At 61.9% G+C, this 56,216-nt stretch carries 53 protein-coding genes and 4 pseudogenes (1 of these 57 running past the window's edge); 33 read left to right on the top strand and 24 right to left on the bottom strand.

What is annotated here, in order from left to right; all coding sequences use genetic code 11:
• Window positions 1-292: 292 nt before the first annotated feature.
• On the top strand, window positions 293-670 hold the full coding sequence (locus JQ575_RS11195; RefSeq protein WP_212033259.1) for a hypothetical protein: 378 nt from the start codon (window positions 293-295) through the stop codon (window positions 668-670).
• 310 nt (window positions 671-980) lie between these two features.
• Here JQ575_RS11195 and JQ575_RS46410 read toward each other — a convergent pair whose 3' ends face one another.
• A complete protein-coding gene (locus tag JQ575_RS46410) occupies window positions 981-1,421 on the bottom strand; it encodes a tetratricopeptide repeat protein (protein WP_409364781.1) in 441 nt (146 codons plus the stop codon).
• Window positions 1,422-1,463: 42 nt separating this feature from the next.
• Here JQ575_RS46410 and JQ575_RS11205 point away from each other — a divergent pair, with 42 nt between their 5' ends.
• Both JQ575_RS11205 and JQ575_RS11210 read left to right on the top strand, forming a co-directional pair.
• Window positions 1,464-1,649, top strand: coding sequence for a hypothetical protein (locus tag JQ575_RS11205; protein WP_212033261.1), 186 nt, complete (start codon window positions 1,464-1,466; stop codon window positions 1,647-1,649).
• A gap of 327 nt (window positions 1,650-1,976) precedes the next feature.
• Window positions 1,977-2,351, top strand: a complete 375-nt coding sequence (locus JQ575_RS11210; RefSeq protein ID WP_212033262.1) for a hypothetical protein — start codon at window positions 1,977-1,979, stop codon at window positions 2,349-2,351.
• Window positions 2,352-2,368: 17 nt separating this feature from the next.
• On the opposite strand, the gene JQ575_RS11215 is transcribed toward JQ575_RS11210, so the two are convergent.
• Both JQ575_RS11215 and JQ575_RS11220 read right to left on the bottom strand, forming a co-directional pair.
• A complete protein-coding gene (locus tag JQ575_RS11215) occupies window positions 2,369-2,734 on the bottom strand; it encodes a hypothetical protein (protein WP_212033263.1) in 366 nt (121 codons plus the stop codon).
• A gap of 24 nt (window positions 2,735-2,758) precedes the next feature.
• Complete coding sequence (locus JQ575_RS11220) at window positions 2,759-3,478, bottom strand: hypothetical protein (protein ID WP_212033264.1); 720 nt, start codon at window positions 3,476-3,478, stop codon at window positions 2,759-2,761.
• 885 nt (window positions 3,479-4,363) lie between these two features.
• Between JQ575_RS11220 and JQ575_RS44520 the strand changes: the two genes are divergently transcribed.
• Together JQ575_RS44520 and JQ575_RS11230 are read left to right on the top strand one after the other, a co-directional pair.
• A complete protein-coding gene (locus tag JQ575_RS44520) occupies window positions 4,364-4,687 on the top strand; it encodes a hypothetical protein (RefSeq protein WP_249166586.1) in 324 nt (107 codons plus the stop codon).
• Window positions 4,688-4,818: 131 nt separating this feature from the next.
• A complete protein-coding gene (locus tag JQ575_RS11230) occupies window positions 4,819-5,010 on the top strand; it encodes a hypothetical protein (protein WP_212033266.1) in 192 nt (63 codons plus the stop codon).
• A 53-nt stretch (window positions 5,011-5,063) separates the two neighbouring features.
• On the opposite strand, the gene JQ575_RS11235 is transcribed toward JQ575_RS11230, so the two are convergent.
• From JQ575_RS11235 to JQ575_RS11255, 6 genes and pseudogenes are all read right to left on the bottom strand, one after another.
• Window positions 5,064-5,789 carry a hypothetical protein gene (locus JQ575_RS11235; RefSeq protein ID WP_212033267.1) on the bottom strand — a complete coding sequence of 242 codons (726 nt, stop codon included), beginning with the start codon at window positions 5,787-5,789 and terminating at the stop codon, window positions 5,064-5,066.
• Between the two features lie 65 nt (window positions 5,790-5,854).
• Window positions 5,855-6,844, bottom strand: a complete 990-nt coding sequence (locus tag JQ575_RS11240) for a hypothetical protein (protein ID WP_212033268.1) — start codon at window positions 6,842-6,844, stop codon at window positions 5,855-5,857.
• Window positions 6,845-6,858: 14 nt separating this feature from the next.
• Window positions 6,859-8,382, bottom strand: a complete 1,524-nt coding sequence (locus JQ575_RS11245; RefSeq protein ID WP_212033269.1) for a hypothetical protein — start codon at window positions 8,380-8,382, stop codon at window positions 6,859-6,861.
• A gap of 11 nt (window positions 8,383-8,393) precedes the next feature.
• Window positions 8,394-8,666, bottom strand: coding sequence for a DUF4258 domain-containing protein (locus tag JQ575_RS11250; protein WP_212033270.1), 273 nt, complete (start codon window positions 8,664-8,666; stop codon window positions 8,394-8,396).
• Window positions 8,667-9,218: 552 nt separating this feature from the next.
• A pseudogene (locus JQ575_RS44525) lies at window positions 9,219-9,607 on the bottom strand (SOS response-associated peptidase family protein); the annotation flags it as partial.
• A gap of 8 nt (window positions 9,608-9,615) precedes the next feature.
• Window positions 9,616-9,792 (bottom strand): hypothetical protein, encoded by a 177-nt coding sequence (locus JQ575_RS11255; protein WP_002717305.1) that lies wholly within the window; start codon window positions 9,790-9,792, stop codon window positions 9,616-9,618.
• Between the two features lie 578 nt (window positions 9,793-10,370).
• Between JQ575_RS11255 and JQ575_RS11260 the strand changes: the two genes are divergently transcribed.
• Window positions 10,371-11,345, top strand: coding sequence for a DUF2336 domain-containing protein (locus JQ575_RS11260; RefSeq protein ID WP_212033271.1), 975 nt, complete (start codon window positions 10,371-10,373; stop codon window positions 11,343-11,345).
• A 26-nt stretch (window positions 11,346-11,371) separates the two neighbouring features.
• Here JQ575_RS11260 and JQ575_RS11265 read toward each other — a convergent pair whose 3' ends face one another.
• Window positions 11,372-11,716 carry a DUF1491 family protein gene (locus JQ575_RS11265; RefSeq protein WP_212033272.1) on the bottom strand — a complete coding sequence of 115 codons (345 nt, stop codon included), beginning with the start codon at window positions 11,714-11,716 and terminating at the stop codon, window positions 11,372-11,374.
• Window positions 11,717-12,002: 286 nt separating this feature from the next.
• On the opposite strand from JQ575_RS11265, the gene JQ575_RS11270 reads away from it, so the two are divergent.
• The 4 genes from JQ575_RS11270 (at window position 12,003) to JQ575_RS11285 (ending at window position 17,735) form a co-directional block, all read left to right on the top strand.
• The gene (locus JQ575_RS11270; RefSeq protein WP_212033273.1) at window positions 12,003-12,626 is read left to right on the top strand and encodes a TetR/AcrR family transcriptional regulator; all 624 of its coding nucleotides are present in this window, start codon (window positions 12,003-12,005) and stop codon (window positions 12,624-12,626) included.
• 9 nt (window positions 12,627-12,635) lie between these two features.
• Window positions 12,636-14,747: an alpha/beta hydrolase gene (locus JQ575_RS11275; protein ID WP_212033274.1), complete on the top strand. Its 2,112-nt coding sequence runs from the start codon at window positions 12,636-12,638 to the stop codon at window positions 14,745-14,747.
• Between the two features lie 28 nt (window positions 14,748-14,775).
• The gene (locus JQ575_RS11280) at window positions 14,776-15,858 is read left to right on the top strand and encodes a class I SAM-dependent methyltransferase (protein ID WP_212033275.1); all 1,083 of its coding nucleotides are present in this window, start codon (window positions 14,776-14,778) and stop codon (window positions 15,856-15,858) included.
• Between the two features lie 236 nt (window positions 15,859-16,094).
• The gene (locus tag JQ575_RS11285) at window positions 16,095-17,735 is read left to right on the top strand and encodes a hypothetical protein (protein ID WP_212033276.1); all 1,641 of its coding nucleotides are present in this window, start codon (window positions 16,095-16,097) and stop codon (window positions 17,733-17,735) included.
• 9 nt (window positions 17,736-17,744) lie between these two features.
• On the opposite strand, the gene JQ575_RS11290 is transcribed toward JQ575_RS11285, so the two are convergent.
• Both JQ575_RS11290 and JQ575_RS11295 read right to left on the bottom strand, forming a co-directional pair.
• On the bottom strand, window positions 17,745-18,527 hold the full coding sequence (locus JQ575_RS11290; RefSeq protein WP_212033277.1) for a peptidoglycan-binding domain-containing protein: 783 nt from the start codon (window positions 18,525-18,527) through the stop codon (window positions 17,745-17,747).
• Window positions 18,520-20,370 carry a PAS domain-containing sensor histidine kinase gene (locus JQ575_RS11295; RefSeq protein WP_212033278.1) on the bottom strand — a complete coding sequence of 617 codons (1,851 nt, stop codon included), beginning with the start codon at window positions 20,368-20,370 and terminating at the stop codon, window positions 18,520-18,522. The genes JQ575_RS11290 and JQ575_RS11295 overlap by 8 nt, the downstream gene beginning before the upstream one ends.
• Before the next feature lie 433 nt (window positions 20,371-20,803).
• Here JQ575_RS11295 and JQ575_RS11300 point away from each other — a divergent pair, with 433 nt between their 5' ends.
• Both JQ575_RS11300 and JQ575_RS11305 read left to right on the top strand, forming a co-directional pair.
• Entirely contained in the window at window positions 20,804-21,205 is a 402-nt protein-coding gene (locus JQ575_RS11300; protein ID WP_212033279.1) for a DUF5330 domain-containing protein, read from the top strand.
• Window positions 21,206-21,401: 196 nt separating this feature from the next.
• On the top strand, window positions 21,402-21,830 hold the full coding sequence (locus JQ575_RS11305) for a SufE family protein (RefSeq protein WP_212033280.1): 429 nt from the start codon (window positions 21,402-21,404) through the stop codon (window positions 21,828-21,830).
• 49 nt (window positions 21,831-21,879) lie between these two features.
• Here JQ575_RS11305 and JQ575_RS11310 read toward each other — a convergent pair whose 3' ends face one another.
• Together JQ575_RS11310 and JQ575_RS11315 are read right to left on the bottom strand one after the other, a co-directional pair.
• Window positions 21,880-22,293 (bottom strand): MucR family transcriptional regulator, encoded by a 414-nt coding sequence (locus tag JQ575_RS11310; RefSeq protein WP_212033281.1) that lies wholly within the window; start codon window positions 22,291-22,293, stop codon window positions 21,880-21,882.
• Between the two features lie 200 nt (window positions 22,294-22,493).
• Window positions 22,494-23,369: a DUF308 domain-containing protein gene (locus JQ575_RS11315; RefSeq protein WP_312015927.1), complete on the bottom strand. Its 876-nt coding sequence runs from the start codon at window positions 23,367-23,369 to the stop codon at window positions 22,494-22,496.
• 392 nt (window positions 23,370-23,761) lie between these two features.
• Between JQ575_RS11315 and JQ575_RS11320 the strand changes: the two genes are divergently transcribed.
• The 3 genes and pseudogenes from JQ575_RS11320 (at window position 23,762) to JQ575_RS11330 (ending at window position 27,316) form a co-directional block, all read left to right on the top strand.
• Window positions 23,762-25,411 (top strand): glycosyltransferase family 39 protein, encoded by a 1,650-nt coding sequence (locus tag JQ575_RS11320; protein WP_212033283.1) that lies wholly within the window; start codon window positions 23,762-23,764, stop codon window positions 25,409-25,411.
• A gap of 110 nt (window positions 25,412-25,521) precedes the next feature.
• Complete coding sequence (locus JQ575_RS11325; protein ID WP_212033284.1) at window positions 25,522-26,301, top strand: class II aldolase/adducin family protein; 780 nt, start codon at window positions 25,522-25,524, stop codon at window positions 26,299-26,301.
• A gap of 39 nt (window positions 26,302-26,340) precedes the next feature.
• Window positions 26,341-27,316: pseudogene (locus tag JQ575_RS11330) on the top strand (NAD-dependent epimerase/dehydratase family protein).
• A gap of 241 nt (window positions 27,317-27,557) precedes the next feature.
• On the opposite strand, the gene JQ575_RS11335 reads toward JQ575_RS11330, so the two are convergent.
• From JQ575_RS11335 to JQ575_RS11345, 3 genes are all read right to left on the bottom strand, one after another.
• On the bottom strand, window positions 27,558-28,961 hold the full coding sequence (locus JQ575_RS11335; protein WP_212033285.1) for a M20/M25/M40 family metallo-hydrolase: 1,404 nt from the start codon (window positions 28,959-28,961) through the stop codon (window positions 27,558-27,560).
• Window positions 28,961-30,304, bottom strand: a complete 1,344-nt coding sequence (locus JQ575_RS11340) for a glycosyltransferase family 87 protein (RefSeq protein ID WP_249166601.1) — start codon at window positions 30,302-30,304, stop codon at window positions 28,961-28,963. Before JQ575_RS11340 ends, JQ575_RS11335 begins: the two co-directional genes overlap by 1 nt.
• A gap of 179 nt (window positions 30,305-30,483) precedes the next feature.
• Window positions 30,484-32,106, bottom strand: a complete 1,623-nt coding sequence (locus tag JQ575_RS11345; RefSeq protein ID WP_212033286.1) for a helicase HerA-like domain-containing protein — start codon at window positions 32,104-32,106, stop codon at window positions 30,484-30,486.
• Window positions 32,107-32,444: 338 nt separating this feature from the next.
• Between JQ575_RS11345 and JQ575_RS11350 the strand changes: the two genes are divergently transcribed.
• The 9 genes from JQ575_RS11350 to scpA all read left to right on the top strand — a co-directional run bounded on the left by JQ575_RS11350 (window position 32,445) and on the right by scpA (window position 40,121).
• Window positions 32,445-32,810 carry a DUF2267 domain-containing protein gene (locus JQ575_RS11350; protein WP_212033287.1) on the top strand — a complete coding sequence of 122 codons (366 nt, stop codon included), beginning with the start codon at window positions 32,445-32,447 and terminating at the stop codon, window positions 32,808-32,810.
• Between the two features lie 43 nt (window positions 32,811-32,853).
• Window positions 32,854-33,261, top strand: a complete 408-nt coding sequence (locus JQ575_RS11355) for a DUF4332 domain-containing protein (RefSeq protein WP_192737421.1) — start codon at window positions 32,854-32,856, stop codon at window positions 33,259-33,261.
• Window positions 33,262-33,347: 86 nt separating this feature from the next.
• A complete protein-coding gene (folP, locus tag JQ575_RS11360) occupies window positions 33,348-34,196 on the top strand; it encodes a dihydropteroate synthase (protein WP_249166587.1) in 849 nt (282 codons plus the stop codon).
• Window positions 34,193-34,564 carry a dihydroneopterin aldolase gene (folB, locus tag JQ575_RS11365; RefSeq protein WP_192737419.1) on the top strand — a complete coding sequence of 124 codons (372 nt, stop codon included), beginning with the start codon at window positions 34,193-34,195 and terminating at the stop codon, window positions 34,562-34,564. The genes folP and folB overlap by 4 nt, the downstream gene beginning before the upstream one ends.
• A gap of 1 nt (window position 34,565) precedes the next feature.
• Entirely contained in the window at window positions 34,566-35,063 is a 498-nt protein-coding gene (gene folK, locus JQ575_RS11370; protein ID WP_212033289.1) for a 2-amino-4-hydroxy-6-hydroxymethyldihydropteridine diphosphokinase, read from the top strand.
• A gap of 98 nt (window positions 35,064-35,161) precedes the next feature.
• Window positions 35,162-37,027, top strand: coding sequence for a methylmalonyl-CoA mutase subunit beta (locus JQ575_RS11375; RefSeq protein ID WP_212033290.1), 1,866 nt, complete (start codon window positions 35,162-35,164; stop codon window positions 37,025-37,027).
• Window positions 37,028-37,029: 2 nt separating this feature from the next.
• Window positions 37,030-37,494, top strand: coding sequence for a GFA family protein (locus JQ575_RS11380; protein WP_212033291.1), 465 nt, complete (start codon window positions 37,030-37,032; stop codon window positions 37,492-37,494).
• 18 nt (window positions 37,495-37,512) lie between these two features.
• Window positions 37,513-37,968: a hypothetical protein gene (locus tag JQ575_RS11385; RefSeq protein WP_212033292.1), complete on the top strand. Its 456-nt coding sequence runs from the start codon at window positions 37,513-37,515 to the stop codon at window positions 37,966-37,968.
• Window positions 37,965-40,121 carry a methylmalonyl-CoA mutase gene (scpA, locus tag JQ575_RS11390; protein WP_212033293.1) on the top strand — a complete coding sequence of 719 codons (2,157 nt, stop codon included), beginning with the start codon at window positions 37,965-37,967 and terminating at the stop codon, window positions 40,119-40,121. The genes JQ575_RS11385 and scpA overlap by 4 nt, the downstream gene beginning before the upstream one ends.
• 2 nt (window positions 40,122-40,123) lie before the next feature.
• Here scpA and JQ575_RS11395 read toward each other — a convergent pair whose 3' ends face one another.
• Entirely contained in the window at window positions 40,124-40,594 is a 471-nt protein-coding gene (locus tag JQ575_RS11395; protein ID WP_212033294.1) for an SRPBCC family protein, read from the bottom strand.
• A gap of 219 nt (window positions 40,595-40,813) precedes the next feature.
• On the opposite strand from JQ575_RS11395, the gene JQ575_RS11400 reads away from it, so the two are divergent.
• The 6 genes from JQ575_RS11400 to JQ575_RS11425 all read left to right on the top strand — a co-directional run bounded on the left by JQ575_RS11400 (window position 40,814) and on the right by JQ575_RS11425 (window position 47,132).
• Window positions 40,814-41,806, top strand: coding sequence for a tripartite tricarboxylate transporter substrate binding protein (locus JQ575_RS11400; protein WP_212033295.1), 993 nt, complete (start codon window positions 40,814-40,816; stop codon window positions 41,804-41,806).
• Window positions 41,807-41,851: 45 nt separating this feature from the next.
• Window positions 41,852-42,337 carry a tripartite tricarboxylate transporter TctB family protein gene (locus JQ575_RS11405; protein WP_212033296.1) on the top strand — a complete coding sequence of 162 codons (486 nt, stop codon included), beginning with the start codon at window positions 41,852-41,854 and terminating at the stop codon, window positions 42,335-42,337.
• A gap of 3 nt (window positions 42,338-42,340) precedes the next feature.
• Entirely contained in the window at window positions 42,341-43,849 is a 1,509-nt protein-coding gene (locus JQ575_RS11410) for a tripartite tricarboxylate transporter permease (protein ID WP_212033297.1), read from the top strand.
• Window positions 43,850-43,900: 51 nt separating this feature from the next.
• A complete protein-coding gene (gene meaB / locus JQ575_RS11415) occupies window positions 43,901-44,890 on the top strand; it encodes a methylmalonyl Co-A mutase-associated GTPase MeaB (protein ID WP_212033298.1) in 990 nt (329 codons plus the stop codon).
• Window positions 44,887-45,540 carry a pyroglutamyl-peptidase I gene (locus JQ575_RS11420; protein WP_212033299.1) on the top strand — a complete coding sequence of 218 codons (654 nt, stop codon included), beginning with the start codon at window positions 44,887-44,889 and terminating at the stop codon, window positions 45,538-45,540. The genes meaB and JQ575_RS11420 overlap by 4 nt, the downstream gene beginning before the upstream one ends.
• A 221-nt stretch (window positions 45,541-45,761) precedes the next feature.
• On the top strand, window positions 45,762-47,132 hold the full coding sequence (locus JQ575_RS11425) for a TIGR03808 family TAT-translocated repetitive protein (RefSeq protein ID WP_212033300.1): 1,371 nt from the start codon (window positions 45,762-45,764) through the stop codon (window positions 47,130-47,132).
• On the opposite strand, the gene JQ575_RS11430 is transcribed toward JQ575_RS11425, so the two are convergent.
• The 4 genes from JQ575_RS11430 to JQ575_RS11445 form a co-directional block, all read right to left on the bottom strand.
• The gene (locus JQ575_RS11430) at window positions 47,133-47,642 is read right to left on the bottom strand and encodes a TIGR03809 family protein (protein ID WP_212033301.1); all 510 of its coding nucleotides are present in this window, start codon (window positions 47,640-47,642) and stop codon (window positions 47,133-47,135) included.
• Window positions 47,643-48,218: 576 nt separating this feature from the next.
• On the bottom strand, window positions 48,219-50,057 hold the full coding sequence (locus JQ575_RS11435) for a S8 family serine peptidase (protein ID WP_212033302.1): 1,839 nt from the start codon (window positions 50,055-50,057) through the stop codon (window positions 48,219-48,221).
• A gap of 58 nt (window positions 50,058-50,115) precedes the next feature.
• Window positions 50,116-50,823 carry a hypothetical protein gene (locus JQ575_RS11440; RefSeq protein WP_212033303.1) on the bottom strand — a complete coding sequence of 236 codons (708 nt, stop codon included), beginning with the start codon at window positions 50,821-50,823 and terminating at the stop codon, window positions 50,116-50,118.
• Window positions 50,820-51,389: a sigma-70 family RNA polymerase sigma factor gene (locus JQ575_RS11445; protein WP_192737403.1), complete on the bottom strand. Its 570-nt coding sequence runs from the start codon at window positions 51,387-51,389 to the stop codon at window positions 50,820-50,822. Before JQ575_RS11445 ends, JQ575_RS11440 begins: the two co-directional genes overlap by 4 nt.
• Window positions 51,390-51,806: 417 nt before the next feature.
• On the opposite strand from JQ575_RS11445, the pseudogene JQ575_RS11450 reads away from it, so the two are divergent.
• Together JQ575_RS11450 and JQ575_RS11455 are read left to right on the top strand one after the other, a co-directional pair.
• Window positions 51,807-52,947, top strand: a pseudogene (locus JQ575_RS11450) (GGDEF domain-containing protein).
• Between the two features lie 68 nt (window positions 52,948-53,015).
• A pseudogene (locus JQ575_RS11455) lies at window positions 53,016-54,121 on the top strand (DUF2336 domain-containing protein).
• Window positions 54,122-54,166: 45 nt separating this feature from the next.
• Here JQ575_RS11455 and JQ575_RS11460 read toward each other — a convergent pair.
• Together JQ575_RS11460 and JQ575_RS11465 are read right to left on the bottom strand one after the other, a co-directional pair.
• Window positions 54,167-54,805 (bottom strand): NrsF family protein, encoded by a 639-nt coding sequence (locus JQ575_RS11460; RefSeq protein WP_212033304.1) that lies wholly within the window; start codon window positions 54,803-54,805, stop codon window positions 54,167-54,169.
• Window positions 54,806-54,807: 2 nt separating this feature from the next.
• Window positions 54,808-55,353, bottom strand: a complete 546-nt coding sequence (locus JQ575_RS11465) for a sigma-70 family RNA polymerase sigma factor (protein WP_212033305.1) — start codon at window positions 55,351-55,353, stop codon at window positions 54,808-54,810.
• Between the two features lie 353 nt (window positions 55,354-55,706).
• Here JQ575_RS11465 and JQ575_RS11470 point away from each other — a divergent pair, with 353 nt between their 5' ends.
• A protein-coding gene (locus JQ575_RS11470) for a hypothetical protein (protein ID WP_249166588.1) crosses the window boundary here: on the top strand, window positions 55,707-56,216 show its 5' portion. The gene runs 129 nt beyond the window's last position; the window shows 510 of its 639 coding nt (coding positions 1-510); it begins with the start codon at window positions 55,707-55,709; the stop codon falls past the right edge of the window.

A 56,216-nucleotide genomic window follows, 5' to 3' on the forward strand; every position in this document is an offset into this window, starting at 1 on the left:
GCTTTCAGACTGTTGGATTGTCGGACATAGATTGCCCGTGTGGGCAAGATAAGAAGTCGCGACGCTTCTATAGTGATTATCAAAGCACGTTGGTTGCTATTGGGATAGGCCGCCATGTCCGAGTTGGGGCACGGGCGATAACTGACGGGTGAGACGGCCCGACCGTGTTCAGGCAGCGAGCGGACGGTTTAACCGATGTTGACAGCAGTCGGGGCGGCTGTCAGCAACGGTGCGTGTTTAACGCAAGAACAGACGCGACGAAGGGTATCGCATAACAATGAGAAATGGCTTTTTGTCCATCGTCCTGTTTTCGTTCGCATGTTCTCCGGGCATGGCGGCGGATACGTATTCGTGCCAAGCAAAGGAGCAGCTATTCTTAAACGATGGTGGGCTCGTCCGCGCCAAGCCGCAGATGGACTGGAGCCCCCAGTTCATGATCGACAAGAACACTGGAAATGCGGTCGGTGAGATATTCTTGGGATCACCCACGTGGCAGATCATGCAGCGAGGCTCAACGGGCAGTTCTCTCGTGAGCCAAGGTCGCGTCATGGGACAACGGGTCTACAAAGTCGTCATCTACGGCTTCAATGAGCGGAAAGAAAAACCATTCATTATTGAGAACCGGGGCAGCGAGGGCGTCTTCGAAATCTTCAGTGGGACTTGCAAATAGGGCCGAGCCAATGTTTGCGGAACCGCGAGCCCATCATTGCTACCGCCGCCTGTGCTTCTGCTATCAGCGGCTCGAACCCGGCGAGGAATGCCGTCACCCTTCGACGGCACAGTTCGATGAAGCCGGAGCGGCGGCGGCGCACGATCATGGGCAGGCTACTTATTCGGCTTCCACTCTCGTGCTAACCTCTGCGCCACGGCTATCTGGGCTGCGGTCATCTCCATTTCGATGTAACGTCAATTTATTTCCCCGCGCGTGTCACCGCGCGCTGACGCCAAGTTGTACCACATATGCGCGCTAACAAGGTCCTTCACCCCTCGGCCTTTGGCGAGCATTTCCCCGAGATTGGTTTGGGCCAAAGTGTGCCTTGGTCAGCAGCCTTCCGATGCCACTTCAACGCCTCAGCATAGTCTTGCGGAATGCTCCGACCGTTGGCGTACATGGTCCCGACAAGGGTTTGGGCGTCCCTGTTGCCTTGGTCAGCAGCCTGACGCCAAATCTGAAACGCAGTAGCATAGTCCCCTCTTGCAGCCGGGCATAAGGTTCCTCTAACGTACCTGATGCCACCGGTGTGGCAATGCTCAACGCCAGAGCGATTATCGTGATTGCCTTGAAGTTCATTTCCGGTTGCCCCGCCACACGTCGAAGAAGAGTTATGGCTGGCATGTATAGCAGTCCTTATCAAGTGGCGGTCATCGTCAGAGGCTAAATGTTGTCGAGGTTGGCGACCACAGATTTTGTAAGCCACCATTTTGGGTGTCCACTCCTCAGCTTCGACATAGCGCGCGCGATCATGAACGCTGCGTCAGCACAGCAAATCTGCATCGTGGGCTTTCCGCCGTGCTTCAGCCAATCGCGGTCGGTTTCAATATCGAAATTGACCAACGGCACCGCGATGGGAAGACTCAAGCTCGCCTTGGTGCCGATGCTGGCGTCGGGTAAGCCGGTCGGCCGCGTGTTCGATCAGGTGTTTCGGTAAGAAATCCGGATGCGTCTGCGGAGTAATGGCGGCGGCTGCGCAGATTTGAGGGCGCTTGACCCTCGCGCGCCGGATCGCGCGGGGAAGGACTATTCCGGCGCATCCGAGTTTTTTCCCGAGATTCCACCAGAGCAGCCGGGCCGGATCAAGACAGCCGCGCTGTCAAAACTTTGAGTAGGAGCCGCCAAAGCGCTCGCCCGGCTGGCGTGATTCCCATGCTGCAATCCGGCAAGGCGATGGGCGGCGTGTTTAGCTTCCCCAGACAGACCGTGATAGAGATCGGGCCGCCCCCGTGAACTCGTCCTGCTACGATCAAAAGGAAGCAAAATGGAGATTTTGATATTCGCGGTTCTGCTGGGACTTATCCCGGCCTTTTTGGCGAAAAAGAAGGGACGATCATTTGGCCTGTGGTGGTTCTACGGTGCGTGTATCTTCATCGTCGCTCTTCCTCACGCATTGCTAATGGAGCCATTGCCCGACAGTGAAGAAGCAATGCGGCTCGATTCGCTTCAAAAAACGAGCAAGGGATTTACTCCTGTCAAGCAGGCTGCAATTGATTTCACTGCCGATGGGGTAGTCGATGGCATACCCTTTCGAAACGAGCCCGATGGCGGTGTCGTAAGTCTCATTGACGGCAGAACAATTAAATTCCGAAACAAAAAAGACCTCGAAGCGATGATCCGATCTCAACGGCGTGGCTGAGGCGGTTTGTGACCAAATTATCCACGAAAATAGTATGGTGCTCGCTCTTCAATTGAAGATTTTTCACCTGTTTTCCAGTCAATGATGTTGTAACCGCCAGCATCGTTCGGGAATTTAAGATATCGAATGCCTTTGGAATAGATGCTCTCCTTTGCATTACCGACCGCCGCCATGACGACGATGACATTTAGTTTCTTCGTCTCCGCGGTCCAGTCGAGCCTAAGGGTGTTTGAGAAAATGCCCTCCACTTTTGCGTCACACACCCGGCCAAACTGAGAGTTTATTAGGTCTGCAACTTTCGAGTTGCCAGAGTTCCACAGAAACACGGCGGCCGCCAAAATCAAGACCGAACCGACTAGCGTCCATTTAGCGAGCTTGCCCATCTGTTCATCGTCGGGGTGGCGTGATCATCGTGCGGTCAACAATTTGCGCGCTTCAAGCAGCCGCGCTGCGTTCCGCTTCCGTACATTGTCACATTCGCTAAGATTGTCGGGACGCCGGTTTCCGCCATTGTAGACCTGCAGAAAGATGCTCTGGAATTGTTCTTGTCTAGGTTTGTCCGACATCCGCGAGATATAGTCGCCGACGATCTTTTCGTCGCCGTTAGGAGGCCACCCACACGCCTTCTGCGTCCCCGCGTGAATCGTAAGCGTTAGGATTGCCTTGTGGGCTTCACGAACGCTGTCCCCGCAAAGCGCACTGAGCGGAGCCCCGTTTGCACCTGCCCGCTCACAATCCCATCCTGTGAAATCGCCTGAGCCAGGTTGGGCCGAATACCAATATGCCAAATGCCGGACGTTAAATCCGCCAAAGTCATAGAATGCCTTGAACGAGCTTGAAGGAGGCGTCGGGTCTCCGGGTGCTAAGAACAGAATTTGGCATGAGGCAGAACCACACAAGGATCGAACGGCCTCGTCGTAGATTTCACGACGCGCAACGGCCGTTTGATCAAGCTCAACGAAAATCGGTTTAGACTTATCTGGCACGCGGCCAACCACTTTCCAAAGCGAGGGCTGACCAGCGGCCACAGCAGCGGTCTGCGATGTCCACGAACGAGTGATGAAAACCAGTAACGACACGGAAATGAGGCCCAGAACCACAACGATGATCTTCTCGATCCGGCTCATTCCATGCCCCCGCCCTTGGCTCGCAAAGATCGTATCCTGAAGATACGGGCGTTGGATAGGCCGGTGGCAGGCCACTGGTGTGTTATTTCGGCTGGCCGGTGTGTGACAGCCTGCCACGCCCGACGCTCCCTGCGGCACCTCGCGAGCGCGTCATGCCAGCGCCGAGCGCGACGAGCGCGCAGCCAGCCCGCACGGCGGCGACAAACAAATGTATGGCGCGGAGTCACAAGTCCCCCACCGGCAGCAATGCTACTAACAGCCACCGGCAGCGCGGCGCAATTCCTCTGGGCGTCTGCGAGTTTGGCAGACCCGTTTGCGGGGTCAGCACTGCCGGTCTTTCATCGCCCTTTTGGCGGCGCGAGACCCGCATGAACATCGATTGGCACGATCCCGGCCTGTATTCGTCCCTCGCCCTGCTTGCAGGTGTCACGACGTTAGTGCTTATCATTCATGAGTTTCGCATGGGAAGCCTGGGTAGTGGAAAGGGCGAAGCCCCTAGACGGGCTCCTGCGTGATCGTCTATCGCTAACGCCACTGAACAAGCTAAGAAACCGCTTCCGACGCAAGTTGACACCCGGCGAAATTCAAAGGCGCGAACAGCGTTCACGTACGCGCCTTTAGAGATGTAGGGGCAAAAAGTGGGCATTGATCAAATGTTGGGAATGCGCCCGCGAAATTTCGGATAAGGCTGTAGCCTGCCCGGAATGTGGAGCGCCCGCATCCGCTCCTGTGAATGTCAAGCCTCCACCATTGCCCGTTGCGCATCCGCCGCCGCTACCCGTCGCTGTAAATTACGACGCGACCACCGAGAACCCCACACGAATAGCGCCTCGGTCTTACCGTCGTGCTCAAGGAGAAGATGGGATAAAAATATTCGGAGCAATCATGCTCAGTCTTTTTGTCATCGTTGTGGGAGTGTTATTTTTCGGAATCGGAAGTAGTGAAAAAACTTCCAAAAAAGCCCCCGAAGACGAGTGGGTCAGTAAAAATCTTTGTAAAGAAGGCATCAAGCAAAGAGCAACGCACCCGTCCACGGTCGATATCCATGGCTTCTTGGGTTACGCCACTAACATGTCGAAGGGGACTCGTTACACAAAATTATCTTTCGATGCGAAAAATGGCTACGGCCTTACGCTGAAGTATGAAGCGAAGTGCATAATCGATTCATACGGTCACCTCGATATTAGTATCGCGGAAAGAGATTACTGATGAAATATTCCAAAGGCTATCACCCCCGTCCCGGGCTCGCCAAGCGGTAGACCGGAAGTCGCCGTGCTCTGCACCAGCGAAGAACCCATCGACACCTTCATCGGGCAAATGTCGCCGCGCGAGATATGCTGATGCCTTATGGCGATGTGGTGATCACGCTGTCTACGGTGCTGCGCATAAAGCGGACGCTGGGTGGACGCGAGATCGATCAGATTATTCTGGACGTTGAGCCGCGGAAGGCGTGGCGACTGAGCAACAGCGCCGGGCCGACTGGCGCAAGAGTGAGCTGGCAGCAGCCCGTTTGGTCACATTCGCTTGAATAGCCCGACGTCAGACGTTGCCGGGCTGTTGCTCGGAGCGCGTCGCGATTAGTGCCCTATCGTCGGCACACCTTCTTGAAGAAAGCTGTACGGCCCATCGCCTTGCCGGTCGAGCAGGCAGCCTTGCATAACCGTTGCAGGCTTCCGTAAGAAATTCCGGCGTACCGATCCTCGGCTCGTAAGATAGAAAAGTGACTGGAATTTGCATGAGCCATCGTGCAATCCGCCGGATTGCGCTCCGTGCTTCTGCATTCTTCATAATTGCCAAAAAGCATGCCGCAGGTGTCCTCATCCAGCGGCTCGCGAGCATCGAGCTTACTCTTGCGCATCGTGAGTTGGCCTGAGTGAAAGCGTACGCTTATCAGGCGTTGCTCTTGGCGGTAAGAGAAAATGATCTCATTTAATTGAACCTCCAATCTCTCAATTTTGATCTCACATTCAAGGCATTGATTTGCGAGCGGCTTAATGACCGCCTGCTTCCCACTCTCGATGATCAGTTTCCAATCCCACCAACGTGTTCCCGATCCGAGTTCGCCCATGGAAATCACTATAAGATCGTAGTTCCTTGTCTTGTGGTGCTTCTCGAATGCGATGAACGCTGTCCCGGGACAAAGCATTTGCCTCTCATCTCGGTAGAGGCACTTGTGACCTTTTTCCGAAGGACTTTCACGCACTTCATAACGGACGTTTCGGGCGACGACTGAGTCGCGGTCCACTGTCTTGCCAGCATCGCGCGAAGAGGCGGGACCAAAAGAAGTCAGCGCCATCAGGATCGGTAGCATGCAAAGCACAGCCGCGTTACATCTTCGCAAGTTGAGCACCATCGTCTTTTGCTGCCCCAAGATCGTCACACCGTTTTAGCCCCGCTCAGACCGCCAGCCATGCTGGTCCAGCTTCTCAATAAGTCGTCGTTTCCATTCCACCAGTACTGGAGCCGCAGTGCGGCCTCCAGGGCGTCTACGACATCGTCTGCCTGATCAGCGAACGGCTTCTGTGTGTCCAGGCGCGGCGTGTCAATAACAATTCCGAGGGAGCCGCCCGCGCGCCTCAAATACCCTCCAATATCGGTTAGGCTCATCGGAAACGTTGTGCGTTCAGTAAGTTTTGCAAGGCCGGGCAACATGATCTTGACCGAGGCTGAGGGTGCGCCGCTGTCCCGGCATTGAAGTGACATTCTGGGACGAGGCACCGCAGAATGCACCCGGAGCGTCTTTGATACTTCAAAATAGATAGTTCTAGACTCTGTCGGACGAATCCCGTCCGCATTAGGGTCTGATTTCATTACAAGTGTGGGATAGCGCTTTAGTAGTAGCTGGCGCATCGCTTTGAAAAAGCTAATCGCGCCGTCATTGGGCAAGGGCTCATAGGGCGAATTAGCCTGCTGTATTGCGACGTCGATTGTTAATCGGTCGGCCGCGCCAATAAATTTGCGAAGGTATTCGTACGAGATGCGAACGTCGAACATATTCGCCAATCGGCTACCCTTGAGATACTGGTCGGGCGCAAGCAGGACCGAAAATGCCTCAACGCCTTGGTTACGATAGGCCGCAACAGTCTTCTGGTAGCGATGTGGCTGTCCGAAGCCCTCGCGCGTGACGCTATAGCCAGCGTCGATTTTGTTTTCGATGAGGATGATCGGTCCATTAGTAAACCTCAGGATCAGGTCGATTGATCCCGGGCTGCCGATGTGACGCTGCTGAGCAAATATCTCAGCGGCTTCTCCGATTTCTCTCCCGGTGACGAGCTTGGCGACGAGCGCCGTAAACTCCGGCCGCTCTCTGAACGAGCGCAAGAAAAGGGCGTCGCTGTCACACTCATAGATACGGTGGCTAATCATGGAAAACTCCATTTCTAATTCTCACGAGACGGAAGCCCGTCTCGCAATTGGACAATCAATTCGTTAGTTTGATCTCGTAATTCAGCGAGCCATCTCGCTTCGTAATCACTGAACGCGCTTCGAATGACCTCCACGCTTTCGAGAAGAGCGGCTTCCAGTCGTCCGTCCACAATCGCTTGGTAAACGAAATGTCCAAGTATAAACCGTGGATACCAGTTCGTCTCCCACACACGCTTTCCGCTGACCTGGGGCAGTAACTCGACAGGTTGAACGCGGCCATTGCATTGCCGACCTAGCCAATGCGCGACGTGATCCCCATCGGCGGGTGTCCATGAGAAATAATAATTTTCTAGAAACTGCTTTTCGTCCGTCAGCGGCGAATGCTCCCACAGTGAACCACTAGTCGTGCTTTCGCCACGACGGATCGCTGCCATCTCCGCATGCTCGCCTTCAAAATCCGGCAATATTTCCAACTCCGAGCTTACTCGGTATCGCGCATTTTGAACGTCAACATAGGTACCGGCACTTTCGAAAAACCCGAGATCGCAACTGGGGTCTAAGGGCCATCGGCCAAACTCTGAGCCGTCTTCGTTGAATAGAGTGAGTTCGACCCACGCGCGAGACTCGATCATTGGTCCTAACGTTCGCTCTTTCACCGTGGGACCTATCGCAAGCCGTATCTCGCGAAATAGATTGATTTCGCTATCAATCGGCGACGTAAACTGCGCGCTACTGTGGTCAGTGGCTTCCAAGCTGACCGGCAATCGCCAACCTGCGTGCCAAACCCGAATGAGTGGCACGCTTGGAAGCGGTGGGGCCTCGGTCCAATGTTCGTATCCCTCTTGATAAGCGGTTCGGAAGAGGCATGCCATTCCGGTTAATCGGAATTCATTGCGCCGAAAATCCCATGTTCCTGGGACACGCTGCATTCGATGAAAAAGCTGCATCAAGTCTGTCCTGAGAATGATCCTCCTGCTTAGCTCTTGCAAAAGGAGGGCAATGTTCTCAGCCGCCTCATCCGCGCCAGCGCTGTCTCCCTTCGCCAAGGTTGCCGGGCGACGCCAGATGCTTGTGTTTCGAAACAGGCTGATTTTAGCTTGCTCCACCTCTTGGCCGCTCGCCTCGGCGATGAAAGTTGCTCTTTCGAGGTATCCGCGCGCAAGACCGATGAGCTTATCAGCCTTGGCTGCACGGTTCTTTGCATCGCTAAGATCGAGGTCTGGCGAGATCATGTACCGATGCAGGTGAAATGGGCCGCCGCCTTTTGCGCTGCTCCACTCCTCCTTGAGATACGCAATAGTTTTTTTGGAATCTTTGAGGATTTGACCAAGCGCTTTTGCGGCGAAAAGTCTGTCCTCACGCGACTGAAATCTGAGGTACCCGCCTTTACTGTCGTTGCAGCGCTTTTCGATTTGCCTGAGTCGCCTTACTTCGTCAGCGCTATGCTTCGCTTCCACTGCGTCTGACCTTTGGTCGGGATCGTCGGCGCGCCGCTGACTTGGAAGGCGACCTACAATCGATATTACGTTGTCGATCATGACAAAGGCTTTCAGTGCTTGGCCCGGTAACGTCGGCCGCGTGCATTTTCGTGGATAAAGAGAACGGTGACGACTTGTGCGTGACTTTCGCTCCACACCACCGCGAGTTGGCTCAGGTACCCTAGGTTCATTGCCTTGGCGAACTGCTGACTGACCCTGATGAGCGTGCAATGATTGCCAATATCCCTTTCGCAATCGGCGTTTTCAAAAATCCGCTCGATCGAGTCCTCGGAAATACCCCGTTGCCTACAGCGTAGTTCGGCATGATTCGAAATACTGAACATCTGTTTCCTCCTAGGGAAGCCGTTACGCAGATGTTAGCAAATGATACATCTTCCTTTGGCTCCAAAGTGGTATCTAGCGGGGATAAAAATGGTACTTAAAACGGTACGAACAGATATGATGTATATAACAGTGAGTTAGATGAGGTCGTTATAAGTTTGGTCGCTGCAGTAGGTAGGCATTCGGTTCGCCCGGATGCGGCCAGCCCTTACTTGGCATCGGCTTGGACCTCTTCGGCAGGCGGCGGTTTGTTAGCGGTTGCGCGGTGTTGCAGCGCGGACAAGGCGTACCGGCTGCGCCGGAGGCACACGCGTGCGGGCCTGCCATGGCTGGTCGGGATGGACCTCGCAGACCCAGCCGGTGTCATCGCAGAGCAAGCACGCCATTATCTACTCTATGGAGGTGGAGTGTGGCGCACCCTTGTGCTGCCGACGCAAAGCCAGCTCGGGGTTGGTCATCCAACGATAGTGAAGTCTGCGAAAACTTGGAAAGTAAAGGTCCGCGTCATGTCTGGTGCGGATGTGATCGATCAATCTAGCGGTGTCGCGCATTGAGATGCCAGCGAAGGCGAATAGCGGCCGGTCTTCACTGAGCGCGAACCAGACGACATCCTTTTTTCGTTTCCGGTTCGGCTCCGGTGCATATTCGGCAAAGCTGTTGGCGGGTACCAAGCATCGGTTCTCTGGCTTGAGCCAGCCGCGCTAGTGCGGCGATGAAGTGTTGCGGATGTTGGTGACCGGTGGCCCCCGGTGCGCGGCGGTGGCGGCATGCCCCAACGCATGGTCACCATTTCGGTGCCATCGGCGGTGTTGCGGATCACCGGGGCCGGATAGTCTGGAAACACGCCCGGCATTGGCGCGAGGTTGCCAACATAGCGATTGACGACGCGGAACAGCGCCGCGATGGCCGCTTGGTTCGTGGTGATGCTGTAGAGATTGCACATCGGGGAGGCTACGACCGGAACAGTGCGAAGTAGATCACGTACAGCCAGCCCAAAATACCGTGGATGATCGCCCAGAGGATCGACTTGTTGGTCGTGTAGCTGATGGCGATAGCGAGCGCGCTGCCAAAGCCTATGCCGTATTTCGTGCCCTCTGATCGCACCACGTAGTAGCGGCTTCCGTTCATCGTCGCTCCCTCATCATCATTCACCGCTCGCCCGGCCACCATGTCGTCGGCGGATCGCTCGCCGTGACCTTGATGGTGCGCAGCGCGACCAGATGGCTGCGCTTGTACGGATATCCGCGATCACTTCATGCGAAATCGGTTGCGCAACGCAAGACCGAGGAGAAAGAGCAGTACCACGCCAAGGTTCTCAACGGGGCCTCGCCCTGCCAATCCGGTAATGCAGCCGACGAAATACCAAGGCGCTCGGTATTGATCTTCCTCCCACACTCCTCGCCCGCGCCGACGAGGATCGAGTGACCTTGCCCCCAAAGGCGCCGGAGCCGCCTCACACGCGTTAGCGCCACGTTAGCTCAGCTAAGAAACTTTAGAATAATATAAACAAAATCAAATGATTAGCTCCTATCTAATTTTAACGGCATCTTAATCACCGCTTGGGGGCCCGCCGGCGGCCCGGCCGCTGTGGTTAATGCAACACCCGCAAAAGTCCGGCATTTTTTCAGGGGTTGTTTTCCTTAACCAACTCTTAAAGCGCCCCGCGTAGGCTCAGCCAAGGGATTTCCAAGTCGCGTATACCTCACATGACCGCAGCACCATTATTTCCGGGCTTCGACGGGCTGATGTCGCTCTCGCGCCGCGAGGGCGTCGACATCCGCCCTACTTTGCTGCGCGTGCTGACCGACCTCTATGTCCAGGCCAGCGCGCATTCCGCCGACGAGGAACGGCAGTTCGTCGAACTCACTTCACGCCTGATCGACCAGGTCGACGACGCCACCCGCGCGGCGGTGCGGGCCCGGCTTGCCATCTATCCGGCAACCCCGCTCGAGATCATGAACAAGCTCGGATTGCGGCGCGCCCATCCCGGCCAGACGGTGCCGCTCGCGCCTTCGATTGCCACCGCCCCGCCCGAAGCGGCCCCCCGGGTGCCGACCGAAGCGGAACTGCGGATGGCCTCCAGCCTGGCGATGCGGCCCAACGATGCCGCCGAAATCAGCGACATGTTCTTTGCGGCCAATGCCAGCGAACGCGCGCAGATCCTGCACAATCTCGACGAGACGCCGCTGAAGGCCTCGGCGCGAATTCCGGCGGCGCGCGCCAAGCGTGCGATCGAGACGCTGGAGATGGCCGCGTTTGCCGAGGACGCCGACAGTTTTGCACTGGAGATCGGCGAGGCGCTGATCCTGCCGGCGCGGATCGCCACCCAGGTGGTGAATGATCCCGGCGGCGAGCCGCTGGCCTGTGCGGCCCGTGCGCTCGACATGCCGAGCGCGGCGTTCCAGCGGATATTGATGTTCCTCAATCCTGAATCCGGCGTCTCCGTGCACCATGTCTACCGGCTGTCGCGGCTCTACGACCGACTGACCGAACGATCCGCACTGGTCATGCTGGCGGCGTGGCGCGGCTCGACCATGGCGGTCACGCGCGCCAAGTATCGCGCCGCGCTCTACGACGACGAGCGCAACCGCGCCCGCTCCGCCGCATCCCAGACACGGCCGGCCGTACAGCCCGGAAGCGCGCCAATCGTGCGCACCGGCACTGACGGGTCGAAGCGCTAGAAGGGCGAACGCCAGAGATCAGGCGCTCAGGCTTTCGCCAGATCGAGAAAATGCCGCCCTGCCCGGTCCTCGGTCTCGACGATCCAGGTGTCGGGATCGAACTTGATTTCCTTGGCAAGGCGTTCTTCCACCGACTGCTCAGGCACCGGCTGCGGTGACGCCGGCACGAACAGGCGCTCGGTCGGCCGGCTCTCGTCATAGACGGTCTGCGGCGCCGGCCCGTACAGCATGGCGTTGCCGTCGAGGTGAGCCACCTTGACGAAAACAGCACCGGCTTCCTCCGCGCCGCGCCTGCGCACGGCGCCGAAGACGCCTTCGGTTTGGCAACGGCGCAGATAGGCCGCCACCCAGATCGATGATTTTAATCGCATGGGCCGGACGATAGGCCAGCGTCCACGCTGGCGCCAGAGGCCATGGCCAAGGCGCGTTCCCGTGCGCATGCAGTCGGCAGAGTTATCCGCAACGGGATCGTGAAAAGCACTTGTCGAAGGTGGCGCCGGTTTCCAAGGACGCGGTTCCCGACAGTCATGATCCACGCCATCCCGGCCTTTGCAGTTAAGTAAGCCCGCACAAGATCGTGAGCCGCAGCGCAAGAATATTGACTCGGTCGGTCGACCGAATTATGGTGATTTGCGATCGCACCAGGGAGATTTCATCGTGGCGCGCGCAGCGGCCAAAAAAATCGAAAAAAAGGCAGAGACCAGCACCACGCTGCTCGAAGCCGCCAAGAAAGTGCTGCGCCAGAACGGCTACGCGGGCTTGTCGACCCGCGACGTCGCGGCGGCTGCGGGCGTTCCACTCAGCCAGATCCATTATCATTTCGGATCCAAGCAAGGCATGGTTCTGGCGCTGTTCGAGTACTTGAACGCGCAGCTATTGGACCGCCAGAACGCGATGTTCGGCGACACCAGTCTCAAACTGTCGGAGCAGTGGGACCGGGCCTGCGATTATCTCGACGACGACATCGCATCCGGCTATGTGCGCGTGCTGCAGGAACTGATCGCTGCGAGCTGGTCCGACCCCGCGGTCGCACAGGTCGTACGCACCGCGATCATGGGATGGGTCGATCTCATCGTCGGCGCGGCACGCAAGGCTGAACGTGAACTCGGCGGCCTCGGCCCGCTGACGCCCGAGGAGGTCGGAGCCTTCGCTGCCAATGCGTTCATCGGTGCGGAAAGCCTCTATCTGCTTGGTTTCGAGAAGAAAGGCTCGCCGATACGCCAGTCCTTGCGGCGGGTCGGTGATCTCGTTCGCAGCGTCGAAGGTGCAGCCAATCGATGAGGTAACGCGATGCGTGCGAAGTTGCCCGACGAAAGTGGTTTTATCGATCGCGACGGCGTCAGGATCTATTACGAGATCTACGGCAATGGCCCGGAAACCATGCTGTTCGTGCCGCCCTGGTGCATCGTCCATTCGCGGATCTACAAGGCGCAATTGCCGTATTTCAGCGAACGCTTCCGCTGCATCACCTATGACGGCCGCGGCAACGGCAAGTCCGACCGTCCTGAGGATGTGAAGTGCTACTCACTGGACAATTACGTGGCGGATCTGCTTGCCGTCATGGACGCCACCGGCGCGGGCAACGCAATCCTGGTTGGCTTGTCGTTTGGCGGCATGCTCGCCAGCGTGCTGGCCGCACATCACCCTGATCGCGTGAAGGCAGCCATCCTGGTCGGGACGGTAGCGAGCATCGGACCCGCTAACTATCCCCATCTGGCAAACCAGCATTTCGATGCCAAACAGGAACGGTTCGACGGCTGGAATAAATTCAACCGCGCGCACTGGCTGGCGGACTATCCCGACTTTGCCGAGCACTTTATCCGAAACATCCATTCCGAACCGCACTCGACCAAGCAGATCGAGGACGGCATCGGTTGGGCAGACGAGACCAGCGGTCCCGTGTTGATCAACACCGTCGACGCACGGCTGATCGCGCCGCGCTTCGATGTCAGCGAAGCTATGTATCGCAAGATCCGCTGTCCGGTGCTGCTCATTCATGGCGACAACGACCAGATCCAGCGCCATGCGCGCGCCAAAGCATTGGCCGAGGTGATGAATGCGGAGCTGGTGACCATTGCGGGCGGCGGTCACAACCCGCTCGGCCGCATTCCCGCAAAGACCAACACCCTGATTGTCGATTTCCTCGCTCGCAGGCTCGCCATCGCCTCCCCTGCAGCGCGATCGGGCCGCACGACAAGGAAAGCCAAACGCGCACTCTATCTCTCTTCGCCGATCGGCCTCGGGCACGGGCGGCGCGATATCGCGATCGCCCGCGAGTTACGCAAGCTGCACCCGGATCTGGAGGTCGATTGGCTGGCACAAGACCCGGTGACGCGCCTGCTGGAGGCGAACGGCGAGCGCGTCCATCCATTGAGTGCGCGGCTGGCCAGCGAGTCCAGGCATATCGAGATGGAGTCGGGCGAGCACGACCTGCATTGTTTCCAAGCCCTCCGCAACATGGACGAGGTGCTGATCGCGAACTTCATGACCTTCCAGGATGCCGTCGACGAGGGAGGCTACGATCTCGTCATCGCCGACGAGGCCTGGGACATCGATCATTACTGGCACGAGCACCCCGAGCTGAAGAAAGCCGCGCTCGCCTGGTTTACCGACTTCGTCGGCTATGTGCCGATGCCGTCGGGCGGCGAGCATGAGGCGTTTCTGACCACCGACTACAACGCCGAAATGATCGAACATATCGAGCGGCATCCCGGCGTACGCGACCGCGCCATTTTCGTCGGAAGCCTGGAGGACATCGTCCCAATGTCGTTCGGCAAAGACCTGCCGGCGATGCGCGACTGGGTGCCGCGGCATTTCGATTTCGCCGGCTACGTCATCGGCGAACATCCGCATGTTTTCGGCAGCCGCACGGAGCTGCGCGAGCGCCTCGGCTACCGCCCGGACGAGCGCGTCTGCATCGTCACGGTCGGCGGATCCGCCGTCGGCACCCACCTGATCAAACGCATCCTGCAGAGCTATCCGATGGCACGGGCCAGGCTGCCCGAGTTGCGCATGATCGTGGTGGCGGGCCCGCGGATCGATCCCGCCTCGCTCGGCGCGCCTGATGGCGTCGAGCTGCGCGCCTTCGTACCCGACCTCGACCGTCATCTCGCCGCGTGCGATCTCGCCCTCGTGCAGGGTGGCCTTACCACCTGCATGGAGTTGACCGCGGCCGGAACGCCGTTCCTGTATTTCCCGCTCCAGAACCACTTCGAGCAGAATTTCCACGTCGCCCATCGTCTCGACCGCTATGGCGCCGGCACGCGCATGGCATTCGCGACATCGACGCCGGACATGATCGCTGAAGCGACGGTTGGTGCATTGCGCGCGCCGGCCAAGTTCAAATCCGTCGAAGCCGACGGTGCGGTACGTGCGGCCCGCATGCTGGCGGATCTGTTCTAACCGAAATCAATTGTCAGTGGAGGTAGCTATGTCGAGCGTTAATCAAGCGACCCGGATTGATGAAGGCAAACTCAACGCGTTCGTCGGCCAGATGCTGGGCGACCTCGGGGGCGCGTCCAGCGTCGCCATGGTACGGATGGGCGATGCGCTTGGATTGTACAAGACGCTACACACCAATGGGCCGATGACCTCAGCCGAACTCGCCAGCTCCGCGAAAGTCGATCCGCGCTATCTTCGCGAGTGGCTGTCCAATCAGGCGAGCTCCAACTATTTGTCCTACGATCCTGCCTCGGCGAAATTCGCGCTGCCGCCCGAGCAGGCGATGGTGTTCGCTATTCCCGACAGCCCGGTTTATCTGATGGGCGGCTTCGATCTGATGGCGGCGATGCTCGAGAACCAGCCGAAAGTTCAGGCCGCGTTCAAGTCCGGCGGCGGTGTCGCCTGGGGCGATCAAGCCGGCTGCATGTTCTGCGCGGTGGCCCGCTTCTTCCGGCCCGGCTATCACAACAACATCGTTTCGACGTGGCTTCCTGCTCTCGGAGGTGACGTGATGAAGAAGCTGGAGGCCGGCGCAGACGTCGCGGACGTCGGCTGCGGCCACGGCTGGTCGACGGTCCTGATGGCGAAGGCTTTCCCCAAATCCCGATTCGTCGGCTACGACTTCCATCCCGGTTCGATTGCGGATGCAAAGGCGCATGCCGAAACCCATGGCGTTTCCGCCAACACGCGCTTCGAGGTCGGCCTCGCCAAGGATTATCCCGGCAAGGACTTTGATCTCGTGACCTGTTTCGACTGCTTGCACGACATGGGCGACCCGGCTGGAGCCGCCGCCCATATACGCCAATCCCTGAAGGACGATGGGACATGGATGATCTGCGAGCCGATCGCGGGCGATCGTCTCGAGCAGAACCTCAACCCGGTCGGACGCTTGTACTATGCCGCATCGACCATGATCTGCGTGCCGACCTCGCTCTCGCAGGAAGTCGGCACGGCGCTTGGCGCGCAGGCCGGCGAAGCACGGCTCCGCGAAGTCATCCTGAAGGGTGGTTTCAAGAGCGTGCGTCGTGCCACCGAGACGCCGTTCAACATGATCCTCGAGGCAAGGCCTTAGTATCCAGCATAGCGGCTGCAAGCCGGGCAAAGTTCACCGGCCGCAAGAATACTTGCGGCCGGCATGCGGCGGGTTGACCGTCGCGCGGACCAACCATATTCTCAAAGCTGCGGTGCAAGCCGCGCCCGGGTCCGCGGGAAGGGTCGAACCCACTTGCAGCTTCCAAGCAGCACCTAGAGCCTTTGTGCAGCAGCCGGTATTGCGGACCATCGGCGATCCATGCACGGAGGTTTTCAATGGAACGATCGCCTGATCGACTAAATCTCGACCATCTCAAGAAGCAAGCCAAGGATCTGATCCGTCTCTACCGGCAACGTGATGGCGACGCTTTTGCCCGGTTTCGCCGTGCCCTTCCGGCAGCCGCAGGGCGGAGCGACGACCAGATCGTATCCTTGAATCTCCGGCTCCATGACGCTCAATCGTGTGTGGCGCGCGACTACGGCTTCGCTTCCTGGCAGGACCTGAGGCGTTATCTGGAAGCGCAATCGGCTATCGGCAGCGAGCGCGAGGAACGTGTCCTGCGCTGGCTCCAACTGGTTTATGCCGGCGATATCAACGGCACGGCAAATCGCGCCAACCCACGCATCGCCATCAGGATGCTGGCCGAAAACCCCGACCTCGTCGCCGGAAACCCCTATCTGGCATGTGCGATCGGCGCGGAAGATGCGTTGCGACAGGCCACGCAGCAGGATGCAGCATGGGTCAATCGCGCGGGTGGACCACTGAAACTGCCTCCACTTGTCGCCGTCACGCATTCCAGCCTGTTGTCCGTTCCGGAATTCCGCACGCGTCTGCATCGCTGTGCCCGTCTGCTGCTGGGCGCAGGCGCTGATCCCAACCAGCGTATCGGCAATCGTTGGCCGCCGGCATCGGTCAGCGAACCTGACGACGGCAATCCCTTGTCGGCGCTGTATGGCGCCGCCGGAACGAACCATGATCCTGAACTCACGCAACTGCTGCTCGACGCTGGCGCTGATCCCAATGACGGCGAGTCCCTCTATCACTCGCTGGAGACGTTTGCATGTACCCGCCTGCTGCTCGAGCGTGGCGCGCATGTCGCGGGCAGCAACGCGATCTACCATGCACTCGACTTCGACAATGTCGCCGCACTCGAACTGCTGCTCCAGCACGGCGGCGATCCGAATGAGCCCGCGCGCAATTCACCCTTGACCGACTGGGGCTCGCCACTGCTGTGGGCGATCCGGCGGCGGCGATCCCGCCGGTGTATCGAGACGCTGCTAAACGCTGGCGCAAACCCGTCGGCAGCGACGCCTGATGGCGTCAGCGCCTACCGGCTCGCCTTGCAGTTCGGTCTTCGCGAGGTCGCTGATCTCTTGCGCGCGAGCGCTGCGCACGAACCCATTCCGGATGAGGAAGCGTTCATCGCGGCCTGCGCTTGCGGCGACGAGGCCGAGGCCCGGCGCATCCGCGCCAGGCGGCCCGACCTCCCCGAAACGCTTCCGGCCTCGCAGTTGCGGTTGCTGCCCGATCTCGCCGCCGAGGGCAACGATGTGGGGGTAAGGCTGATGGTCAGGCTCGGCTGGCCGATCGCGGTGCGCGGCGGCGACTGGAATGCGTCGGCGCTCAATCTGGCGGTGTTTCGCGGCGATGCCGGATTGACCCGGTTCCTGCTTGAACATGGGGCCAACTGGACCGAGCAACATGGCTTTGGCGATAACGCCTGCGGTTCGCTTTCCTGGGCCTCTTGCAACGAGCCGGTCGAAGGCGGCGACTGGTCGGGCTGCGCGCGCGCCCTGCTCGACCATGGCATGCCGCGCGCGAAGCCGGATCATGACCGCTCGGAATGGATTTTGATCGACGGGCGGAGAAAACAATTCTCCGACGAGGTCACCGAGATCCTGCTGGGTGGGTCGTAAGGCCCGTCCCTACTCGATCGGACGGCCGGTCATGGCGGTGAGTTCCTTCACCAGGCGGTCGGACATCTGTCCGGTCACCGGCAGCTTGCGGTCGCGCTCGAATTTGGTGATCGCCGCCTGCGTGTCCGAACCGACGGCGCCGGTCGGCTTCAACTGGCCGTAGCCGTATTCGGTCAGCGCGCGCTGCACCGACGCCACGCGGCGCGCGCCCGCGGATTGCGCGGATGCCGGAATCGGCGCCGGCGGCCTCACGACATGGGCTGTCGTGGCCGGAGCGGACCCGGCCGCCTTGGCCGCCGGAAGGGTAATGCTGGAAGCTGCAGCGGCGGGAGCCGAACCAGTCGACCTGACCACCAGATTGGTCATTGGGTCAGAGGTTTTGGCGTCAGAGGTTTTGGCGTCAGAGGTTTTGGGGTCAGCGCTCTTGGGGTCGGTGGTTTTGGAATCGGCGTTTCTGCTCTCGACGGGTTTCGGTTCCGGGGGCTCAGCGGAACGCACCAGTTCAACCGGGCGCGGACGAGGCAGCGGGTTCGCAACCGCCGGCGCGGGCGCCGGCAATTTCACGACCGAACCGAACATCGGCGACGGATGACGACCAGCCTGCAGAAACAAAGCGTTGGTGAGAATGGCGCCGATGGCGGCAACGGCCAGCGCGCCGGCCAGCATGTCCTTCGGACTGCGCAAGAGCATGCGCATCACAAATCCACGCTCTTCTTCCGCGTTAACTGCAACCGCTTTCGCGCCGCGACGGCGGCGCGGCATCTCGTCGTCCTCGATCGTTCGCTTAGGCACTTTTCTTCACCTGATGGGCTTGGTCTTGTAATCCTGATCGCAGCGCCGGCTTCAGCGTCGCGACATTGCTCGAAGGTGCTTGGCTCGAAGGTACCGGGCTCGACGGCGAATTCAATTCCACCGCCGACGGCGCGAAGGCCAGCGGCAAGACCACGGTTACCGTGGTTCCCTCATTGACCTTGCTCTGCACATTCACCTCGCCATGGTGCAATCCGACCAGGCCCTTCACGATCGACAGTCCGAGGCCGGTGCCTTCGTGCTTGCGCTGATAGGTCTTGCCGGCCTGGAAGAACGGATCGCCGATCCGCTTGAGATCGTCGGGTGCGATGCCGACCCCGGTGTCGGTAACGCGAAGCATCAGGCGCGAGCCCTCGACCGCAGCCGAGACCGTGACATTGCCGCCGCGCTCGGTGAATTTGACGGCGTTGGCGACCAGATTCAGTACGATCTGTTTGAAGGCGCGTGGATCGCCCGTCATCATGGGCAGATCTTCCGGCGCACGGGTGACGAGATCGACGCCGTTTTCGCGGGCTTTCAGGGCCAGCAGGTTGCAGCAATGCAGCACTGCGGCGCGCGGCGCGAATGGCTCGGGTGAAATCTCGAAATTGCCGGACTCCATCTTCGACATGTCGAGAATGCCGTTGACGACCGATAACAGATGCTGCCCGGAATCGTTGATCAGCTGCGCATATTCCTTGCGCCGCGCCGCGTCGATCATCAGCACATCTTCCTGAACGATCATCTCGGAGAACCCGATGATGGCGTTGAGCGGCGTGCGCAGTTCATGGCTCATGGTGGCGAGGAAACGGGTCTTGGACGCATCCGCCCGTTCGGCGGCGGTACGCGCCAACTCCAGCGCCTGCTCCTGCACCTTGCGGTCGGTGACGTCGCGCATCACGGCGACGACTTCGGCCTCGGGCGAGGCATTCTCGAGCGGCCGGCAGCGCATCTCGACCCAGATGAAATCGGAGTTGCTCTGGCCGCGGGCGACATCGCGCCGCAGCCGGAACTCGACGCTGCGCGCCTCGCCGCCACGCGCGGCGTCCGACAATGCGGTCAGATAGGCCGGACGATCGGCCACATGGACGCGGTCGAACAGGCCGTGACCTGCAAGCCGCGTGACTGAAGCGCCCAGCATGGTTTCCGCGGCGGGCGAAATGAACTGCACCGCGCCGTTGCGGCTGTGGCGTGAAATCACGTCGCTCATGTTAAGCGCCAGCAGGCGGTAGCGGTCTTCCTCGACACTGAGCAGTGCGACGCTGGTACGCGCCAGCGATTCCGAGCCAAAGGCGAGACCGACGGCATAGAGCGTCGCCGCCGCGATTCCGACCGCCATCAGGAGGCTACGCAACGCCGCGTTCGGCTCCATCACCGGCAACAGGTCGAAATGCCCGAGCGCGATCAACAGCGCCGCGCAGGACAACGCCAGCGCCGAGGCAAACGCGACGACGCGGCGCGAGGCCGAGAGCGCGGCTTCAAGCGGAACCACGACCAGCCCGACCGCGGCAAAGGACTCAATGCCTCCGGTCGTCGCGGCGACCATCATGACGAGACCGGCCAGCGCCAGCGACGACAGAATATGCGCGCCGTCGTAGCGACCGGTGCGCGACAGGAACCATGACAGCAGGATGGGTGCGATCAGCCAGGCAAAAGCCGCAACCTCGATAGCCGTGGGCGCACCGCGCATCGCCAGGTAGACCGGGAATGCCGCAAAGGCGGCGAGGCTGCCGAGCAGCCGCGGCGCCATGAAGGCGCGATGCCGCGCGCGCGTCAGCGCATCATATCGTGCGGACGGATGCAGCAGCGCATCAAGACAATCGCGGATGATACTCAAAACACTCACGGCCTTTGCGCTTCGGCTTGTTCGTCTGGCAAGTTAGCTTTGCAGACGCGCCGGAACGCCCCCTTATCTTTGGCCCACCGTGTCAGAGCGAACTTAAGCGAACGCTAAGGCACGGCGGCCGGGCGGCAAACACCGTGCATTCGCGGAGCTTTAACCGATTACGGAACGCTCATTCGACGCGGATGGTGAACGACAGGTTTCCGGCGCGATCAATCTATGGTTTCGAAATGGTGGACGGCCCGGCACGCCCACTTTTTTGTGTTCGCAGATATCAATCGAAAATTTACGTCGAATCAAATCATTGGAATTTTCAGCGAATTTTCGGCGAATTTACTTCAATGCAAACACTTGCGATTTATCGACGGCTGATAGTCAGGAGCAAAGCTGCGGACATAACCGCAACAGGACCAAAAGAAACGACCGGGGTCGCGAGATGTTCTTTCTGCTTCGTTTGGTGTTCTGGCTCGGACTGGTGCTCGTGCTGCTGCCCAGAGAAAAGACGCCTGAATCGGACAAGCTGCCGCAGATCGGCGCCTCCGAAGCCGTATCGGCCGCGACCGCGGCCGTCTCCGACATGGGGCAGTTCTGCAAGCGCCAGCCGGCGGCCTGTGAAGTCGGCGGCCAGGCCGCGACCGTGATCGGCCAGCGCGCGCAGGACGGCGCACGCAAGCTCTATCAGATCATCACCGACAAGCCCGACAAGAAAGCCCCCGACCACACCGGCTCGATCCACGGCCCGGGCGGCGACGAAGCCACATTGGCGGCCACCGCGCGGGGCGACACGCTCACGCAAGACGATCTTGCAACCGAGTGGCGCGGCACGTCTTTGCATTGACTGGATAATGGCTGGAAAATAGGCCCGGAACCGGTTCCATTTTCGTCGCTTTCGCTCGACCCGCATCCTATATAGACGGTGGAGCAGGGTCTGATTGCATCAGACCCGGGCTCCAGCCTTTTTTAACGCGTTTTCTTGACGCGAACCGGTACCCACTTCGCTCGAAAAACGCTATGCGCATGGAACACGGGCCACGATGACGATCGACGAGATCAGGGAAAATTTTGAGCTGCTGGACGAGTGGGACGACCGCTACCGGTACGTCATCGAACTCGGCCGCACGCTGGCGCCGATGCCGGAAGCCGAGCATTCAGCGGCCAACAAGGTCAACGGCTGCGCCAGCCAGGTCTGGCTCGCAAAGCAGCTCGACCGCAGCGGCGACAGCGAACCGCGCCTGAATTACCTCGGCGACAGCGATGCCCACATCGTACGCGGCCTGATCGCGATCCTGCTGACGCTCTATTCCGGGCACACGCCGCAGCAGATCCTGTCGATGGATGCGATTGCCCTGTTCGACGAACTCGGATTTCGCGAGCATCTGACGCCGCAGCGTTCCAACGGCCTGCGCTCGATGGTCGAGCGCATCCGCTCCGATGCGCGCGAGGCGCTTGCCACCGCTTCCTGACGCGTTTTCTTTACGCGAACCGGTATCCACTTCGCTCGAAAACGCTTTGCTATTTCCGCTTCCGCGCCTGCTGGCCGAGGCCCATCTTCTTGGCGAGCTGCGAACGGGCCACCGCATAATTCGGCGCGACCATCGGATAGTCGGGCGGAAGGCCCCATTTGTCGCGATATTGCTCCGGCGTCATGTTGTATTGCGTGCGCAAATGGCGCTTCAGCGACTTGAAGCGCTTGCCGTCCTCCAGACAGATCAGATACTCCGGGGTCATCGATTTCTTGACGGACACGGCCGGCTTTGCCGGTTCGAGCGCCGTCTCGATCCGGCCGGTCGATACCCGCAGCAGCGCGGCGTGAACCTGGCTGATCAGGTTCGGGATTTCAGAAGCCTGCGTCGGATTGTTGCTGAGATAGGCCGATACGATGTTGGCGGTCAGTTCGACGGGCGTCTTGCCGGCGGAATCGGTCATGGCTCAACCTTCCTGGGAATCGCAAACGCGATCCTGGGATCGCGAACGCGCGAGCGCGTAGGGTGCTGAAAGTATCCGGACGCGCCTATACGCAAAGGGAATTTATTACGACTTGGCGAATATGAACGAATTACCGGGAATCTGACAAGAACTACGGCGTTTTATTTTCACGCCGGCTTGCTGGCCAAGTATTGTGCCCTTCAGGGCCGCTGATCGAGGTGCGTACGCAGCTCGTCGATGGAAGCAAAGCGCATCATGCCCTCGGGCATCTGGGCCTCGATCGATCCGTCCGAATAGAGCGAATAGGCCATGCCGTCGACGACGCCCGATTTCAGCACCGTTACGGCCGGCTGTTGGTCATTACGCGGCGGGGCGCCGTTTGGTTCGTCGAATGCCGGGGGTGTCCGGGCCGCGCGACGCGGCGGCGGGGTCTCGCCAGGCCGCGATCGCTCCGGTTTCGGCCAGGCATCGTCGAACGATGGCGGTTGCGTTTCGGCGGGGACGGGCGGCGGCGGTGCGGCCGGCGGATTAGGGCGAAGATCCGGCGACAACAGATCCGGCGGCAGCGGCTCGCTGGTCCTGGCCTGAGCGCGCTCGCGCTCCTTGCGCGACGTCGAGGAAAACAACAGATTGCGCTTTGGCTTGGCCGCAGCCTCGGCCGGCTCGGATTCGGTCGGCAGATCGCCACGCGGGCGCTCGCGTGTGGCGGCCTCGCCCTGCCATGGCGGCGGCGACGCGGCAGCAGGTGCGGCTGGCGCGCCGCCGGCGCTCTCGGCGGTCTCCAGCTTGAACGGAACAAGGAGGTCGCCTGAGCCAGCCTCCGGTGACATAGCCGGTGGAAGCACCGGCCGTACCATGGCCTCGCTGCGCGCCTGGAATGCGCCGGCGCTGAGCTGCCGCGCGATGTTCCTCAGTTCCCGCACCGCCACCCAGAGCCCGAGCATGATCACGCCCGTGCAAAACCCGGTCGCGCCGGTGAGGATCAGCGTGTTGCCGGTGCTGAATTCGTTAATCGTGATTCCGTAGCCAATCGCCAGCAGGCCCGCCAAAATAAGGCCGACGCCTGCGACCAACATGCCAACCATCATCGAACTAACCCCCCGGCTGCGCCCGAAATGCTCGCAGACCGCCTATGCCACGATACCGTCATAATGTGCGCACCGCCAACCAGCAATTCTGCACAGAGTTCCTCAAGAAACGGTTCCTCAAAAATCCCCTGGACAATCCCTTGGCAGCGGAAGCCTTCCCTCTGCAAAATTCAGGCACCGCTCACGGCATTCAGCTGCCATTCAGACGCCTCCCGTATATCTACGGCCTACTAATTACCGCCGATTTGTTGCATTGCATCAGGGAATTAGACCACAATTCCCAATTACTTGAAAATGGAACTGCGCTATATGGATGCCGGGGAAAGAGGCTCAAAAGCGCAAACGCTGGGCCATAGGGGACACCGGGTTAGCCAATAGCCATGTCAGCCATCACGACATCTGCCGTCGATACGCCCGAGCGGCGCTCGATGGAGCGGACTTGGGACGACCTTGCCATGGTCGTGCTGGCCGCTGTCACCCTGGTCGCAGGTTTGACCTTCCGTGATTACGGACTGGGCTGGGACGATTACACCCACGCCGAATATGCCGAGCTGCTGCTGCGCATGTACGGTTCCGGTTTCAAGGATGTCGGCGCGCTGTCATTCGCCAATCTCTACATGTACGGCGGCGGCTTCGACATGGCGGCGGCACTGCTGCACAAGGTCATCCCGCTCGAACTGTTCGAAACGCGCCGCCTGCTCGGCGCCGTCGTCGGCGTCATCGGACTTGCCGTGACGTGGCGGCTCGCGCGGCGCGTCGGCGGTCCGCTGGCCGGGCTCGCGACGCTGCTGCTGCTGGCGCTGTGCCCGACCTTCTACGGCCACATGTTCATGAACCCGAAGGACGCGCCATTCGCCGTGTCGATGGTGATCCTGATCCTGGGTCTGGTCCGCCTCGCCGAGGAATATCCACAGCCCTCGCCGCGAACCATCCTGATCGTCGGATTTGGTGCCGGCCTTGCCATCGGCTGCCGCATTCTCGGCGGGCTGGCGCTGGTCTACGCCATGGTCGGTTTCGTGCCGTTGCTGATCGAGGAATATCGTACGCAAGGGCTGCGCGAAGCCGCGCATCGCTTCGGCCATGTGGTTTACGTGCTGCTGCCGGGCCTCGTGTTCGGCTACCTGCTGATGGGCCTGGTATGGCCATGGGCGATCATGGAGCCGGACCATCCGTTCAAGGCGCTGACCTATTTCTCGCATTTCTTCGAAAAGCCCTGGAAGGAAATGTTCGACGGCGCGCTGGTGTCGGTGCCGGACATGCCGTGGTCGTATCTGCCGACGCTGTTCGCGCTGCAGCTCCCCGAAGTGCTGCTGGCACTGTTGTTCGCCGGCATCGTCGGCACCTTCATGTCGCTGTCGCGCACCGACGTGCCGGCCCGCCGCAAGACCATCATGTTGATGCTCACGATGGCGGCGACGCTGCCGCTGGTGATCGCCATGGTGAAGCGGCCCGCGCTCTACAACGGAATCCGGCATTTCGTGTTCGTGATTCCGCCGATGGCAGTGCTGGCCGGCGTCGCCTTCGGCCGGGGCATGACCTGGCTGAAGGAAAACCGCCGCAGCTGGCAACCCGCAGCCCTTGCGGCGTTCGCGTTCGGGCTGTTGCTGCCGCTCAGCGAAATGATCCGCCTGCATCCTTACGAATACACCCACTTCAACCACATCGCCGGCACGGTCCGCTCCGCCGACAATTTCTTCATGCTGGATTATTGGGGACTGGCGCTGAAGCAGGCTTCCGACGGCCTGCGCGAGGAACTGGTGGAGCGGCAGGAAGTCGCGCCAAGCGGCCGCAAGTGGAAGGTTGCAGTGTGCGGCCCGCAACGTCCGGCGCAAGTCGCGCTCGGTCCGGATTTCACCATCGGCTGGGACAGCAACGCCGCCGACTTCGCGATGACGCTGGGCGAATTCTATTGCAAGGGCCTCACCGCGCCGGTGATGGTGGAAATCAAGCGCGACGACGTCGTTTTCGCGCGCGTCTACGATATCCGCGGCCGCGCCATTTCGTCCCTGCTCGCCATTCCGGCGCCGTAGCCCTCAAGAGCACAAAGGCATAACAGCCAGCTCCTGGCCGCGCCTTGCTGTGGTGCGAGCGCAGGGCTAGGCTTGCGCGAGAAATCAGCAACACACTGGAGAAACAGGTCATGTCGCCAGCCGAAGCTCGCCTCAAGGAAGTACCGTCCGGCATGACCGATGCCGAGTGGAACCAGCGCGTCGATCTCGCCGCCGCCTATCGGCTGGTCGCGCTTTATGGCTGGGACGATCTCGTCGACACCCACATTTCCGCGCGGGTACCCGGACCGGAGCATCACTTCCTGATCAATCCCTACGGCCTGATGTTCGACGAGATCACGGCTTCCAGCCTGGTCAAGGTCGACCTCAACGGCAACCAGCTCACCCAGAGCGATTACAGCATCAACCCGGCGGGCTTCACCATCCATTCGGCGATCCATGAGGTCCGCGAGGACGCCGGCTGCGTGCTTCATCTTCACACGCCCGACGGCACGGCAGTGGCGAGCTGCATGGAAGGCCTGCTGCCGATGAACCAGACCGCGCAATTGGTCACCCATGACCTCGCCTATCACGACTATGAAGGCATCGCGCTGGACCATGACGAGCGCCCGCGGCTGCAAAAGGACCTCGGCAACAAGAACCACATGCTGCTGCGCAATCACGGCACGCTCACCGTCGGCCGCTCGGTCGCCTCCGCTTTCCAGCGCATGTACCATCTGGAGCGGGCCTGCACGATGCAGGTGCGCACCCGCATGCTCGGGCCGACCGCCTATCCGGTCGAAGAGGCCGTGGTCTACAAGAACGCGCAATTGTTCAGCAATCCTGATCGGGCGGAAATGCGCTCGACCAACCTGGTGTGGCCGCCGCTCCTGCGCAAGCTCGATCGCATCGACCCGAGCTACCGGACCTGACGCCCAAACGCGGGCGAACAGTGCGAAAGGTTCAGCGCCGTGACCATTCTGGTGACCGGCAGTTCCGGCCATCTCGGCGAGGCACTGGTCCGTACCCTGCAGGCTGAGCGGCGTGACGTTCTCGGCATCGACGTTCTTCCCGGCGCGTTTACGCAGCTCGTGGGCTCGATCACCGACCGCGGCTTTGTGCGGCAATGCATGAAGGGCGTCACGGCCGTGCTGCACACCGCGACGCTGCACAAGCCGCATGTGGCGACCCACAGCCGTCAAGGTCGACGTCAACGTCACGGGCACGCTCAATCTGCTTGAGGAAGCCACTGCTGCCGACGTCACGGCGTTCGTCTATACCAGCACCACGAGCGTGTTCGGCGACGCGCTGGTGCCGCCACCGGGCGAGCCGGCCGCCTGGGTGACGGAAGACGTCGTCCCGGTGCCGAAAAACATCTACGGCGTCACCAAAGCGGCTGCCGAGGACCTGTGCCAGCTGTTTGCGCGCAACCATTCGCTCGGCGCCATCGTCCTGCGCACCTCGCGTTTCTTTCCCGAGGAAGACGACAACCGCGCCGTCCGCGAGGGCTATGCCGACGCCAACGTCAAGGCCAACGAATTTCTCCATCGCCGCGTCGATCTCGAGGACGTGGTCAGCGCGCATCTGCTGGCCATCAGCCACGCACCATCAGCAGGTTTCGCGAAATACATCATCAGCGCCACGACGCCGTTCTCGCCCGATGATGCCGCGGAATTGCGCAGCGATTTGCAGCTTGTGCTGCGCCGTTACGTACCCGGCTTTGAGGCGGCATATGCACGGCGCGGCTGGACGATGGCTTCCGGCATCGACCGGGTTTACGTCAATGCCAGGGCGCGCGATGAACTCGGCTGGCAACCGCGTCATGATTTCCGCACCCTGCTGGCGCGGCTGCAAAACGGTGACGACATCCGCAGCCCGCTCGCGCGGCAGATCGGCAGCAAGGGCTATCACGACCGCGTCTTCCGCGACGGCTACCCGCTGGAGTAAGGGCCCGCGCCGGTCTTCGCCCGGGTTATCGGAATTGAAAATCTTGGGAGTTGCGTGTAGGTTGTTTCCCAACGACCTCTGCACTACCGAATCAAAACGCCGCCCAATTCCGGGCGGCGTTTTTATTTTGACGCTGAACGTAGGGTGGGCAAAGCGAAGCGTGCCCACCACTCAAATCAGTCGTATGGATAGATGGTGGGCACGGCGCGATGCGCCTTTGCCCACCCTACAGGCTACGACGCTACTTCCCCGCTTCCGCGAACGCGGCCAAAATCCGGGCCCAGGAGCGGATGCCTTTGTGAAAGCTCTTCAGGTCGTACTTCTCGTTCGGCGAATGGATGTTGTCGTCGTCGAGGCCGAAGCCGACCAGCACGGTATCGAGGCCGAGCGTGCGCTTGAAGTCCGCGACGATCGGGATCGAGGCGCCGGAACCGATCAGCAGCGCTTCCTTGCCCCATTCGTCGGTCAGCGCGCGCTTGGCGGCCGCCAGCGGCTTCATGTTCCAGTCGAGCGCGATCGCGGGTGCGTTGGAGTGATCGATGAATTCGGCCTTGCAATCGCCCGGCAGCCGCGCCGTCACATAATCGCGGAAGGCTTTGCGGATCTTGTCCGGGTTCTGCCCCTCCACCAGGCGGAACGAGATCTTTGCGGAGGCCTCGGCCGCGATGACCGTCTTGGAGCCCTCGCCGGTGTAGCCGCCGACGATGCCGTTGATGTCGCAGGTCGGGCGCGACGAGACCTGTTCGATCAGGAGGCGGTCCTTTTCGCCGGCCGGAATCGAAAGCCCGATCGGCTTCAAGAATGATTCCGCCGTCAGGTTGAGATTCTTCCATTGCGCCAGGATATCCGGCGGCAGGTCCTTCACGCCGTCGTAGAAGCCGGGAATGGTGATGCGGCCGTTGTCGTCGAACAGGCCGCCGAGAATTTTGGTCAGCACCCGGATCGGATTCTGCGCACCGCCGCCGAAGATGCCGGAATGCAGATCGCGGTTGGCGGCCTTGATCTTGACCTCGTCATAAACGAGCCCGCGCAACGACGTCGTGATCGCGGGCGTGTTCTGGTCCCACATGCCGGTGTCGCAGACCAGCGCGAAGTCCGCTTTCAGGTCAGCCTTGTTCTGTTCGAGGAACGGCACGAAGTTTTTCGAGCCGACTTCTTCTTCGCCCTCGATGACAATGGTGACGTCGACCGGCAGCGATCCGGTCACCTCCTTCCAGGCGCGGCAGGCTTCGACGAAGGTCATCAGCTGTCCCTTGTCGTCCTCCGCCCCGCGCGCAACGATGATCTTGCGGCCGTCGGCATGGTCGGTCACGACAGGCTCGAACGGCGGGCGGTGCCACAGGTTCAAGGGGTCGACCGGCTGCACATCATAATGCCCGTAGAACAGCACGTGCGGCCGCCCGCCCGTTCCGCCATTCATCTTGGCGACGATCGCAGGATGCCCCGCCGTTGGCCGCACCTCCGCCGCAAAACCGAGCGTCGCGATGTCCTTGGCCAAATGATCGGCGGCCGCCTTGCAGTCGCCGGCAAAGGCGGGATCTGCCGAGATCGACTTGATCCGCAGCAGCGCAAACAGCCGTTCGAGGCTGTTGTCGAAATCGGCATCGATGCGGTCGAGGACCGGCTGAAGCTGAGCGTTGGCCATCACTGATATCCCTTGGCTGTGGGCATTGTTGTTGCATCGATTTGTAGCCCGCTTGTGGTCCCGGGCAAAGTGGCGGCGGCCACCGCATCGGGCGGATGCAGCATGTGCCAGACCAGCCCCGCCACCAGCAGCGCGGTCGAGGCCAGATTGTTCCCGTAAGCCTGCAGCTCGTTCGGAAAGATCGGCAGCGACAGGCACAAGAGCAAGCCTGCGACGGCCAGAAGCGCCCAGGTGCCGGCCTTCACCACAGGGCGCGGGTCATAAGCGGCGCGATGGATCAGCACCGTCATCGGGAAGAACAGCCACAGAAAATAATATTGGCGTGCCAGCGGCGAAGCGACCGTCATCAGGCAGAACAGAATGCCGATTTCCTCGGCGTCTGATTTTTCAGTCCGGCGCGAGGCCGGCGGCATCACCAGGAGATAGCCGATCCCGATCACAAGCGACACCGCCAGCACAATCAGGTTCGCCGTCCTGAAATCGACGTCGACGACGTTCATGGTGCGCACAGCTTTCGACGGATCGTCCTGATTGTAGTTCACCGGCCGCGTCAGGCGGTGCGTCACCGCGATGATGGACTGGTTGACCCACGACCAGTTCTGCTCGTCACGCTGGCCGAACCCTTTTTCCGAGCTCGACCCCACCATGCCCTGGTACCAGTTCTTCAATTCGGCGGCGTTGTGCTGGAAACCGCGGAACGGCGCCGGCAGCACGAACAGAAACACGAACAGGAAGACAAGCATGCTCGCGGCCGCCGCCCACTGCCGGCGCCAGACCAGATAGGGAAACACCGCGACCGGGAACACCTTGATCGCGGTGGCGAGCGCGAACATGCTGCCCGCCATCCAGCCGCGCTGATCGCGCAGCAGCCAGAAGCCGTACAGCATCAACGCCAGCAGCACGAGGTTGGGCTGTCCGAGGTCGAACATGTCGAACACGAAGGTTACGGTAACGAAGCCCGGCAGCGCTTCGAGCCAAGGATTGAGTTTCTCCCCGGGCTTCTGCCCCGACCCCGCCATCGCGTGGGAATACTGCGCCGTCATCCACCAGGCGACGATGTTGAGCAATGACAGGCACAGATAAAGCGGGATCTTGCCGAAATAGCTCGGGATCGCCAGCAGCAGCGCCGACAGCGGCGGATAGATGAATTCGAAATAGGTGGCGGGATTGTCAGGATAGAGGTTCTGGCCATGCAGCACCTGCTGCCCGGCCCAGAACCAAAGCGGATAATCCTTGGTCTTGCCGTTGCCCCAGATTTCCGGAACCAGCACGTCGGCCGTCAGACCAATACAGCAGATCAGAAACAGAATATCGAGCGGCGCTCGCAACGAGGGATACCTCAGCACAAGCTCGATCCGAACATCAGGAAGTCATTCATTTCTTTCATTCCGCGGTGAGATGGATAGCTTCGCTTCGCTCGCAATGACGGTTGTTGGAGCTGGGAACGCTCCTCACGCGTCATTGCGAGCGAAGCGAAGCAATCCATACTTTCTTTCCGCGGAAGTACCTTCGCCGCAAGAAATCAGCGCCGCAGCAATCCACCAAGCGCACCGCGCACCAGCGCTCGCCCCACCGAACTGCCGAGTGAGCCGCCGACCGATTTGCCGAGATCGGCGACAACGCCGCCGATCACCTTGTTGGTGACGGAACGCGTAACGTCGCGCGCGATGACCTGGCCGGTCGACAGCCGGCCGCGCTTGTTGTTGGTGCCGAAGATGGTGCCGACGATCCCGCCGATCTGTCCGAGGATTCCGCCGCCACCACCGCCATCCGATCTATCCGCCGGCGCGGCCGTTCCTGCCACGCGCTTCAGCAGCATCTCATAGGCGGACTCAGCGTCGACCGCGGTGTCGTATTTGCCCTTCACCGGGCTCTTGTTCATGAGCGCCTTGCGTTCCTCCGGCGTGATCGGTCCGATCCGTCCCGTCGGCGGCCGGATCATCACCCGCTCGACCATCGTCGGCGTGCCACCGCCTTCGAGGAACGACACCAGCGCCTCACCCTTGGCGAGCTCCATGATGACCCGGGCGGTGTCAAGCTTCGGATTGGGCCTGAACGTCTGCGCCGCCGCCGCCACCGCCTTCTGGTCGCGAGGCGTGAACGCGCGCAACGCGTGCTGCACGCGGTTGCCCAATTGCGCGAGCACCTTGTCCGGCACGTCGATCGGGTTTTGCGTAACGAAATAAACACCGACGCCCTTGGAACGGATCAGCCGCACCACCTGCTCGATCTTGTCCATCAGCGCCTTCGGCGCATCGGTGAACAACAGATGCGCCTCGTCGAAGAAGAACACCAGTTTCGGCTTCGGCAGGTCGCCGGCCTCAGGCAGTTCCTCGAACAGCTCCGACAGCATCCACAACAGGAAGGTCGAGTAGAGTCGCGGGCTCTGCATCAGCTTGTCCGCGACGAGGATATTGACCATGCCGCGGCCATCGCTGTCGGTCTTCATGAAATCCTTCAGCGTCAGCGCCGGTTCGCCGAAGAATTTCGCTGCGCCCTGGTTTTCGAGCACCAGCAGCTGGCGCTGAATCGTGCCAACCGTCGCCTTTGAGACATTGCCGAAGCCCTGCGCGGCCTTGCGGATCGGCGCCAGCGGGTCTTCTTCCGCATCGGCACCCTTCTTGCCGCCAGCCGGTACGATGGCATCGAGCAGCGCACGCAGATCCTTCATGTCGATCAGCGTCAGGCCGTTTTCGTCCGCGACACGGAACGCAACATTGAGGACGCCCTCCTGGACGTCGTTCAAATCGAGCATCCGGGACAGCAGCAACGGCCCCATTTCCGTGACGGTGGCCCGGACCGGATGACCCTGCTCGCCAAACACGTCCCAGAATACGGTCGAGAACTGATCGGGCTGGAAGTTGAGCCCCATCTCGCCCGCGCGCTTCAGGATAAAGTCCTTGGCTTCACCGACTTCGGAGATCCCGGACAGGTCGCCCTTGATATCGGCTGCGAAAACCGGAACACCGGCGCGGGCAAACCCTTCCGCCATCACCTGCAGCGACACAGTCTTGCCGGTTCCGGTCGCCCCGGTGACAAGGCCGTGCCGATTGGCGAGCGCGAGCGTCAGCCATGCTGTCTGCTCGCCCTTGCCGATGAAAATCTTCTCATTGGTATCGGCTGTCTTGTTGTCGGGGGTCGCCATCACATCGCCTCTTCGCGCATCGGGAAAGTTTGGTCGCCAAGCAATGCCATCATATCGCATCCTGCCGGTCGATTGAAACCGTCCATGGACAACGACATAGCCCGGGCCTTGCACACCCTGCCTCATACTTTTCTCTAACTCCGGTAGAAATACGAGGGCCGCAGTGCGGTAACATGGCGTGAATCCCGCATTCACTCTTGCATTGCTGCAACACTCGACGAGCGATCTCGGACGAAATCGCCTTCGCGCGCGCGGATCGCTTGTATTTCAGATCGCAGACGCTCAAGATAAATTCACAAGGTACGACCCGGTAACAAACCGGCTGAGGGCGGGGCAATATGGACGAATTGATTGGACAGCTGGCCAGCAAGGCCGGCATCGATAGCGTTGTCGCTGAAAAAACCATCGGCATCGTTCTGGGTTTTCTCCGTAACGAGGGGCCTTCCGACAAGGTTCAGGCTCTGATCGATCAAATTCCAGGCGCCGAGGCTGCGATCGCGGCCTCGAACAGCAACAGCGGGCTCTCCAGGTTGATGGGCGGTGGGCTGATGGCGCTCGGCACCAAGCTGATGGCGCTTGGTCTGGGCATGAACGAGATTCAGAACGTGGCGCGTGAACTTTTCAGGTTCGGCCGCGACAAAATCGGAGCGGACAAAATGGGCGAGATCATTTCGGGGACACCGGGGCTAAGCCAGTTCGCTTGAAACACCCCCCTTCGGCCGCGCACATTCTCTTGCATCGAGTATCATGACATATCCCCTCTCCGAGATCGAAGGCTTGACCGCCTACTCTGCCTCGAAACTCAAATCGATTGGCATTCGCACGACCGAAGCGCTGCTTGAAGCCGCCCGCACCGTCAAAGGACGCAAGGCGCTCGCCGCGAAGACCGGGATCAGTGAACAGCAACTGCTCGAATGGGCCAATTTCTCCGACTACATGCGGATTCCCGGGATGGGCAAGGCGAAGGTCGGGCTGGTGCGCGCTGCCGGCGTGCCGACGGTTCGCGAACTCGCGCTGCGTAACCCGGCGCGGCTCGCCCAGAACATGAAAGACGTGAATACCAAGCGTAAGCTGGTCCGCGTCATGCCCTCGGAGAAATCGGTCGAGCAACTGATCGCCCAGGCGCGCAAGCTTCAGCCGAAAATCAGCTACTAAAAGTCGGCCAGCCGACATACGCTGGCGGGGTCTCGCGTCTTGACTCACTGGCGCGGACCGCGCAAAGCGACCGCATGATCGTAAGCATGTCCAGACCCGCCACCGCGGCCGGCCCGGCCGGTCATTTTGACCTGCCGGCGCTGTTGTCACGGCCCTTCCCGGCCGTGATGGGCGTACTGAACGTAACCCCCGACTCATTTTCCGATGGCGGACAGTTCGCTGCCCCCGAAAGCGCGCTTGCGCAGGCCCGCCGGATGGTCGCCGAAGGTTCTGACATCATCGACATCGGTGCGGAATCGACCCGACCCTACGGATCAGAGCCGATCTCGGTAGAAGAAGAGTTGAAGCGGCTGCAACCGGTGCTACCGGAGGTTGTTTCGCTTGGAGTTCCCGTCTCGATCGACAGCATGAAGTCGGCCGTCGTCGCCTGGGCGCTCGACCATGGCGCCGTCGTCGCCAACGATGTCTGGGGGCTGCAGCGCGATCCCGGCATGGCCGGCCTGATCGCGGCACGCCAGGTGCACGTCATCATCATGCACAACCGCGACAGCGCCGATCCCGCCATCGACATCATGAAGGATATCGCCTCCTTCTTCGCGCGATCGCTCGACATCGCCGCGAAGGCCGGTATTTCGCCCGGCAAGATCGTGCTCGACCCCGGCATCGGCTTTGGCAAGACTCCGGAACAGAGCATGACGGCCCTGGCGCGGCTGCATGAGCTGCAATCCTTCGGCCTGCCGCTGCTGGTCGGGGCCTCGCGCAAGCGCTTCATCAGTGTGGTGACGCCGTCGGAACCGCATCAGCGCCTTGGCGGTTCGATCGCCGCCCATCTGATTGCGGCGAAGGGCGGCGCGCGCATCATCCGCGCCCATGACGTTGCGGAAACCGTTCAAGCGCTGCGCGTCGCAACCGCCATTGGGGAACTGCAGAGATGACCGATACGATCTTCATCACCGGCGTCGTCATCCATGCCCGCCATGGCGTGATGGAACACGAGACCGAAGTCGGCCAGCGCTTCGTGATCGATCTCGAGCTCTCCGTCGACCTGTCAGAATCCTCGCGCACCGACCGCCTGTCCGACACCGTGTCCTATTCCAACGTGGTCGCGACCGCGACGGCGGCGTTCAAGAACACCAATTACAAACTGCTGGAACGTGCGGCCGGCGCCGTGGCCGATGCCATCCTGGCCGCGTTTCCGCGCATCGCGGCGGTCGAGGTCACCGTCCACAAGCCGCACGCGCCGATCGCCGCGATCTTCGACGATGTCGGCGTGGTCTTGATGCGCACACGGCAGTCGCCCTGACATGGCCGATGTGCTGATCGCGCTCGGCGGCAATGTCGGCGACGTGCGCGCGACGTTCCGCAAAGCCGTCTCCAACATCTGCGGCATGACGCAGGCGGCATTGCTGGCGCGGTCGTCGGATTACACCACGCCGCCCTGGGGCAATGAAGCGCAGGCGCCCTTCATCAACGCCTGCATCGAAATCGACACCAGCCTCGATCCGCATGCGCTGCTGTTCACGCTGCACAAGATCGAGAAGAAGTTCGGCCGCGACCGCGCCGCCGAGCAGCATTGGGGCCCGCGCACCCTCGACCTCGACCTGCTCGCCTATGACGACGTCAGGATCGACAAGCCGGAACTGACGCTGCCGCATCCCAGGCTGTTCGAGCGCGCCTTCGTGCTGGTGCCGCTCGCCGAGATCGTGCCCGACCGTATCATTGCCGGACGCAGCGTCAGGGACGCGCTGGCGGCGCTTTCGACCGACGGTATTTTGCGACTACCCGACCTCGACCAGCCCTGACCAGGCCCCGGGTGGCCTAAAACAACCGTTTGGCTTGGCGGCCGCCCCGTGGCAATTTCCGGCCAAATCAAGAGGCTACCCAAGGAACCACTGTCCGGATGACGACCACCACCAATGAGTTGCGATTAGCCGCGGATTTTGCCCCCGCGAATTACGAAGACTGGCGCAAGCTGGTCGACGGGGTGCTGAAGGGCGCGCCGTTCGAAAAACTGGTCGGCAAGACATCCGATGGATTGAAGATCGACCCGATCTACCCACGCGCGCAAGGCGCCGCCCCGATTGCAGGCCGCCCTGCGGCCGCGCCCTGGCAGATCATGCAGCGCGCCGATCATCCCGACGCCAAAGCGGCCAACGCGCAGGCGCTGCACGATCTCGAAAACGGCGCTACCGGGCTCACCCTCGTGTTCGCCGGTGCCAATGGCGCTTACGGCTTCGGGCTGGATCCCTCGCCGGAGGCCGTCGCGCAAATCCTCGACGGCATCTATCTCGATGCCGGCATCGGCATCGAACTCCAGATCGGCCCGCAATCGCGGATGGCGGCGATCCACGTCGCGGAATATATCCAGGGCAAGGGGCTCGATCCCGCCGCCTGCGATATCCGCTTCGGCCTCGACCCGCTCGGCGCCGGCGCGGTGTGGGGATCCAGCCCCCATAGCTGGTCCGAGATCGTGCCCGCGGTCACCAGCGCCATCAAAGGCCTCGCCGCGCTCGGCTTCAAAGGTCCGCTCGCGGCCGCCGACGGGCGCGTGATCCACGATGCCGGCGGATCGGAAGTTCAGGAGCTGGCGTTTGTGCTCGCCTCCGGCGTCGCCTATCTGCGCGCGATCGAAACGGCCGGCATCTCGCTCGAAGACGCGCAGGGCATGGTCTATGCGCGGCTTTCCGCCGACGCCGACCAGTTCCTGACGCTGGCGAAATTCCGTGCGCTGCGGCTGTTGTGGGCGCGGGTCGAGCAGGCCTGCGGCCTCGTGCCCAAACCGCTGTTCATCGCGGCCGATACCGCCTGGCGCATGCTGACGCAGCGCGACCCGTACGTGAACATGCTGCGGGCGACGATGGCGACCTTCTCCGCCGGCCTCGGCGGCGCCAACGCCATCGCCGTGCTGCCGCATACGCTGGCGCTTGGCTTGCCCGATCCGTTCGCGCGCCGCGCCGCGCGCAACACGCAGCTGGTGCTGCTGGAAGAATCCAACCTCGCCAAAGTATCCGATCCCGCAGCCGGCGCCGGCGGCATCGAGACGCTCACAGGGCAGCTTTGCGAAGCCGCGTGGTCGCTGTTCCAGGAGATCGAAAAGGCCGGCGGCCTGTTCGCCGCGCTCGAACAGAACCTGATCCAGCGCAAGGTCGCTGCAACGCGGGCCGTGCGCGAGACCAACATCGCCAAACGCCGCGACGTATTGACCGGCGCCAGCGAATTTCCGAACCTGCACGAGGCCGAGATCGCGGTGCTGGACGCAAAACCGATTGCGCTGGCGCCCTATGGCGAAGCCAAATTCAAGTTCGACGCGCTGCCGCCAATGCGGCTGGCCGCGCCGTTCGAGGCGTTGCGCGACAAATCGGATGCCAGGCTCAAGAATGGCGGCGCACGACCAAAAATCTTCCTCGCCAATCTCGGCACCCCGGCCGATTTCACCGCGCGGGCGACATTTGCAAAAAGCTTCTTCGAAACCGGCGGCATCGAGGCCATCGATACGCAGGGCTTTGCCGACCCGGCGGCGCTTGCCGCCGCATTCAAGGCCTCCGGCGCCGACGTCGCGTGCCTTTGCTCCTCCGACAAGGCCTATGCCGCCCACGCGACGGCGGCAGCCCAGGCCCTTCAAGCCGCTGATGCAAAGCATATCTATCTGGCAGGCCGGCCCGGCGAGCAGGAAGCGGGTCTTCGAGCGGCCGGCGTCGGTGACTTCATTTTTGCCGGCGGCGATGCGCTCGCAATGTTGCAGGCTGCATGGAAGCGGATGGAGTGAGCATGACATCGGAAAGAAAGGCTATTCTGACCGGCGGCTGCCAATGTGGCGCCGTGCGTTTCGCGGCTTATGCGGGCCCGGTCAAAATAGGCTTGTGCCACTGCCGCATGTGCCAGAAAGCGGTGGGCGGCCCCTTCATTTCGCTCGCCGAAGTAAAGCATGAGGATTTTGCGTGGACCCGTGGCAAACCGGCGACCTTTCGCTCGTCGACGATCGCCGAGCGCGACTTCTGCGCTGCGTGTGGGACGCCCCTCAGCTACCGGGTGATCGACGGAACGGTGATCGAGCTTACCACCGGCAGTTTCGACCGGCCGGACCTCGTGGTTCCGACCTACGCCACCGGCACCGAGTCCCATTTGGCTTGGGTCGGCAGGATCGGCGACCTGCCCGGCAGGAGCACCCTTGAGGGTACTGGTAGTGAAAAGCTTAGCCGTATCGTGAGCCACCAACATCCGGACCATGATTGAAGGCAGGCAGCAGGCCGAATGCCACAGACACCTTCAACAGGAAATATGGCCGGTCAGGATGAGCTGTCCCAACTCGAAGCCGAGCGCGGTCGACTGCTCTCCATGATCGCTTATCATAACGGACCATTCTATCCGATGCGGTCGCGCTCGCTGCGGTCGGCATCGCCGGAGGACCAGGCGCCGGCATGGTTTACGGCAGCCGGGATTGCCATCGTGTGCGGCATAGGAATTTTGATGGTGGCAGGGTTTTTCGCCGGCCAGGTTCCGGCTTCCACCGTCCTTTTCGTGGTAGTGGGTTTACCGCTATTGGCGTACATTTTTTCGCGAAGAATAACGTTGTTCGGTATTACGTTTCGAGCAGGAGAAGTGCTTGCGCTCAGTTCAGAGCAGATCGCAGGCGAGCCTGAGACTCTGAAGCGTCTCGCGGACTGCGAGGCACGGATAGCGAAATTGAAGGAAGGCCGCTCATCATGAGCAGAATACCCGATTTCACCGCTGTGAAGTTCGAGCCGGTCGACGCGCCGGCACCGACTGCCGGCGCCGAGCCATGGCTGACGCCCGAGGGCATCCTCGTCAAGCCCGGCTACAGCGAGGCTGATCTCGAAGGCATCGACTTCCTCGATACCTGGCCCGGCATTGCGCCCTATCTGCGCGGCCCCTACCCGACCATGTATGTCAACCAGCCCTGGACGATCAGGCAATATGCCGGCTTCTCCACGGCGGAAGATTCCAACGCGTTCTACCGCCGCAACCTCGCGGCCGGACAAAAGGGCCTTTCGGTCGCATTCGATCTGGCGACGCACCGCGGTTATGACTCCGATCATCCGCGCGTCTCCGGCGACGTCGGCATGGCCGGCGTGGCGATCGATTCCATCTATGACATGCGCACGCTGTTTGCCGGCATCCCGCTCGACCAGATGAGCGTGTCGATGACGATGAACGGCGCCGTGCTGCCGATCCTGGCGCTGTTCGTTGCCGCCGCCGAGGAACAGGGCGTACCGCCGGAGAAACTGTCGGGCACCATTCAGAATGACATTCTGAAAGAGTTCATGGTGCGCAACACCTACATCTATCCGCCTACCCCCTCGATGCGGATCATCTCCGACATCTTTGCCTACACCTCGCAGAAGATGCCGAAGTACAACTCCATCTCCATCTCCGGCTATCACATGCAGGAAGCCGGCGCGACACAGGACCTCGAGCTCGCCTATACGCTGGCCGACGGCGTCGAATATCTGCGCGCCGGGTTGGCGGCGGGCCTCGACGTCGACCGCTTTGCGCCGCGGCTGTCGTTCTTCTGGGCCATCGGCATGAACTTTTTCATGGAGGTGGCAAAAATGCGCGCGGCGCGCCTCTTGTGGGCCAAGCTGCTGACGCAGTTCAACCCCAAGGATCCGCGTTCGCTGTCGCTGCGGACGCATTGCCAGACCTCGGGCTGGTCGCTGACCGCGCAGGACGTCTTCAACAATGTGATGCGCACCACCATCGAGGCGATGGCGGCGACGCAAGGCCACACCCAGTCGCTGCACACCAACGCGCTCGACGAAGCCTTGGCGCTGCCGACCGATTTTTCCGCGCGCATCGCCCGCAACACGCAATTGTTCCTGCAGCAGGAAAGCGGCACCAACCGCATCATCGATCCCTGGGGCGGCTCTTATTACGTCGAACGGCTGACCCGCGATCTCGCCGCCAAGGCCTGGGGCCATATCCAGGAAGTCGAGGCGCTCGGCGGCATGGCGAAGGCGATCGAGGCCGGCGTGCCTAAGCTAAGAATCGAGGAAGCCTCGGCCAAGACGCAGGCACGGATCGACGCCGGGCGGCAGGCCGTGATCGGCGTCAACAAGTTCAAGCCGGTCAATGAAGCCGCCATTGACGTGCTGAAGGTGGAGAATTCCACCGTACGTCGGCTGCAGATCGACAAGCTGTCGCGGTTGCGCTCCGAGCGCAATCAGAAGGACGTCGACCAGGCGCTGGCGGCGCTGACGCGCAGCGCCGGCGAAGGCAACGGCAACCTTTTGGCGCTTGCCATCGACGCGGCGCGCGCCAAAGCCACCGTCGGCGAAATCTCGGACGCGATGGAGAAAGTGTTCGGACGGCATCGCGCGGAAATCAAGTCCATCACCGGCGTCTACAAGCGGGAGGCGTCCACCATGTCCAACCGGGTCGAAAAAGTGCAGGCGCTGATCGATGCGTTCGAGGATGCCGAGGGCCGCCGCCCCCGTATCCTGGTCGCCAAGATCGGCCAGGACGGCCACGACCGCGGCCAGAAGGTGATCGCGTCAGCCTTTGCCGACGTCGGCTTCGACGTCGATATCGGGCCGCTGTTTGCCACCGCCGACGAAGCCGCGCGGCAGGCGGTCGAGAATGACGTGCATATCCTCGGCGTCTCGTCGCTGGCGGCCGCCCACCTCACCGCGGTGCCGGAACTGAAGGCCGCGCTGAAGAAGCAGGGCCGCGAGGACATCATGATCATCATCGGCGGCGTGGTGCCGCCGCAGGATTACGAGGCGCTCTACAAGGCCGGTGCGGAAGCGATCTTCCCGCCGGGCACCGTGATCGCCGATGCCGCCGAAGAGCTGATCCACAAGCTCAATGCAAGGTTGGGGCATAGCGAGGCAGCGGAGTAGCCTCACCCGGCGCGGCGATCCAACGCCCGCTGCAACGACTGCGTCCAGTCCGGTATCCAGGACTGGAACAGCGTCCGCCAGCGATCGGCATCGTCAGGCGCGGTGTCGAGCGCGACATCCCATTCAATGAAGGTCCGGTCGCCCTCGACGATTCGCATCAGGTGCATGGTGCCCTCGTAGCGCGTCGGGCCTGGTGCTTCCGGCAGAAGATCTGCTGGAAACGGCAATGGCTCGATGCTGGCATAGGTCAGGCTGTGCTGCGCGTCGGAATGACGAGCCAGGCGCTGCCGGATCCAGGTGCCGAGATAGCAGAAGCGCCTGATGGCACCGACTTCGTCGCCGCCCTTGTCGTCCTCGATGACGCTTTCACTCACGCCATCGATATAGGCCGGATAATTGTTGAAATCGCGGATCAGCGACCACACGGTAGCAAGCGGATAATCCAGCACGGTGCTGTAATAGGCTGTCGTCATGTTACCTCCGCAGTCGATCGCGGCTGTCCAGTGACGCCGCGCATGGATACCTATCCGCGCTCCCCTGGTCGCCACCACCCGATTTCCGGATGTGTCGTGATGTCCCACCGGCGATCATCCCGCATCATCGCGTAACGCCTTGCGAGCGCAGCGCAAAGCCGCCTAGAATGCCGCATCACAAGAGCGCCCGCTGTCAGGGACGCCGCAGGGAGGGTTACCATGACCAAAATTACGCGCCGCGCATTTGCGGCTTCAACCGCCGCCGCAGCGGCCGTCGCGGGTTTTGGATTCAAGCCGGCGTTGGCGCAGGCTTATCCGGCACGGCCGGTAACCGTGATTGTGCCATGGGGCGCCGGCGGCGGCACCGATGCGACCGCGCGCATCGTGGCGGCCCTTTTGGAGAAGGACCTCGGCCAGCCATTCAACGTGGTCAATCGCACCGGCGGCTCCGGCGTGGTCGGCCATTCCGCCATCGCAACCGCGCCGCCCGACGGCTACACCATCGGCATGCTGACGGTGGAAATCTCGATGATGCACTGGCAGGGACTGACCGAACTGGCGCCAAAGAGCTACACGCCGCTGGCCCTGATGAACGAGGACCCGCCCGGCATCCAGGTCCCTTCAACGTCGCCCTACAAGACCGTGAAGGAGCTCGCCGACGCCATCAAGGCAGCGCCCGTCGGCAAGTTCAAAGCCTCGGGCACCGGCCAGGGCGGCATTTGGCATCTTGCGCTGGTCGGCTGGATGCAGGCGCTCGGACTTCCCGCAAATCAGGTGGCCTGGGTACCGTCGAACGGTGCCGCGCCCGCGATGCAGGATCTCGCGGCGGGTGGTCTCGACCTGACCACCTGCTCGGTGCCGGAAGCGCGCGCCATCATCGAAGCCGGCAAGGCGCGCAGCCTCGCAATCATGGCGCCCAAGCGCAACCCGTCATTCCCTGACGTGCCGACGCTGAAGGAGTCGATGGGGATCGACTATGCGACGGGCGCGTGGCGCGGCATTGCGGGTCCGAAGGGCCTGCCTGCGGACGTCGCGACCAAGCTCACGGCTTCGCTGAAGAAGGTCTACGACTCCAAGGACTTCAAGGACTTCATGAGCAATCGCGGTTTCGGAACGGTGTGGGGCGACGCGACGGAATTCGCAGCATTCATGGACAAGGGCGACGCCCAAATGGGCGAGGCGATGAAGGCTGCCGGCCTCTCCAAGGCCTGATCGGTCCCGCCGGTTCACTTGCTCGGAAATACGTGGGGCTCGTTGATGCGTCTTCCCGATCAAGTCACGGGATTGTTTCTTGTTGGCCTCGGAGCGGCGGCTGCCTATGGCGGCTGGCTGCTGCCGCCCGTGCCCGGTCAGCCGGTGGGCCCCAATATCTTTCCGCTGGTGATCGGATCGGGTCTCGCGCTTTGCGGGCTCGCGATCGCTCTCGGCATCGGCCACACCTTCGAAGAGGAAGAAGAGATTATTCCGCTCGAGGCCGGTCAAGCGCGGCCGCCCACCGGCAAGCTTTATGGCCTGCGCGCACTGTTGCCGCCGGCACTGCTGTTGTTCTACGTCGCGGCTGCAGACCGATTGGGTTTCATCATCACGGCCGCGCTGATCGTGTACGTGACGTCGAGCGCGCTCGGCGCGCGCTGGAAGCTCTCGCTGCCGCTCGCGGTGATGGCACCGATCGTCATCCATCTGATTTTCAGCAAGCTACTGCGCGTGCCGCTCCCGGCCGGGCTGTTGCCGATGCCGTGGTGACCCATGCTTAACACCCTGATTGAAGCGTTCGCGCTCATTTCCACCTGGGAAGTCATCGTCGCGATGCTGGCGGCATCGGTCTATGGCCTCGTCATCGGTTCGCTGCCCGGCCTGTCCGCGACGATGGCGACCGCCCTGCTGGTCCCGGTTACGTTCTATTTGTCACCGATCGCCGCGATTGCGACCATCGTGGCGGCGTCCACGATGGCGATCTTCTCCGGCGACATCCCCGGCGCGCTGCTTCGCATTCCGGGTACCCCCGCCTCGGCAGCTTACGCGGACGAAGCCTATGCCATGACCCGCAAGGGAGAGGCCGAACTGGCGCTCGGCGCCGGCGTATGGTTCTCCGCGGTGGGCGGTATCGCGGGCACGCTCTCGCTGATGATCCTCGCACCGCCGCTTGCCGAGATCGCGCTGTCGTTCTCGACCTTCGAATACTTCTGGCTCGCGTTCCTGGGCCTGATGTGCGCGACGCTGGTCGCGCGCTCTTCGCCCGTAAAGGCCATCGCGGGCATGTTCATCGGTCTGCTTGTCGCCTGCATCGGGATCGAAAATCCCGGCGGCGTGCCTCGCTTCACGTTTGGAATGACCGATCTGTTCGGCGGCATCGAGCCGATTCCGGCACTGGTTGGGGTATTTGCCGTGGCGCAAGTCATGCGTGCAATGCTGACGCCGGAACCGCCGCCAATCCCAAAGCGCAAGTTCGGAAGCATCATGGCGGGCCAGTGGAGGCTCACCAAGAAGTATCGCTGGCAGATGACACGCGGGAACATCATCGGCATCATCATCGGGGTGCTACCAGGCGCCGGTGCCGACATGGCCGCGTGGGTCAGCTACGCAATGTCCAAGCGCTTCTCGAAGGAGCCCGAGAAGTTCGGAACCGGCCACGTTGAGGGTCTGGTCGAAGCCGGCGCCAGCAACAACGCCAGCATCGCGTCGGGTTGGGTGCCGTCGCTGCTGTTCGGCATTCCCGGCGACACCATCGCGGCCATCGCCATCGGCGTACTCTACATGAAGGGATTGAACCCCGGCCCGACGCTGTTCACCGAGAAGGCGTCGAGCATGTATGCGATTTATCTCATGTTCATCATCGCCAACATCATCATGATTCCGCTGGGCATCGTCATGATCCGTCTGGCGAGTTACGTGTTGCGCGCGCCCCGTTCCTCCGTGATGCCCTTCATCATGCTGTGCTGCGCGGTCGGCTCGTTCGCCATCGGCAACAACATGTTCGGCGTCGTGACCGTCGCGGCCTTCGGAATCATTGGTTACGTCATGGAAGCCAACGGTTATCCGGTCGCCGCCATGGTGCTCGGTATCGTGATGGGCACCATGATCGAACAGAGTTTCGTGACTTCGCTGATCAAGTCCGATGGCAGCGTGTTGCCGTTCTTCGAGCGACCAATTTCCGCGATCCTCGCCGCCCTGGCGATCGGCGCGTTGATTTGGCCGGTGCTGGTCTGGGGGTGGCGACGGCTCAAGGCGATTTCGCCCGCCGCCGCGCCCCACTAACACTCCACACGATCCCCTCGCCTGCACCGCGCAGCCGTTGTAAACCAAGGCATGAACCGGCCGATTGCTCCCCCCGATATCGACAAGCTCGCCAAGGATCTGCGTTTGGGTCACCGCGCCGCACTGGCGCGCGCGATCACCCTGATCGAGAGCCGCCGTGGCGACCATCAAGCCGCCGCGCGCGACCTGGTGCAGGCGCTGCTGCCCGACACCGGCAAGGCCGTGCGTGTCGGCATCACCGGCTCGCCCGGGGTCGGCAAGTCAACCACCATCGATGCGCTCGGCATGTTCCTGATCGAGGGCGGCCACAAGGTCGCGGTGCTGGCGGTGGACCCGTCCTCGGCCCGCACCGGCGGCTCCATCCTCGGCGACAAGACGCGGATGGCGCGATTGTCAGCCTCCGACGACGCCTTCATCCGGCCCTCGCCTGCATCAGGCACGCTCGGCGGGGTCGCCGCGAAAACCCGCGAGGCGATGTTGTTGTGCGAGGCGGCCGGCTTTGACGTAGTGCTGGTGGAGACGGTCGGCATCGGCCAGTCCGAGACCGCGGTCTGCGACATGACCGATTTCTTCCTGGCCTTGATGCTGCCCGGCGCCGGCGACGAATTGCAGGGCATCAAGAAGGGTCTCGTCGAACTTGCCGACATGATCGCGGTCAACAAGGCCGATGGCGACAATATCAAGCGCGCCAATCTCGCGGCGGCCGAATATCGCGGCGCGCTGCATATCCTCACCCCCCGATCGGAGCACTGGCATCCGCCGGTGCTGACCTATTCGGCGCTGACCGGCACCGGCATGGACACGCTGTGGCAGAAGATCCTGGATCACCGCACCGCCATGAATGCGTCTGGTGAATTCGCGTCGCGGCGGCGCGAGCAGCAGGTGAAATGGATGTGGTCGATGCTGGAGCAGCGGATGATGGCGCGGCTGCGCGCCGACCCCGCGATTCGCGCGCGGGTGAAAAAGACCGAGGCCGAGGTCGCCGACGGGCGCATCACGCCGGCGGTTGCCGCCGAACAGATCGCGGAGATGCTGCGGTGAACGACAGGCTTCGCATTCTCGTCACCGGCTTCGGGCCGTTTCCGGGCGCGCCGTACAATCCGACGCAGGCGCTGGTTGAGCGGCTGCTGCGGCTGCGCCGTCCGGCCTTTGCCGACGTGGACATCTCGAGTCACATCTTTCCCGTGACCTACAAAGCGGTCGACCTCGAATTGCCTCAAGCGCTCGCAAAACACCGCCCGCAGGCAATACTGATGTTCGGGCTGGCGGGCCGCACCAAGCATGTCAGGATCGAGACCCGTGCGCGCAACGCCGTCACGCTGCTGTGGCCTGATGCGGCGCAAACCCGCGTCCGCAAGGGATCGATCGGGCTCGGTCCGGACGCGATGCGGTTTGGTCCGCATACGCTGCGGCTGCTGCGCGCTGCGCTGGCGACAGGCATCGACGCACGGCCATCGCGCGATGCCGGAAGTTATCTTTGCAACTATTTGAGCTGGCGCGCGATTGAGGCTGCTAGCACCGACAATCATCTCCGCCTGGCGTCGTTCGTGCACATCCCGCCGCTCGCACGCGGCAGCGCATTGCGGCGCAAGGGCAACGCACGCATCACGCTCGATGAGCTGGTCGATGCCGGCGAGGCGATGCTGCTGGAAATGGTGGTGCTGGCGCGACAGGCAGTGCTCACTTCGTAGGGTGGGCAAAGCGTAAGCGTGCCCACCATTCATTTCGCGCAAGAAATGGTGGGCACGGCGCAAATGCGCCTTTGCCCACCCTACGACTGATCTACCCAGGATTAACCCTACCCCCAACAATCGCCCTGTGCCGCCGCCCCGTTCACCATGCGCCGGCGCATTTTCGCGCTAGCTTTGGCCCTGCGAATGCCATGGCCTGCATTGCGCGAGGATATCAAATCATGGACGCAAAACGCCGCCAGTTCATGGGCGTTTCCGCCGCCGGCATTGCCGGCGCGTTGGCGATATCGCCGGACGCTGCGCGCGCGGCGCCGCCGGCCTCGACGTTCGGGCGCGACGCCACGCAATATGGCGTGCGCCCCGGCAGTCCCGACGATCAAACCAAGGCGTTGCAGCGCGCGATCGATGAAGCCGCGCGGGCGCAGGTGCCGCTATCGCTGCCGCCGGGCGTCTATCGCACCGGCCTGCTCCGTCTGCAAAACGGCTCGCAACTGGTCGGCGTGCGCGGCGCGACCAAATTCGTCTTCAGTGGCGGCGCATCTATGCTGCAGAGCGAAGGGGCCGGCGGCATCGGTCTGTCAGGCATCACGTTCGACGGCGGCGCCATCCCGTTGCCGACGCGGCGCGGCCTCATCCATTGCGCGGGCGGGCGTGACGTCCGCATCTCCGACTGCGAGATCACCGCCAGCGGCGGCAACGGCATCTGGCTCGAACAGGTCTCCGGCGACATCAGCGGCAACATCTTCACCAAGATCGCGACCACGGCGGTGGTGTCGTTCGATGCAAAGGGCCTGATCGTCTCGCGCAACACCATCATCGACACCAACGACAACGGCATCGAGATCCTGCGCACGGCGATCGGCGACGACGGCACGCTGGTCGTGGACAACCGCATCGAGGACATCAAGGCCGGGCCCGGCGGCTCCGGCCAGTACGGCAACGCCATCAACGCCTTCCGCGCCGGCAACGTGATCGTGCGCGGCAACCGCATCCGCAATTGCGACTATTCGGCGGTGCGCGGCAATTCGGCGTCCAACATCCAGATCTCAGGCAACAGCGTCAGTGACGTCCGCGAGGTCGCGTTGTATTCGGAATTCTCGTTCGAAGGCGCCGTGATCGCCAACAACACCGTCGACGGCGCCGCCGTCGGCGTCTCCGTCTGCAATTTCAACGAGGGCGGCCGCATCGCGGTCGTGCAAGGCAACATCATCCGCAATCTGCTGCCCAAGCGGCCGGCCGGCACCATTCCGGACGATGACGCCGGCGTCGGCATTTATGTCGAGGCGGACAGTTCCGTGACCGGCAATGTGATCGAAAACGCGCCCTCCTTCGGGATCGTGGCCGGCTGGGGCAAATATCTCCGCGACATCGCCATTACGGGCAATGTGATCCGCAAGGCCTTTGTCGGGGTCGGCGTGTCTGTCGTGCCGGGCGCAGGCACGGCGCTGGTCAACAACAACATGATTTCGGAAACCCCGCGCGGCGCCGTGGTCGGCCTCGACCACGCCCGCGCCATCACGAGCGACCTGTCCGCCGAAGGCGCCCAGCGTTACGCCCAGGTGGTGATCGGGACCAATGCGGTGCGCAGGTAGCTACAGCGCGTTGCGCAGCAGCGGGTACCGGTCCCTGATTGCGTCAAGATCCAGCGCCGGAGGCGACAGATCGTCCAGCGCCGGCGCATCGGGCACCGAGGGCGCCTCGGCACTATCGGCGAGTACGCTTTCCAGCGCGATCAGGACATCGCCCGGAACATCGCGTGGCGGCTCGGCGGCGACCGGGGCCAGGCTTAGGACCAGACTTGGAGCCGACGGAGCGTACTCACGCAGCCGCGCGCTGATTGTCAGCGTCGATTCGCGACGTCCGAGCCAGGACAGATCGACAGCGGTGTTGTCGAGCGAAGCCTCGCGCGTCTCCAGCTTGCGCCAGAGTTCGACCGCTTCCTTGGCTTCCCGGATATTTTCGAGAAATGCGTCCTCGGTATGAAAGCGCCGCCAGCGCCCAGTCTCGAACAGTTCGGTGAGGTAATCCAGCCGCTGTTCCGCAAGGTTGCACCAGCGCGCAACGATATCGCGGCCACGTGCCACGTCTGCATGATGTGTCATAAAACTGCCCGTAAGGAGAAGAACGGACGCAGACGCAACAGAGGCGAATCAACTGGACGTGGTGGGGATATTCTGTGGAAAACTTCTTGCTTGTCCAGTACGTGCCATTACGGGACGGCTCCCAGTGCAAGAAACCCGCATGAATGCTGGGTTACTCGCGCTATCCACCGTCAAGCCGTTCAATGGCATGGCCGCGTTGCGTGGAGCTTGCGGTGATTTCACGGACGGCGACGCGGTTCGATCAGCGCACGCACGCCCGATTGTGATCCAATCCCAAGCCAATCCCAAGCCAAGCTAAGTCCGCTTGATCTGTCTCGATGGCAGAACGGCACTCGCCCCGCATCAATGCGGGGGGTCCTAGCTCAGAAGCGGGGCGCTGAAAGGAAAAGACCCGTCCGGGGGGACAACCGGACGGGTCAAGCCATATGGGCGCTTGGGGTGGATGGGCGCTCGCGCCGAATACAGCCGATGGGGAGGGATAACCGCTCCCACATTCATTAGTCGCAGCAGCTTCGCGGGACGTTCAAAAGGCCGATCGATTTTTTTAACTTTTATTCGGGGCGAGCCGGCCGGAAATCACCGCGTAGCGGGGCGATTCACGTTGTTTGCGGCCGATTTCTCGGACGCCATCGACGGCGCCGAGTCGTTCATCGCTCTGCTCACGGAAGCGTTATCGGCGGGAGCCGGCGCCTTTTGAGAACCCGGAGCTCCCGAAACCGCGGCAAGCGGTACGGCGGGCGCGGCCGTCGAGGCGGTGACGGCCGCGAAAGCATCGACCTCGCCCGCCCCGAACATGTCGTCACGGCCGGGCGCGCCAAGGTCGCGGGCGGTCTTCGTCAGGATCGCGCGTAGATCGTTCGGTTTCAACGCAGGATTGCGCTCCAGCATCAGGGCGGCAATGCCGCTGACAAAGGCGGCGGAAAACGAGGTACCCGAGGTGATCTGGTATTTATCGTCCGGCGCCGGCAGGAAGATATCCGCGCCGGGCGCTGCGATGGCGATATGGACACCGCGGTTCGATGCCGCAAACAGCTTTGCCTGCGAGTCGGTTCCGCTCACCGCAATGACGTTCGGATTGGCGGCGGGATAGAGCGCCGGTGATTTGGCGCCGGCATTGCCGGCGGCGGCGACCATCAGGATCCCCTTGGCAGCGGTTGCGGCAACGCCACGCTCGATCAAGGGATCCTTCGGTCCTGCAAAACTCATGTTGATGATCTGCGCACCGTGCTCGGCCGCATAGTCCAGGCCCTTGAGGATCACATAGGAGGTGCTTTCCGCACCATTTGCGGCGCTGCCGAACGCACGGATCGCCAATAGCCGCGCCTCCGGCGCGCTTCCCATCAGCTTGCCATGCGCCACGATCGCGCCGGCAATGCCGGTACCGTGGACGTGCGGGCCTTCCTTGCTGCCGAGCGCATCGAAACTATCGGCAACCGAATTGACGAGTTCGGGATGTTTGACGTCAACGCCTGAATCGATCACCGCAATGGTGACGTTCATGCCGCGGACCAGCTTGTGCGCCTGTGGCAACCGAAGCTGGGCGACCGCGTATTGCGCGGCGTCGCCCTCGCTCATCGAGCGCTTCTGGTCTTTCTGGTCTTGCAGCATATAGCGGAAATTGAGCTGCACCGACTTCACGCCGCCGGCGCTGTCAGCGGCGAACTCACGGCGGACGACGTCCACCGGACGCTGATCGATGATCCGGAACAGGCCGATGGTGCCGCCGATCAGCGGGAATTCCTGCGAGGAGAGCCGCTCGAGGCCGTGGCGCCGGGCCAGTTCATCGGCCTGCGCCGGCGATAACGCGCTGTCGATCTCCGCTACCAGTTCGTTCGGGATCGCGCGCGTGTCGATCGCGGCCGCCTGCGGCGGCGCGTTGTTGCGCGGAGCGTTATTGCCCTTCTTGACGGAGGTGCCGTTGCCGCCGCCATCGACCGAGAGGATCGGGCGGTCGAAACATTCGCCGTCAGGACCGCGATTGGCGTATTGGCAGACCGGATAAAGGTTCGGCGAGAAACGCAGCGGAAGCGTCGGGTCCACACCGACACGCGAGATCTCGGGACGCCCGTTAGGTATCCGTCCCACCAACGTCGTGTCGCCGCCTCCGCCACCGCCGTGCGTGGTCGGCGGAACACGCGCGATGACCCCGGGACCGGGCCGGGTCGTGACGACAGGCCGGTTCGCAATGACAGGGCGGTTCGTGATGACGGGGCGGCTCGTGATGGCCGGATTGACCCGCGCCCCAACGGTGGGATTGATTCTGGACGTTGCGGACGGATTGATCGTCGGCACCCGGGAATTGAGGTTCAGGCTCGGCGTGCGCATGATGGCTTGCGCATCGGCTACCGAACCGCCGAACAGCACAAGCGGCAGCGCCATCGCCGACAATGCCCATGCCGCGCGCTGTGCCCTCATCCGCCAATTCACGCCAGCATTGACCATGGGACCTCAGCTTGGTCAGGCGACCGACGCCTTACGGCGTCGGCACCGCAAGATTGACGATCTTCTCGCCTTGCAACTTGCTCATCAGGTTCGTGACTTCGTCCTTGCCCAGCGCACGGTTGCCAAACTGCAGCCGGAACATGCCGCCCTTGGCGCCATCGACGATCGAGGCCTGATAATTTTCGAGCAGCGTATTGATGTCGGACATGCGCGCGTCAGGGTTAAACCGCACCAGCGCGCGCGGCGGCACCGCAGCACCGAGTTCGCGGGTAAGGGGCGCCGCCGTCTGATTCAGGCTCAGCGAAGCCGTTTGGAAGGAAGCAGTCTGATTCTTCATCAGCACCGCGCCGATCACCCCGGCCTGCAGCAGCAGCGCGACAGCGCCGAGGCTCGCCGACCAGGCCAGCGTCCGCGGCGAAAGCTTTGTGAAGAATTCCGCGATCCGCGCCGAGAGATTGATCGACACCGACGGCTTGCGCTCGGGCTCGCCGTCGATCGCCGCGAACAGCTTCTGCATGGCGCGCGCGGACGGCGCACCCAGGCTTTCGTTGAGATGAATGGTCTCGGCGTATTCCTCCTGGATGACGGCATATTGCTTGGCCAACGCGGGATCGCCGGCGAGCGCCTCATCGACGCGACGCGCATCGCGCGCGTTCAGCGTGCCGGCCGCATGGAATGGCAGCAGCATCTCGATTTCGCCGGGTTCTTGATCCAGCATTTTCTTGCTCATCGCCATCATGGCCAACCTCGCTCAATGCCGGCTGCCTTCAGCAGTTCGGCTAATTTCTTGCGCGCATAAAACAGACGCGTCTTGACGGTGTTTTCCGGAATTCCGACGATTTCGGCCACCTCTTCCACGGACTTCTCGTGGTAGTAGACGAGATCGACGATCTCCCGATGCTCAGGCGAAAGTGATGTCAGGCACTTGCGCAACGCATCACTGGTATCTTTCTTCTGCACCACCACTTCCGGATCATCGGACGTATCCTCGATCGCGTTCGCGGTCTCATCGTCCAGTCCAACATCCTTCCGGCGCCTAAGTGCCGACAGGGCCTTGAACCGCGTAATCGCCAGCAGCCAGGTGGTAACGGCGGATCGGCCTTCGAACTTGCCAGCCTGACGCCACACATCGAGAAACACCTCACTGATGAGGTCTTCCGCAACCTGTTCGTCCCGTACGAGCCGAAGCCCGAAACGGAACACCCTGACATGGTGCCTTCCGTAAAGCACCTGCATGGCGAGCCGGTCGCCTTGAGCGATCCGAGCGATCAGAATTTCGTCTGAAGCCGCCTGTGTCGCACTCAATTGCCGTCTCGCAAGGTTGGTCGGGGGGAGATGGCGGAGGGTTCGATTGCCGAGGCAAGATTCTTCACATTACGGCAATGAACCATTTGCATGTGTGATCTACCCCACATAGGCGCACCGGCCGCCAAAGGCGCCGGCGAGAACGAACAAAGCCCCAATTTCGGTATCATAATACGGCGTTACTTTCCTAGAGAGCGCGCGATCCGGTGCGACCATACCAAGGGTTAGTCCACAAGGCAGCATCTGCTTGCAGCTTGGGCTGCCACGCAATGGTTCCGGCAGTTCAAATCGGCCGAATTTCCGTTGCGAAACAGAGTAGTGGCAGGTGTTTTAACGGACCAGATTCGGTTCCAAAAGATACCAAACCTAAAGGCTTTCCCACTTAGATTTTTGCCGAGTTCCATCAACGGCGAGTCCATGGGCACCGCGGCCTCCTCATTCGTGAATCCGGCCGATCTGGATGGCGTCGGTCCCCAGCCGGCGGCGAAGGCGCTTGCCCGGCGCGCCAAGCAGCGCCGCCAGATCCTGATTTTGATCGGGGTCAGCTACATCATCGACGCCGGGGTCCTGCTGCTTTATGCGCAGGCCGGCTCGATACCGCCCACGATCGCCCCGGCCTATGCGGCTTCCGGCCTGACGCTGGTGATTTTCAGCCTCATCCTTTCGCAATTCGGGTTCAACGAGCGCTTCAAGGATCATTATCTGGTCGCCCCGCAGGCGACCATCTGCATGCTGATTGCGCTGGCGTTCACTTATGTCGCGCCGGAAGTCGGCGGGATGTTCCTGTGCACCCTGTTCATCGTGTTCAGCTTCAGTTCGCTGCGCTCGATCCCCGCGCAGACCATGATGATCTGGACGGCGATGACGATCGGCCTGGCCGGGCTGTTCCTGTTGACCGACAGACCGATCTCGATGCCGCATGGCAGCCACCTCGAGCGCTTTGCCACCCTTTTGGTGTTCGTCCTGACCATCGGACGCTGCATGTTCCTCGGCATCTTCTCCAGCTCGCTGAAGCAATCGCTCTATCAGAGCGGGCTGAAACTCAAGGAAGCCTACAAGCGGATCGAGGAGCTCGCCGAACTCGACGAACTCACGGGATCGTATAACCGCCGCTGCATCATGCGGATGCTGGATGAAGAGATCGCCCGCGCCGGCCGCAACGACGCGCCCTGCTCGATTGCATTGATCGATCTCGACTGGTTCAAGCGCATCAACGACGCCTTTGGTCATCCGACCGGCGACGAGGTGCTGCGGACTTTCGCCATCACCATGTTCGCCAACATCCGCGGCGTCGACCGCTTCGGCCGCTACGGCGGCGAGGAATTCCTGCTGGTGCTGCCCGGCATGAGCACGGACCACGCCATGCGGGCGCTCGATCGGCTGCGCGGGATCATTGCAGAGCTCGACTGGAGCGCATTCTCGCCCGACATGAGCGTGACCATTTCCGGAGGCGTCGCGACGCTGAAGCCGGAGGAAACCCCGGACATATTCCTCGCCCGCCGACAGCGCGCTTTACGCAGCCAAGGCACAGGGACGCAACCGCATCACCAGCGCCTGAACCGACCATTTCAGTTGTTCCGGCGACGGAGAAACCGTCGCCGGGCTTTTGCTCCAGGATAGAGTCATATGAGTTCGAAGTCCGCTATCGCCCCCATGAGCCTGCTCGACGAACTGCAGACCACGCTCGCGCACGGGACGGTCGCCCGCCGGGTCGAAACCTTGCGCCGGGTGACCGACCTTTTCATCAACGGCGCAGTGGACTTTTCGGACGAACAGGTCGGGCTGTTCGACGATGTCTTCCAGTGCCTGATCGATCACATCGAGACCTCAGCCAAAACATTGCTGGCCAACCGTCTCGCGCCGATCGACACCGCGCCGCCGCTGACGATCCGGGCGCTGGCATTCGACGACGTGATCGAGGTCGCCGGGCCCGTGCTGTCGCAATCGGCTCGGCTCGACGACAAGACCCTGATCGAGAATGCGCGCAGCAAGAGCCAGGCCCATTTGATGGCGATCTCGACGCGAAAAGTGTTGAGCGGAGCGGTCACCGACGTGCTGGTCCAGCGCGGGAATGATGAGGTGATCCAGAGCACGGTCAACAACCCGGGCGCGGAATTCACCGAGCGCGGCTTTACGAGGCTGGTCAACCGCGCCGACGGAGACGATAACCTCGCGACCTGCATCGGCCTGCGTCCGACGATTCCGCGACATCTGTATTTGAAGCTGCTCGCCAAGGCGTCCGACGCGGTCCGGCAGCGGCTGGAGGCGGCCAACCCGCAGCTGGCGGCGCAGGTGCCGAACGCGGTCAAGGAGGCGACGCGGCGTGCGCGCTCCGCACCGTCGGCGATCACCAGGAACACCGAGATTGCCCACGCGCTGGTCAAATCGCTTCATCAGGACGGCCGGCTCGACGAATTCCAGGTGGCGTCATTTGCCCAGGCCGGCAAATTCGACGAAGCCAACGCCTCCATCGCAGCGCTGGCCAATGTGCCGGTGGCAATCGCCGAGAACATGATGATCGAAAGCCGCGCCGAAGGCGTGATGATCCTGGCGAAAGTGGCGAGCCTGTCATGGTCTACGGTTCGGGCGATAATCAACATGCGCGACGAGTTGACGGGCGGGGAGCCGACCGACATATCGGCGTGCAAGGATACCTATGAGCGGCTGCGGCCATCGACTGCCCAGCAGGTGTGCGCTTCCATCGCATGCAGCAAAACGCGCCCGCGAAGTGAGCCACAATTTGTGTCGTTCCGGCGAACGCCGAGACGACAAAAGAATCAGAATCTCAGCAGTTTCGATCCGGCGAGCGCCCCGATCGCCGTGACCAACGCGGTCGAGAGCGTGTACCAGGTCGCCACGAACAGCGGTGAATCATCGGTGCAATGCGACGCGTAGAGCGTCGCGGCCAACCCCGCCGACAACATTCCGGCGATAGCGCCGGCCAGAGCGGGCCGCGCCGGCGCGCCGTGACGCAGGCCGATCAGCGCGCCTGCCAGGATCGGCAATGACAGCAGCGGGATCGCCGTCATGCACATCCGCGAATTGTTGCCCATCAGCCGCGTCATCATTGGCACCCGCTGCGGCATCATCATCTCGCCGCCGATGCCTGCGGTCAGAAGCCCGGCCGGGATCAACAGCAGCCAACCGAAGCCACGCAGCGACGCTTCCGGCCGCGACAGATGCAGGCTGACGGCAATGGCCGCGATCGCCAGCGCCAGCGTCACGGCGAACTTCAGATCGAAGAACGGATTGCGCATCGCCGTCATCACATCGGGCCGGATGCCAAGCTCGGTGAAGAACATCAAAAGCGAGACGGGAGCCGCCGCCATCAGCGCCAGCATCAGCGCAAAGCCGACCGGCCGCGCGCGGTGCGCGTTGTCGGCAGCCAGGGTTTTGATGAGCTGATCGGTATCCATTCTCATTGTTCCCGTAACTTCGCCGTCAGGCTGGTCAAGCCCCGATGCAGCGCGACCCGCACCGCGCCCTCGCTCATCGCCAGTTTGGCCGCGGTATCCTTGATCGAAGCACTCTCGACGGCGATCGACTGGAGGACGTCGCGCTGGCGCGCCGGCAGCGACGCCAACTGGGCGGCGACCTCGCCCGCTGACGCCGTCTCAACCGGGGCCTCGCCCGGGAGCACCTCGGCGAAATCGTCGATATTGACGAACACCCGCCGGCCCCGGCGCCGCAGCGCGTCGATCAGCTTGTTGCGGGCGATCGCAAACAGCCATGGGGCAAACGGGGCGCTGACGTCCCAGGTGTGCCGCTTCAAATGCACCGCCAGCAAAATGTCCTGCACGATGTCCTCGGACTGATCGACCGGTTGCCCTGCACGCGTGAGCCCGCGGCGCGCCGCGGCCCGGAGCACCGGCGTGACGGCCTTGAGCAGGCGATGATACGCCGTACTTTCGCCTGAAATGGCCGACCGCATCAGGCCGGTCCATTCGTCCTCACGTTCGCGCACGCGCGCTCCCACCTTGCAATTCGGTCGCTTTTTCAATTTGTTACGTCAGGGGGCCTCGATCACGAAGTCGTGATCATGGTCCTTGATGTGTCTCTTCGCGCAGCCTCCCCGGGAATCGGGACCGCAGGTTCCTTGCCGGCTGGCTCATATCATCGATCGCTCCGGCTCGCACCCGCGCGCCGCCAGCCCGACCAGCTGCGTACCGAAGAATACAACAAGCGTATTCGGTTGCTGCAACGCAGCTGCCCTGTTTTTGCCCGGTCTTGCCCGAAGATTCCCTTTTTTTGCCCCGCTGTGGACACGGGGCGGGGTCTCATTTCGGTTCGGGGGCGGGCAAATGGGGAGATTGCCATATGATTGTCAAAGCCAGCGGGCGCTCGGCATTGATATTAGCAACAGGGCTCTTCGTATGTTTCGCGGGGCCATCGCCGGCGACGGCAGCCAGCACGGACCGCGCGGCCGCCACGTCGAAGTCGGAAAGCGCGACGTCGGGAAAGTCCGTCCGCCAGAGCACCCGCCACTGGAAGCGCTACACGCGTCGATCGGGCAAAGTCGTGTCGAAACCTGCCGAGACCAGGAAAGCGGTTGAGATCGCCGACGCCTCGGCCGGCGGCGCGCTCACGATTCCGGCGTCGGTCGCCAACGCCAATGCGCAACTGGCATCCGCCGATACCGCCCCTGGAAGCGCCCAGGCGATGACAGCAAAGGCCAATATCCTGCTGGCGTCGGCCGACAAGCCGGGGGAAGCGCAGGCCACCACCGATGCCGTGGTTTCATCTGATCAGCTCAACGATGTCGATCGGGCCCTGCAGCAGAACCCGGCCACGCAGACCGTCGCGATGGCCGCGGCTAAACCCGCCCCC

Origin of the sequence: Bradyrhizobium sp. JYMT SZCCT0428, assembly GCF_018131075.1 — a bacterium.
GTDB lineage: Bacteria > Pseudomonadota > Alphaproteobacteria > Rhizobiales > Xanthobacteraceae > Bradyrhizobium.

What these genes read in the sequence shown, in the direction of transcription:
- JQ575_RS46410 (WP_409364781.1), bottom strand. Translation starts at nt 1,421, where the DNA reads ATGGTGGCTTACAAAATCTGTGGTCGCCAACCTCGACAACATTTAGCC.
- JQ575_RS11205 (WP_212033261.1), top strand. Translation starts at nt 1,464, where the DNA reads ATGAACGCTGCGTCAGCACAGCAAATCTGCATCGTGGGCTTTCCGCCG.
- JQ575_RS11210 (WP_212033262.1), top strand. Translation starts at nt 1,977, where the DNA reads ATGGAGATTTTGATATTCGCGGTTCTGCTGGGACTTATCCCGGCCTTT.
- JQ575_RS11215 (WP_212033263.1), bottom strand. Translation starts at nt 2,734, where the DNA reads ATGGGCAAGCTCGCTAAATGGACGCTAGTCGGTTCGGTCTTGATTTTG.
- JQ575_RS11220 (WP_212033264.1), bottom strand. Translation starts at nt 3,478, where the DNA reads ATGAGCCGGATCGAGAAGATCATCGTTGTGGTTCTGGGCCTCATTTCC.
- JQ575_RS44520 (WP_249166586.1), top strand. Translation starts at nt 4,364, where the DNA reads ATGCTCAGTCTTTTTGTCATCGTTGTGGGAGTGTTATTTTTCGGAATC.
- JQ575_RS11230 (WP_212033266.1), top strand. Translation starts at nt 4,819, where the DNA reads ATGCCTTATGGCGATGTGGTGATCACGCTGTCTACGGTGCTGCGCATA.
- JQ575_RS11235 (WP_212033267.1), bottom strand. Translation starts at nt 5,789, where the DNA reads ATGCTACCGATCCTGATGGCGCTGACTTCTTTTGGTCCCGCCTCTTCG.
- JQ575_RS11240 (WP_212033268.1), bottom strand. Translation starts at nt 6,844, where the DNA reads ATGATTAGCCACCGTATCTATGAGTGTGACAGCGACGCCCTTTTCTTG.
- JQ575_RS11245 (WP_212033269.1), bottom strand. Translation starts at nt 8,382, where the DNA reads ATGATCGACAACGTAATATCGATTGTAGGTCGCCTTCCAAGTCAGCGG.
- JQ575_RS11250 (WP_212033270.1), bottom strand. Translation starts at nt 8,666, where the DNA reads ATGTTCAGTATTTCGAATCATGCCGAACTACGCTGTAGGCAACGGGGT.
- JQ575_RS11255 (WP_002717305.1), bottom strand. Translation starts at nt 9,792, where the DNA reads ATGAACGGAAGCCGCTACTACGTGGTGCGATCAGAGGGCACGAAATAC.
- JQ575_RS11260 (WP_212033271.1), top strand. Translation starts at nt 10,371, where the DNA reads ATGACCGCAGCACCATTATTTCCGGGCTTCGACGGGCTGATGTCGCTC.
- JQ575_RS11265 (WP_212033272.1), bottom strand. Translation starts at nt 11,716, where the DNA reads ATGCGATTAAAATCATCGATCTGGGTGGCGGCCTATCTGCGCCGTTGC.
- JQ575_RS11275 (WP_212033274.1), top strand. Translation starts at nt 12,636, where the DNA reads ATGCGTGCGAAGTTGCCCGACGAAAGTGGTTTTATCGATCGCGACGGC.
- JQ575_RS11280 (WP_212033275.1), top strand. Translation starts at nt 14,776, where the DNA reads ATGTCGAGCGTTAATCAAGCGACCCGGATTGATGAAGGCAAACTCAAC.
- JQ575_RS11285 (WP_212033276.1), top strand. Translation starts at nt 16,095, where the DNA reads ATGGAACGATCGCCTGATCGACTAAATCTCGACCATCTCAAGAAGCAA.
- JQ575_RS11300 (WP_212033279.1), top strand. Translation starts at nt 20,804, where the DNA reads ATGTTCTTTCTGCTTCGTTTGGTGTTCTGGCTCGGACTGGTGCTCGTG.
- JQ575_RS11305 (WP_212033280.1), top strand. Translation starts at nt 21,402, where the DNA reads ATGACGATCGACGAGATCAGGGAAAATTTTGAGCTGCTGGACGAGTGG.
- JQ575_RS11310 (WP_212033281.1), bottom strand. Translation starts at nt 22,293, where the DNA reads ATGACCGATTCCGCCGGCAAGACGCCCGTCGAACTGACCGCCAACATC.
- JQ575_RS11315 (WP_312015927.1), bottom strand. Translation starts at nt 23,369, where the DNA reads ATGTTGGTCGCAGGCGTCGGCCTTATTTTGGCGGGCCTGCTGGCGATT.
- JQ575_RS11320 (WP_212033283.1), top strand. Translation starts at nt 23,762, where the DNA reads ATGTCAGCCATCACGACATCTGCCGTCGATACGCCCGAGCGGCGCTCG.
- JQ575_RS11325 (WP_212033284.1), top strand. Translation starts at nt 25,522, where the DNA reads ATGTCGCCAGCCGAAGCTCGCCTCAAGGAAGTACCGTCCGGCATGACC.
- JQ575_RS11335 (WP_212033285.1), bottom strand. Translation starts at nt 28,961, where the DNA reads ATGGCCAACGCTCAGCTTCAGCCGGTCCTCGACCGCATCGATGCCGAT.
- JQ575_RS11345 (WP_212033286.1), bottom strand. Translation starts at nt 32,106, where the DNA reads ATGGCGACCCCCGACAACAAGACAGCCGATACCAATGAGAAGATTTTC.
- JQ575_RS11350 (WP_212033287.1), top strand. Translation starts at nt 32,445, where the DNA reads ATGGACGAATTGATTGGACAGCTGGCCAGCAAGGCCGGCATCGATAGC.
- JQ575_RS11355 (WP_192737421.1), top strand. Translation starts at nt 32,854, where the DNA reads ATGACATATCCCCTCTCCGAGATCGAAGGCTTGACCGCCTACTCTGCC.
- folP (WP_249166587.1), top strand. Translation starts at nt 33,348, where the DNA reads ATGTCCAGACCCGCCACCGCGGCCGGCCCGGCCGGTCATTTTGACCTG.
- folB (WP_192737419.1), top strand. Translation starts at nt 34,193, where the DNA reads ATGACCGATACGATCTTCATCACCGGCGTCGTCATCCATGCCCGCCAT.
- folK (WP_212033289.1), top strand. Translation starts at nt 34,566, where the DNA reads ATGGCCGATGTGCTGATCGCGCTCGGCGGCAATGTCGGCGACGTGCGC.
- JQ575_RS11375 (WP_212033290.1), top strand. Translation starts at nt 35,162, where the DNA reads ATGACGACCACCACCAATGAGTTGCGATTAGCCGCGGATTTTGCCCCC.
- JQ575_RS11380 (WP_212033291.1), top strand. Translation starts at nt 37,030, where the DNA reads ATGACATCGGAAAGAAAGGCTATTCTGACCGGCGGCTGCCAATGTGGC.
- JQ575_RS11385 (WP_212033292.1), top strand. Translation starts at nt 37,513, where the DNA reads ATGCCACAGACACCTTCAACAGGAAATATGGCCGGTCAGGATGAGCTG.
- scpA (WP_212033293.1), top strand. Translation starts at nt 37,965, where the DNA reads ATGAGCAGAATACCCGATTTCACCGCTGTGAAGTTCGAGCCGGTCGAC.
- JQ575_RS11395 (WP_212033294.1), bottom strand. Translation starts at nt 40,594, where the DNA reads ATGACGACAGCCTATTACAGCACCGTGCTGGATTATCCGCTTGCTACC.
- JQ575_RS11400 (WP_212033295.1), top strand. Translation starts at nt 40,814, where the DNA reads ATGACCAAAATTACGCGCCGCGCATTTGCGGCTTCAACCGCCGCCGCA.
- JQ575_RS11405 (WP_212033296.1), top strand. Translation starts at nt 41,852, where the DNA reads ATGCGTCTTCCCGATCAAGTCACGGGATTGTTTCTTGTTGGCCTCGGA.
- JQ575_RS11410 (WP_212033297.1), top strand. Translation starts at nt 42,341, where the DNA reads ATGCTTAACACCCTGATTGAAGCGTTCGCGCTCATTTCCACCTGGGAA.
- meaB (WP_212033298.1), top strand. Translation starts at nt 43,901, where the DNA reads ATGAACCGGCCGATTGCTCCCCCCGATATCGACAAGCTCGCCAAGGAT.
- JQ575_RS11425 (WP_212033300.1), top strand. Translation starts at nt 45,762, where the DNA reads ATGGACGCAAAACGCCGCCAGTTCATGGGCGTTTCCGCCGCCGGCATT.
- JQ575_RS11430 (WP_212033301.1), bottom strand. Translation starts at nt 47,642, where the DNA reads ATGACACATCATGCAGACGTGGCACGTGGCCGCGATATCGTTGCGCGC.
- JQ575_RS11435 (WP_212033302.1), bottom strand. Translation starts at nt 50,057, where the DNA reads ATGAGGGCACAGCGCGCGGCATGGGCATTGTCGGCGATGGCGCTGCCG.
- JQ575_RS11440 (WP_212033303.1), bottom strand. Translation starts at nt 50,823, where the DNA reads ATGATGGCGATGAGCAAGAAAATGCTGGATCAAGAACCCGGCGAAATC.
- JQ575_RS11460 (WP_212033304.1), bottom strand. Translation starts at nt 54,805, where the DNA reads ATGGATACCGATCAGCTCATCAAAACCCTGGCTGCCGACAACGCGCAC.